This window comes from Streptomyces sp. NPDC004542, from assembly GCF_040610035.1.
Classification (GTDB): domain Bacteria; phylum Actinomycetota; class Actinomycetes; order Streptomycetales; family Streptomycetaceae; genus Streptomyces.
Genome location: NZ_JBEXLP010000005.1, coordinates 1 through 56389, shown reverse-complemented (window position 1 = coordinate 56389; position 56389 = coordinate 1). Strand labels below are relative to the sequence as shown.

Below are 56389 nucleotides of genomic sequence, written 5' to 3'. Positions count from 1 at the left end.
CATGATCGGCAACGTCATCCAGACGCAGTTCCTGCGGATCCTGGACTACCCGACGGCCGCCGCGCTCTCCTTCATCCTCATGGCCGCGATCCTGCTCATGGTCACGATCTACATCCGCCGCTCCGGGACGGAGGATCTGGTCTAAATGCCACTCGTCACCTGGCTCAAGCGCCATCTGGTCGTCATCGCGGGACTCCTGACCCTCGCCTATCTCCTGCTGCCGAACGTCGTCGTCACGGTGTTCTCCTTCAACAAGCCGAAGGGCCGCTTCAACTACGCATGGCAGCAGTTCTCCACCGACGCCTGGAAGGACCCGTGCGGGGTCGCCGACCTGTGCGGCTCGCTCTCCATCAGCCTGCAGATCGCCGTGTGGGCGACGGTCGGTGCCACGCTGCTCGGCACGATGATCGCCTTCGCGCTGGTCCGCTACCGCTTCCGCGCGCGGTCGGCGGTGAACTCGCTGATCTTCCTGCCGATGGCCATGCCCGAGGTCGTCATGGCGGCCTCGCTGCTCACCCTGTTCCTCAACATGGGCGCGCAGCTGGGGTTCTGGACGATCCTGATCGCGCACATCATGTTCTGCCTCAGCTTCGTCGTCGTCGCGGTCAAGGCGCGCGTGATGTCCATGGACCCGCGTCTGGAGGAGGCCGCCCGGGACCTCTACGCCGGACCGGCGCAGACGTTCCTGCGGGTCACCCTGCCCATCGCGGCCCCCGGGATCGCCGCGGGCGCGCTGCTGTCCTTCGCGCTCTCCTTCGACGACTTCATCATCACCAACTTCAACGCGGGCTCCACCGTCACCTTCCCCATGTTCGTGTGGGGGTCGGCGCAGCGCGGAACGCCCGTCCAGATCAACGTCATCGGCACGGCCATGTTCCTGATCGCGGTGCTGTTCGTCCTGGCCTCGATGGTCATCACCAACCGCCGCACCAAGCAGAAGGCATAGCCGGGAACGACCGGAACGACCCTGTGGGGAGTTGAGATCATGGCCCCGAGCGCCATGACCCGTTGGACCACGTCTCTTTCCGAAGCACAGCCGGTCCCGTACTGGCTCGAAGACCCCGGCAAGCCCCACCCCGAGCCCGCTCTCACCGGCACCGAGACCTGCGACCTGCTGGTCGTCGGCGGCGGCTACAGCGGACTGTGGACCGCGCTCCTCGCCAAGGAGCGCGATCCGCAGCGGGACGTGGTGCTGCTGGAGGGCCGTGAGGCGGGCTGGGCCGCCTCGGGCCGCAACGGCGGCTTCTGCGCCGCCTCCCTCACCCATGGACTGTCCAACGGCCTCACCCGCTGGCCGGACGAGATCCACACGCTCCAGAAGCTGGGCGAGCGCAACCTCGACGAGATCGAGGCGGCGATCGCCCGGCACGGGATCGACTGCGACTTCGAACGCACCGGCGAGATCGACGTCGCCACGGAGACCTACCAGGCCTGGGAACTGCGCGACCGGTACCAGGAACTCCAGGACAAGGGCCTCGCCGACGGCATCGAGTTCCTCGACGCCGACGCCGTGCGCGAGCAGGTGAACTCGCCCACCTTCGAGGCCGGCCTCTTCGACCGCCGGGGCGTGGCCATGCTGCACCCGGCCAAGCTCGCCTGGGGCCTCAAGCGGGCCTGCCTGCGGCTGGGCGTGCGGATCTACGAGCACACGCCCGCCCTGTCGCTCGAGCCGTACGGCCCCGGCATGACCGTGGGCACCCCCTACGGCACGGTCCGCGCCCGCCGGGTGGCGCTCGGCACGAACATCTTCCCCAGCCTGCTGCGGCGCGTGCGCTCCTACACGGTCCCCGTCTACGACTACGCGCTGATGACGGAGCCCCTGTCAGCCGACCGGCTGGCGTCGATCGGCTGGAAGAACCGACAGGGCCTCGGCGACTCGGCCAACCAGTTCCACTACTTCCGGCTGTCCGCCGACAACCGGATCCTGTGGGGCGGCTACGACGCCGTCTACCCCTACGGCGGGCGGGTCCGCGCCGAGTACGACGACCGCCCGGAGACCTACGCCAAGCTCGCCGGGCACTTCTTCACCTGCTTCCCGCAGCTGGAGGGCGTCCGCTTCACGCACGCGTGGGGCGGCGCGATCGACACCTGCTCGCGCTTCTCGGCGTTCTTCGGCACCGCCCACCAGGGGAAGGTGGCGTACGCGGCGGGCTACACGGGCCTCGGCGTCGGCGCCACCCGCTTCGGCGCCGACGTGATGCTGGACCTGCTGGCCGGGGAACGCACCGAGCGGACGGAGCTGCGGATGGTCCGCAAGAAGCCCCTGCCGTTCCCGCCCGAGCCCTTCGCCTGGACCGGTATCGCCCTCACCAAGTGGTCCCTCGCCCGCGCGGACGCCCACGGCGGCCGGCGCAACCTGTGGCTGAAGACGATGGACCGGCTGGGACTGGGCTTCGACAGCTGACCGCCGGGCGCCCGACGGGCGGGTGCGCTCGGTTCCCTCCGACGGAGTACGCCGCACGCGGTACCGCGGCCTGCCGCCGGCAGTGAGACCGCCACCCGCCGGAGGCGACGGGGCCAGTGCTGTGGCCGGAAAGGTTCACCGGCTCGCGACGCCCGGCACGGCTCCCCCACGCTCGGCTTCGCTCGCGCGGGAGGGGCCCCCACCGCCGCGTTGTCGCATCACCCGAGTACGTCCAGTACGCGGGCGATGCTCCGCCTTGCGAGGCACCGCACCGGACGCCGCGAGCTTCCCGGCAAACCTTTCCGGCCACAGCACTAGGCAGGCACGTTCAGTGACTCCACCACGCGTACCAGCGGTGCCAGTTCGGGACTCCTGGCCGCCTCGTCGAGTGCTTCGCGCAGGGCGGCGTCATTGGTGGGCCGTGCCGCGTGGAGCAGTTCGAGCCCGGCCTCGGTGACGTTCGTGTAGATGCCCCGGCGGTCGGTGGGGCACAGGTAGCGCTCGAGCAGTCCGCGGTCCTCGAGCCGGGTGACCAGCCGGGTGGTGGCGCTCTGGCTGAGGACGACCGCGTCCGCGACCTGCTTCATCTGCAGGTGCCCTCCTTCGCCGTCGTGCTGGCGGCTGAGCACGTCCAGCAGGGAGTACTCGCGCACGCTCAGGCCGTGTCCGCTCTGCAGGGCGCGCTCGATGTGCGCCTCGATCCTCCCGTGCAGCAGGGAGAGGGCGCACCAGCCCTGTGCGAGCGCGGTGAGCGCGGGGTCCGTCGCTGTCATGTGGCGTTCTCCTCCGTCCCGGAGCGGCTGCACTCCAAGGATAGGGCAGCACCGCAATAGCCTGCGGTTGCATTTAACCCGCGTCTGCAACTATTGTGGACGCACGCAAAGCGCACATGCAATCGTCTGGGAAGGGTGTACCCCCACATGCCTCTCGCGCTTCTGGCCCTCGCGATCGGGGCCTTCGGCATCGGAACGACCGAGTTCGTGATCATGGGCCTGCTGCCCGAAGTCGCGGGCGACTTCGGGGTGTCCATCCCCACCGCGGGCCTGCTGGTCACCGGCTACGCGCTCGGTGTGGTGCTCGGGGCTCCCCTGATGACCGTGCTCGGCACCAAGGTTTCCCGCAAACGGATGCTGATGCTGCTGATGGGTCTGTTCATCGCCGGGAACCTGCTGTCCGCCGTCGCCCCCGTCTTCGCGGTCATGCTGATCGGGCGTGTGGTCGCCTCCCTCGCGCACGGCGCCTTCTTCGGCATCGGCTCGGTCGTCGCGGCCGACCTGGTGGCACCGGACAGGAAGGCGGGCGCCATCGCGATGATGTTCACCGGCCTGACCGTCGCCAACGTCATCGGTGTCCCCCTGGGCACACTCGTCGGACAGCACGTCGGCTGGCGCGTCACCTTCGGCATCGTCGCGGCCCTCGGCGTGGTCGGGCTGGCCGGCATCGCCAAGCTGGTTCCCGAGATGCCCAGGCCCCAGGGCGTGCACCTGCGCCACGAACTGGCTGCCTTCAGGAACGCCCAGGTTCTGCTGGCCATGGCGATGACCGTCCTCGGCTTCGGCGGTGTCTTCGCGGCCATCACCTACATCGCGCCGATGATGACCCACGTCGCCGGATTCGCCGACGGATCCGTCACCTGGCTCCTGGTGCTGTTCGGCCTCGGCATGGTCGGCGGCAATCTGATCGGCGGCAAGTTCGCCGACCGCGCGCTGATGCCCATGCTGTACGCCTCGCTGGGCGCCCTGGCCGTCGTACTCGCGCTGTTCACGCTCACCGCGCACAACAAGATCGCTGCGGCGGTGACGATCTCCCTGATCGGCGCGCTGGGCTTCGCGACCGTGCCGCCCCTGCAGAAGCGTGTCCTCGACCAGGCGCACGGCGCCCCGACCCTGGCGTCGGCCGTGAACATCGGCGCCTTCAACCTCGGCAACGCGCTCTCCGCCTGGCTCGGCGGCCTGGTGATCGGCGCAGGTCTCGGTTACACCGCTCCCAACTGGGTCGGTGCCGTCCTCGCGGCGGCGGCCCTGGTGCTGGCCCTGCTCTCCGCGGCCCTCGAACGCCGCGACACAGCCCGCAGCACCCTGGTGGCCTCCGGTACGCCCGCCGAGCAGCGCGCAGCCGTCCGTCACTGAACCACCGCACCCCCGAGCACGATGTCCGCAACAGCACCAGGAGAAGCACCCCGCATGAGCACCATCACCGTCGCCCCGCTCACCACGCGGGACGCCGAGGCCCTCGTGCACACGGCCCGGGAGGCGGCCGAGGCCGCAGGAGCCACCGTGAGCGTCACCGTCCTGGACGCAGGCGGCCACCTGCTGGCCTTCCGCCGGGACGACCGGGCCGTACTGATCTCGGGCGAGACCAGCACCCGCAAGGCCTACACGGCGCTCCAGCTGAACGCCCCCACCGCCGACCTCGTGGACGCCGTCCAGCCGGGCGTCCCCTTCCACACCCTGCCCACCGCCCTGGACCGCCCGTTGCTGTTCGTCGCGGGCGGCATCCCGGTCCACCGCGACGGCCGGCTGATCGGCGCGATCGGCGTCGGCGGCGGCACGCCGGAGCAGGACCACGGCTTCGCCCGCACCGCAGCGGAGACGCTCGGCTGATCACTCACGACCGCCGTGAACGCCGGCCCCGCGATTCCGTGGTGGCCGGCGTTCCGTGTGCGGGGCGTCTCAGCCCGCTGCCACCGTCAGGGGAGCGAACCGCCGGGTCCAGTCCCCGGGCAGGTCGGTGACGCCGTAGGTCATGACGGAGTTGAAGGCGACGGACTCCATCCCGCGCTCTTTCACCCACGCCAGCAGTCCTTCGTGCCGTACGTCGATGTCGGTGCGCAGCGGGCGGTCCGTGTGGGCGGCGAGCGAGGCGACAAGGGCCTGCGCCGTCTCGGTGTCCCGGGCGATCAGCGGTCCGACCACCTGGGTCTCCATATTGGGCCAGGCACCCGCGTACCCGATGATCCGGCCGTTCTCCTCGGCGACGCGCAACTGGTCGGCGAAGGCGGGAAGCCGTGTGACGATGTGGGTGCGGTCGGCCCCGAACACCTCCTCGTCGAGCCGGAGGATCGAGGTGAGGTCCTCGGCGGCGGCCGCGCGCGTCGGGACGCCGTGCTCCGGCCCGCCCGGGGTGAAGTTCCCCATGACCATTTCCGCCCGGCCGGTGACCTTGAAGCCCAGTTCCTCGTAGAGCGGGCGGCCGTACGGCGTCGCGTGCAGGGTCAGGGGCGTGGTCCCCATCGCGGAGACGACGTGGCGCATCAGGCGGCGCCCGACGCCCCGGCGGGCATGCCGCCCGGCGACCAGGACCATGCCGAGGGCACCGAGAGCCGGGCGGTCCGGTGGGCCGTACTGCGTGACGACGCACGCGGCGACCAGTCCACCGTCGGGATCGTCGATGCCGTACCCCCGTCCGGCGACGAGGAGGAAACCCCACTTGTGTTCCTCTCGTGGCCACCCCCGGTCTTCGGACAAGTCCGCGCAGGCGGTGAGATCGCGCAGCGTCAGACGGCGAATGGGCAGAGCGTCGAGGGATGGAATCGGCACGCAGGCCAGGCTGTCCGACCAGTGCCCTGCGCGTCCACCTGTTTCGAGGTATACGCAGGTGCTTTTGGCCATGTCGCAGCCGTCCGCACAGCGCATGGACCGGCAAGGGGCGTTTCACGTGAAACGTCGGCGAACGATGAGTGTCCGGCAGGCCGGGATCTGTGCGATACCTACCAATTCATGGGCGCCGCCCGGTAATTGTGCAATCAGCTGGTTCGAGTCCGGTCCGACTCTCAAGGGGAGCGAGGAGGTGCTTGTGCGGCGGGCGGCGGCCGGTAGGGTCGACTCCGGTTCACGTCCGGAACGGAGCACATCCGTCCCGTGCGTGCCGAGAGCAGGGCGTTGCGGCCCAATGAGCCGGAAAGATCGAAGGCCCGCATTTACGGGTATGCGGGCAGAGGAATCCACTCAAGGGGGACGCCGCACACGACCGCGGGGGGAAAGCAGGCACGTTCGGATTCCGGAAGTGCGCAGACCGACCGAAAGATGTTCGAGGCGAGGCACACCATGGACGCTCCGGCCACCACGTCGGCGGACAACGACACGTCCGGCGGGAGCGGCTGGTTCACGCCGCACACGGCGCCGACCGAGCCACCGGGCGGTGGTCGGGAGACGCCCCAGAGGCGCCACGAAGGCCTCCCTCCGGCCATCGGCGGAGCTTCGGAGGCCCAGGGCGCCTCCCCGGACGCCCTCCGCATCCGCCGCACCCTGGCCGAGGTCACCCCGACGGCCGATGAGGTCACCTCGTACTTCTACGCCCTGCTCTTCGTGCGCCACCCGGAACTGCGGTCGCTGTTCCCGCCCGCGATGGACGTCCAGCGGGACCGGCTGCTGAAGGCGCTGCTGAAGGCGGCCGAGTACATCGACAACACCCCGGTTCTCGTCGACTTCCTGCAGAACCTCGGCCGCGGTCACCGCAAGTACGGCACCCGGCCCGAGCACTATCCGGCCCTCGGTGAGTGCCTGATCGGCGCGCTGAGCAGGTACACCTCGGCCGTCTGGGACGCGGAGACGGAGGCGGCCTGGGTGCGGACGTACACGAGGATGTCGCAGATCATGATCGACGCGGCGGCCGCGGACGAGCTGCGCCTGCCGGCCTGGTGGTACGCCGAGGTCGTCGCGCACGATCTCAGGACGCCGGACGTCGCGGTCCTCACGCTCCGCCCGGACCAGCCCTATCCCTTCCTCGCCGGGCAGTACACGAGCGTGGAGACACCCTGGTGGCCGCGCGTCTGGCGGCACTATTCCTTCGCCTCCGCCCCACGCAGCGACGGACTGCTGACCTTCCATGTGAAGGCCGTTCCCGCGGGCTGGGTCTCCAACGCGCTGGTGCACCGGGCCCGCCCCGGGGACGTCGTCCGGCTCGGTCCGCCCACCGGGTCGATGACCGTCGACCACACCACCGGCAGTGGTCTGCTCTGTCTCGGCGGAGGCACCGGCATAGCCCCCATCAAGGCGCTGGTCGAGGAAGTCGCCGAGCACGGCGAGCGCCGCCCCGTCGAGGTGTTCTACGGCGCCCGCACCGACCACGACCTGTACGACATCGACACCATGATGCGGATGCAGCGCAGCCATCCCTGGCTCTCCGTCCGCGCGATCGTCGACCAGCGGGCCCACCTCCAGCTCCCCGACGCCGTACGCGAGTACGGCCCGTGGACCGCGTACGACGCTTATCTCTCCGGGCCGCCCGGGATGATCCGCAGTGGCGTCGCCGCTCTCAGGGACGCCGGTATCCCGTCGGAGCGGATACGCCATGACTCGGTCGAGGAACTTCTGGTCGTCTGGAACTGATCCTCAGCCCAGATCCGGGGCGTGCATGGCCCTCACACCCTCGATGTTGCCGTCCAGGTAGTGCCGCAAGGACAGCGGGACGAGGTGGACGGAGGCGATGCCGACCCGTGTGAAGGGCACACGGACGATCTCGTACTCACCGGCGGGCTCTTCCATTTCCGGGCCGTGGCGCAGCGCGGGGTCCATGGACTCCAGCCGGCAGACGAAGAAGTGCTGCACCTTCACGCCGGTCGCGCTGCTGTTCTCGCCGATGTGCTCCACGGTGTCAACGAAGCAGGGCACCACATCGGTGATCTTGGCACCGAGTTCCTCATGCACCTCACGGTGCAGGGCGTCGACGACGGTCGTGTCGCTGGGTTCGACCCCGCCACCGGGAGTCACCCAGTAGGGATCGACACCAGGCTTGGTGCGCTTGATCAGGATCAGGTCGTCACCGTCGAGGAGGACGGCACGGGCGGTGCGCTTGACCACGGGTCGGACGGTCATGGGAGAAATGTCGCCCGGTTGGTTCCACGTGAAACATCGCATATTGCCACCGGTCGAGCGCATGGCGTGACCCCCGTGCGTCCCCAGCTCAGGTCCAGTCGGCGGCCGCGCGCTGAAGCCACTCGTGCGCCCGCGCGACATGGGGCATCGCGAGCGTGCCGGTGCGCACCACCAGGAAGTACGTCCTCAGCGGGGGCACGGCCGGCTCGTGCAGCGCGACCACGTCACCGTGCTGAAGGGCGGCGGTGCACAGATAGCGGGGCAGTACCGCCAGGCCGGCCCCGGCGGTCGCACAGGCAAGGACGGCCCGCAGATCGGGAACGATGACGGTGCCCGACGTGGAGGGGCGGGAATCGAAGACGGAGGCCCAGTATCGGGAGACGAAGGGCAGCGACTCGTGGACCTCGACCACCGGCAGGTTCTCCAGGGCGGGCGCGCCCTTGCGGCGCGGCTTCCCGGGGCCGATCCGCTCGGCCCAGCAAGGCGCGGCGACCAGGACGTGCTCCTCGTCGCACAGCGGAGTCGCCGTGAGCAGGGCGCCGCGCGGGCGGGCCGTGCTGACGACCAGATCATGATGTCCGGCGGCGAGCCCTTCCAGGATCTCCTCCGCGTTCCCGAAGGAGGCGCGCAGTGCCAGGCCCTGCCCGTCGTTCCCGGCGAGTTCGGTGAGGGCGGGGAGCGCGCGTTCCGCGGTGAACTCGGGCGGCCCGGCGAGGTGCAGTGTGCGCGACGAGAACTCCTCCTCGAGTCCGGTCTCGGCTATCTCCACGAGCGCGTCCAGATGCGGTGCCGCCTTGTGTGCGAGTTCGTCGCCGATGGTCGTGGGGGTCACCCCGCGCGCCTGCCGCAGGAACAGCGGGCGGCCCAGCTGTCTTTCCAGGGTACGGATCTGGGAGGTGACGGCCGGCTGGGAGAGACCGAGAAGCGCGGCGGCGCGGGTGAAGGAGCCGGCCCGGTGCACGGTCACGAAGGTCCGCAGCAAGGCCAGATCCATGGAACAGCCCCTCCCCTTTTCCCGGCCCTTCTCCCGTCCCCCGGACGGGGTCCAACTATAAGTAAGTCGATAGGTCTCTGTCGCTAGCGTGATTGGACACTGACGGAGAGTCAACTAGCCTGGTTCGCACGGTTCTTCGCGCGCGGAACCGGGACGGTCCGAGCCACGAGGGGGGAGGTTCGGACCGTCCGTCCCGCACGGCCGGACTCCATCGGGTACACGTCCCGCTGTCAGTCCGCCGACTCCTCCAGCGCCCGGAGCACATCCGCCACCAGGTCCTCCGGGTCCTCGGCGCCGACCGACAGCCGGATGAATCCCTCCGGCACCGCGTCTCCGCCCCAGCGGCCGCGCCGTTCGGCGGTGGAGCGGATCCCGCCGAAGCTGGTCGCCTCGTCCACGAGCCGGAGGGCGGCGAGGAAACGGTCGGCACGCGCGCGCGTGGGCAGCGTGAAGGAGACGACACACCCGTAGCGGCGCATCTGCCGCGCGGCGACCTGGTGCGCGGGGTCGTCCGGCAGCCCCGGATACCGCAGCCCGGTCACCTCGGGCCGTTCCCGCAGGGCCTCGGCGAGGGTCAGGGCGGTGGCGGTCTGCCGGTCCACCCGCAGCTGGAGCGTGGCCAGGGAGCGGTGGGCGAGCCAGGCCTCCATCGGCCCGGCGATCGCTCCGCCGATCTTGCGCCAGCGGCGCACCGCGGCCATGGCCTCGCCGCTGCGGCCGGTGACGTATCCGAGCAGGATGTCCCCGTGCCCGGTCAGCTGCTTGGTACCACTGGCCACGGAGAAGTCGGCGCCCAGTTCCAGCGGCCGCTGCCCGAGCGGCGTCGCGAGCGTGTTGTCGACGGCGACCAGGGCACCCTGCGCGTGAGCCGCGTCCACGAGCCGCCGGATGTCGCAGACGTCCAGCCCGGGATTGGCCGGCGACTCGATCCACAGCAGCCTCGCCCCGTCGAGGACCTCCAGCTGGGCGTCGCCGCCGGTGGGCGCGGTGCGCACCTCGATGCCGTACGCCTCCAGCCGGTCGCGCACCAGCGGCAGCGCCTGGTAGCCGTCGCTGGGCAGCACGACGGCGTCCCCCGTGCGCAGCTGGGAGAACAGTACGGAGGAGGTGGCGGCCATGCCGGACGGGAAGACCAGCGTCTCCACTCCGTCCCGTCCGGGGGCCTCCAGCTCGCCGATGGCGCGCTCCAGCAGGGTCCAGGTGGGGTTCTCGTCGCGGCCGTAGGTGTACGCACCCGTGGGATCGCCCGGCAGGTGGAAGTGGGCGGCGAACACGGGCCCGGGCAGGGCCGGCTCGTGCTTGACCGGCTCCGGCAGCCCGGCCCGCACCGCGCGCGTGCCCTCACCGGAGCCGGAGCGGCCGTACGCGGCGCCGCCGGGGCCCCCTGCCGCGCCCGGGCCGGTGCCGCCCGCAGTCGATTCGCTCATGCCGCCCGTCCTTCCACCTCGTGCCGTACCGCGGAGAGCAGACCGGTGCTCGCCTCCTCCACCATCTCAAGACACTCCTCGAAGCCGTCCAGGCCCCCGTAGTACGGGTCCGGTACGTCGAGGTCGTCGTCCGCGTCCGCGGCTGGTGCGTGCGAAGCACCCGTCGCGGGGCGGTGACCGGATGACGGACGGGCGTAGGAGCGCAGCAGCCGCACCTTCCGTGCGTCGTCCTCGGTGGGCGCCAGGCGGCGCAGTGCCTTGAGGTGGCCGGTGTCGAGGGCGATCACCAGGTCGAGGCGGGCGAACCAGGACGCCTGGAACCGGCGGGCGGTGTGGTCGCTGTCGTAACCGTGGCCCTCCAGGACGGAGACGGCGCGCGGGTCGGCGCCCTCGCCCTCGTGCCAGCCACCGGTTCCGGCGCTGTCGACCTCGATGAGGTCCTCCAGTCCGGCCTCCGCCACGCGCGCGCGGAAGACGGACTCGGCCATCGGGGACCGGCAGATGTTGCCGGTGCAGACGAAGCAGACGCGGTAGGTCATGGCGGGTTCAGTCCTCATCGGGCAGGACGACGTGCAGTGCCCAGGAGACGATCGAGATGATCAGGCCGCCGAGCACGGCGGTCCAGAAGCCCTCCACGTGGAAACTCAGGTCGAGCTTGTCACACACCCATGAGGTCAGCAGCAGCATGAGCGCGTTGAGGACCAGGGTGAACAGACCGAGCGTGAGGATGAACAGCGGGAAGGTCAGCACCTTGAGGATCGGCTTGACCAGCCAGTTCACCAGGCCGAAGACCAGGGCGACGGCGATCAGCGTGCCGGCCTTCTTGGCGGTGTTGTCACCGGTCAGAGTGATCTTGTCGAGCAGCCATACGGCGACCGCCAGGGCACCCGCGTTGGCGATCGTCTTGACTATGAAATTCTTCATGTGTCTGATCGTGGCAGACCTGACGGGCTGCGAGCAGTAGGGCGAGGGCGACAAGAGAATGAAGGCATTCCGGCTGGACGAACTGGAGGCGGAGCGCGCCGCAAACGAGGGTGCGTACCTCCAGTTCCTGCGCGAACGGAACATGTCGGTCGGTCTGTACGCCCTCGACGCGGGCGAGCACGACCCGCAGAAGCCGCACAACCAGGACGAGGTGTACGTCGTCGTCAGCGGCCGTGCCTCCCTCACGGTCGGCCTGGAGACCACCCAGGTGGCGCGGGGCAGCGTGGTGTACGTCCCGGCCGGGGTCGCCCACAAGTTCCACCACATCAGCGAGGACCTCAGGGTCCTGGTGGTGTTCTCTCCGCCCGAGGCGTGAAGCCGAACCCGGTGATTCCCTAGGGGAACGGTCAGGGGAGGACAAGGGATGCGCGCCCCCCGCCGGACCCGCTCGTGGACCTAGCATCGAGAGCAGGACATCCGGAGCACGACTTCGAGAGCATTCGAGAGCAAGGGACAAGGGCAATGCGAGAGATCTTCGCTGGTCTGCCGTGGTGGGTGAAGTGGGTCGCGGTGCCGGTCATCGCCCTGGTCGTGTTCGGCAGCCTGATAGCCACCCTCGTGGGGTTCGTGATCGGCCTGCTCTTCAAGGCGCTGGTCTTCGTGGCCCTGGTCGGCGGACTCATCTACGTCGTGCGGAAGTTCATGGCGGGCTCCTCGTCGCGCAGCGGGTGGTGAGCCGTCGCGGGAGCCGGTGACGGTAACAGCGGTCACCGGTTCCCTCGGGCGGGGGAAGTTTCCGGGCGAGCGGTCCGCGGGCGGTGGCGGGCGGTTAGAGTCCGGAGTTCGCCACGGGGCCCAGCCCCGGGGACGGCACGCACCCCACCCGTGTTCCTCCTGCACGGGCTGCCCCCTCGCGCTTCGGGAGTGACCTTTTGGCCACGGTCGACACCGCACCCGCGGAACCGCCCGCACCCCCCACCCAGCCCCAGCCAGATCCCGCCGCGCCTCCGGCCGGACGGCCGCACGCCGTGGCGATCCCCGAACAGCGGCAGTCCGCGACCCTGATCGGATCCGTGCAGCGCGCGATGCGCCTGCTGGAGACCGTCGCCGGTCACGAGCACGGAGCCCCCGCCAAGCAACTGGCCCGCGAGACCGGCCTCGCCCTCCCCACCGCGTACCACCTGCTGCGCACGCTGGTACACGAGGGCTATCTGCGCAGGGAGAAGGGCCTGTTCTTCCTCGGTGAGGCGGCCGAACGGCTGGGCAGCAGCGGAGCGAAGCAGAAACGTCGCAGCACGCTGGCCGGCGCGCTCGCGCACTGCCGGGACTCCCTCGGCGTACCGGTCTACTACGCCATGTACCGCGAGGGCGAGATCGAGGTCATGTGCGTCTCCGACAGTCCGGGCAACCCGGCGGTCGAGGAGTGGGCCGACTTCCGTGAGACCGGGCACGCACACGCCATCGGCCAGTGCCTGCTGTCCCAGTTGGACGAGGAGGAGCGCCGCGACCACCTCGACCGTTATCCCGTGCGGTCCCTCACGCCGTACACCGTGCGCGACGACGGCGCCCTGCTGCGGCGCCTCGAGCGGATCCGGCGGATGGAGCCGGTGACGGAGCGGCAGGAGTACGCGCTCGGCACCGTCTGCGCCGCGATCCCGATCACCGTCGGCACCACGGCTGCCACGATCGCCATCTCACTGCCGTCCCACCAGGCCGACCGGCTGCTGCCCGCGGTCCGGCAGCTTCAGGCAGAGGCCGGACGGCATCTGGGCTCGATCGCGATCTCTATCAGTATCTGAAAACTCACTCCTTGTGATCTCTCGTGTACGTTGAGCAAGATTTCCCCAGGATCAAAGGGATCATTACCGGCCAGTCGATGTCCTATGACGGGATGGGCGATGCGCGAGTCCGTACAGGCAGAAGTCATGATGAGCTTTCTCGTGTCGGAGGAGCTCTCCTTCCGCATCCCCGTGGAACTGCGGTACGAGACATGTGATCCCTATGCCGTGCGGCTGACTTTCCACCTGCCCGGAGACGCCCCGGTGACCTGGGCCTTCGGACGCGAGCTGCTCATCGACGGGGTGGGCCGACCGTGCGGCGACGGCGATGTGCGCATCGCGCCCGCCGGGCCCGAGGCGCTGGGCGAGGTGCTGATCCGGCTTCAGGTGGGAACCGACCAGGCCCTGTTCCGCTCGTCGACGCCGCCGCTGGTGGCCTTCCTCGACCGTACGGACAAGCTGGTGCCGTTGGGGCAGGAGGGGGCACTGGCCGACTTCGACGCCCACCTCGACGAGGCCCTGGACCGCATCCTGGCCGAGGAACAGAGCGCCGGCTGACGCGTCACGGCACAGGCGCCGCAAGCTCCGCCTCACCACGGGGTGTTGCAGTAACGCTTCTCCGGGGGCCGTCGGCCCCTGACGGAGCCTCACCGCTTCCGGCGCCTGCCCCGGCCGCCACGTGACGGAGCCGACGGGGCCACGGTGGCCGCGGCCGGCTCCTCTGCCGGACGATCGGCCGCCACCACCAGAGCCGCGAGGGCGGTGGTGACCGGTACGGAGGCCACCAGACCGATCGAGCCCACCAGTGTGCGTACGATCTCCTCCGCCACCAGCTCGCTGTTGGCGACCGTGCCCACGCCGCTCCGGGCGATGGAGAACAGCAGCAGCAGCGGCAGCGCGGCGCCCGCGTAGGCCAGCACGAGTGTGTTGACCACGGAGGCGATGTGGTCGCGGCCGATGCGGATGCCCGCACGGTACAGCCCTCGCCGGCTCATCGACGGATTGGCCTCGTGCAGCTCCCACACGGCCGAGGTCTGCGTCACCGTCACGTCGTCCAGGACACCGAGCGAACCGATGATGACACCGGCGAGCAGCAGACCGCTCATGTCGATCGACGGGTACAGGCCGTGGATCAGTCCGGTGCTGTCGTCCGTGTTGCCGGTGAGCGCGGCCCAGTCGATGAACAGGTTGCCGAGGACGCCGATCAGCGACAGCGAGACCAGGGTGCCGAGGACAGCCACCGAGGTACGGGCCGACAGTCCGTGGCACAGGTAGAGCGCGATCAGCATGATGGCGCTGGAGCCGATCACTGCCACGGTCAGCGGGTCCGACCCTTGCAGGATCGCGGGCAGGATGAAGAAGGTGAGGACCAGGAAGCTGACAGCCAGCGCCACCAGCGCCATGACGCCACGCATCCGCCCGACGACCACGACGGCGAGTGCGAAGATCCCGGCCAGCAGCGCCATGGGGAAGCGCCGGTTGACGTCGGTCACCGAGTACTGCAGGTCCTTGGGTGCCGAGGGTTCGTAGGCGGCCACCACCTGCTGGCCCTGGTGCAACTGCCGCGACTGGTCCGGCTGCACGATCTCCGTGAACGTACGGCCCCTGTCCTTGCCGGAATCGACCCGGATCGTCGCCTTCTTGCAGGTATCGCCCGACTTCTGCTGCGCGGCGCCGCCCTCGGCCGTGGAGGTGTCACCGGTCGAGGTGCCCCCGGAGCCGTTGACCGACCCGCAGCTGATCTCGACGACCTTGGTGACCGTGGCCTGCCGCGTCTGCCGGTCGAAGCCGACTCCCGTCCGCTCGTGCGCAGGGGCGCCGCCCGGCCAGAGCACCACGAGCCCCACCACGACCGCCGCGGTGAACGGGATCAGAACGGCCGCGATGACCTTGCGTAGATGCTGGGAGACCGGGGCCGCGGGCCCGTGGCTGTGACTGTGGGAGTGCCCGTGCCCCCCGCCGTGCCCGTGCCCCCCGCCGTGGCCGTGGCCGTGGTTGCGGTCGTGCGGCGGTTCGCCGGGCGGATATGTGGGCTGGTGCGTCGTGGTCACCGCCCGATCATTGCAAGAACGGGCGGAGGCGCACTGTTCACCGCGCCACGAATGACGCTAGCGTGGAGGCACCTTTGCACACGCGGGAGCTCGGAGCACCGGGCTGAGAGGGCGCTGACCTCCGTCTTCGCGATGTTTCACGTGGAACACCGATGGACGGAAACCGCTGCGTCGACCGCCGAACCTGTTACCGGGTAATGCCGGCGTAGGGAGTAGGTCTCATGACCAACAAGGACGCACGCACGCCTGCCTCCACGCAGCTCTCCAGCGGCGAGGAGGCCGGGAAGTCCATCGGCTGGCACAAGGGGTATGTCGAGGGTTCGCGCCCCGACCTGCGCGTGCCGGTCCGTCAGGTGCACCTGACCAACGGACAGTCGGTCACGCTGTACGACACCTCCGGCCCGTACACCGATCCACTCGTCGAAACCGACGTCCGCAGGGGTCTGCCGCCGCTGCGGGAGAACTGGATCATTGCCCGCGGCGACACCGAGGAGTACGCGGGCCGTCCCGTCCGTCCTGAGGACGACGGGATCAAGCACACCTCGCCCCGGGGCGGACTGCGCAACCTCGACGCGGTCTTCCCCGGACGCTCCCGCCAGCCGCGCAGGGGCCGGGACGGCCAGGCGGTCACCCAGCTCGCCTATGCCCGTCAAGGTGTGATCACGCCCGAGATGGAGTTCGTGGCGCTGAGGGAGAACGTCTCACCGGAGGTCGTCCGCGAGGAGATCGCGGCGGGCCGGGCCGTGTTGCCCGCCAACGTCAACCACCCGGAGATCGAGCCGATGATCATCGGCAAGCGGTTCCTGGTGAAGGTCAACGCCAACATCGGCAACTCGGCGGTGACGTCCTCCATCGAGGAGGAGGTCGAGAAGATGACCTGGGCGACCCGCTGGGGCGCCGACACGGTGATGGACCTGTCCACCGGCCGTAACATCCACACCACCCGTGAGTGGGTGCTGCGCAACTCCCCCGTCCCTATCGGCACGGTGCCGCTCTACCAGGCGCTGGAGAAGGTGGACGGCAGGGCCGAGGAACTGACCTGGGACATCTACAAGGACACGGTCATCGAACAGGCCGAGCAGGGTGTGGACTACATGACCGTCCACGCCGGAGTGCGGCTGGCGTACGTGCCGCTCACGGCCAACCGCAAGACCGGCATCGTCTCGCGCGGCGGCTCGATCATGGCGGCCTGGTGCCTGGCGCACCACAAGGAGTCGTTCCTGTACGAGAACTTCGAGGAGCTCTGCGAGATCCTCGCCGCCTACGACGTCACGTACTCGCTGGGCGACGGACTCAGGCCCGGCTCGGTCGCGGACGCCAACGACGAGGCGCAGTTCGCGGAACTCCGCACGCTCGGGGAACTCAACCGGATCGCCAGGCGTTTCGACGTACAGACCATGATCGAGGGCCCGGGTCACGTCCCGATGCACAAGATCAAGGAGAACATCGACCTTCAGCAGGAGATCTGCGATGAAGCTCCGTTCTATACGCTCGGCCCGCTGACCACGGACGTCGCACCGGCGTACGACCACATCACCTCCGGCATCGGTGCCGCGATGATCGCCTGGTGGGGCACGGCGATGCTCTGCTACGTCACGCCCAAGGAGCACTTGGGCCTGCCCAACCGTGACGACGTCAAGACCGGCGTCATCACCTACAAGATCGCCGCCCATGCGGCCGACCTCGCCAAGGGCCACCCGGGTGCCCAGGAATGGGACGACGCGCTGTCCGACGCCCGCTTCGAGTTCCGGTGGGAGGACCAGTTCAACCTCGCCCTCGACCCGGACACGGCACGGGAGTTCCACGATGAGACGCTTCCGGCCGAGCCCGCCAAGACGGCCCACTTCTGCTCCATGTGCGGGCCGAAGTTCTGCAGCATGAAGATCTCACAGGACATCAGGCGTGAACACGGCGGCAGCAAGGCCGAGATCGAGGAGGGCATGGCACAGAAGTCGAAGGAGTTCGCGGCGAGCGGGAACCGGGTGTACCTGCCGATCGCGGACTGACACGCGCGCGCGCCGCCTGTCCGGCTTGCGCCCCCGCCGGGGGCGCAAGCCGGGGATCATTCCGGCTGGTGCTCCGGGCCGCCGAAGTCCGGGCTCGTGTAGTCCGGGCTGGTGAACCTCGGGCGCGGGCCCGGGGTGGTGCCGTCGTCGGGGCTGCTGAATCCCGGCCGGTCGTAGCCGAGCCGGGGCATGCGTCCGGTCGGCGCCGGCGGGGTCATGCGGTGCGGTGTGCCGGTGCCGGGGGCGGCGAGCGCCTCCCGCAGGAAGGGCAGGATGCCGCGGTCCAGGAGCGCCTCGCGCCAGGCCTCACTGGCCCGGGCCAGTTCCTCGGTCACCTCCCCGTGGGGTCCGTCCCCGAGCGACGGGCTGTTGCGCAGGGCGGTGAGGAGCAGGCCGACGCCGGCGACCAGGATCGCGACCGCCGTCATGGCGCCGAACACCCAGCCGGTGGTGATCATCGTCTGGGCGAAGGCCGGTGCCGGGTCCAGCATCCGCAGGACGTAGCCGACGAGGAGGAAGATCGCCGCGGCGGTGCCGGCGAGGACCGGGGCGAGAACCGCGACGACGGCGACGGCGCCCGCGCCGGTGTTCTCGGCGGCCTCGCCGAGCGAGGCGGCGAGGCCCATGGGATCCGTGCCCGGCTCGGTGGATCCGGACAGGGGAACGGAGGACGGAACGGGTGGCGCCGGGCGGCGCAGTTCCTCGCGGACCTTCACATAGTGCTGGTACTCGGTCGCCGCGGCCGCCGTGATGAGTGCGGTGGCGTTCAGCGCCATGGTGCGCAGTTGCTCGTGGTTCAGCCGCTCTCCCACGGCGGCCAGTTCCGGGCGGTGTGGTGCGGAGCGCAGCGCCTCATCGAGGATCCGCTCGAATTCCTGGCGGTCCTCGTTCAGCAGGTGCTGCGGAACGCTGTTCATGTGCATCCCCCGATGCTCCGTAGGGCTTGGGGCTCGCACGTCGACGAGCCGTCGGGCAGAAACGGAGGGGAGCCTGCTACGGATAAGCCGATGGTAGAGCCGTCACGGCACGCGGTGACAGGGGGTTGCCGGAAATTGGCTGTCTGCCTGCGCGAACGCCGCCGGGGAAATCCCTGCCCGGCGAATGCTCAGTCACTCAGGGGCAGTTGCTGGACCAGCAGTTTTCCGGCCATGGTCACTCCGCCGTCCATCGCGATGGCCAGTCCGTCGGCGTAGACGTGGGGTCCCTCGACCACGGGGCCGGTGTCCTCGTCCTCGTCCTCGGAGCCGACCTCGCCCAGGAGGTAGGGGATGGGGCTGTGGCCGTGAACGATGCGGGTGCCGCCGTACGTATCGAGGAGGGAGCGCACGGCCTCGGCGCCGCCCTCGCGGAAGGAGAAGCGCTTGGTGAACTTGCGGAACAGGTCCCAGACCTCGTCCGCGTCGTTGCGGGTGATGGTCTCGTGGACGGTGTCGTTGACCGCTTCGATCGAGTCGCCGTAGTCGAGATAGGCGGTGGTGTCGGAGTGAACGAGCAGGTAGCCGTCGACCAGCTCGACGGCGTCCAGGCGGGCCATCCACTGCAGGTGGTGGTCCTGGAGACGGTCCATGTCGGTCTTCTGGCCGCCGTTGAGCAGCCAGGCCGCCTGGAAGGTGGCGGTGCCCGCGCCGGAGTTGACGGGGGTGTCGCCGAACCGCTTGGCGCCGAGCAGCAGCAGCTCGTGGTTGCCCATCAGCGCCTTGCAGTAGCCGCCGGCCGCGGCGGCCTCGGCGGACAGCCGCATGACCAGGTCGATGACGCCGATGCCGTCCGGGCCGCGGTCGGTGAAGTCACCGAGGAACCACAGCCGGGCGGCGCCCGCGCACCACTGGCCGGCGGCGTCGATCAGGCCCTTCTCCTGGAGGGCGGCGATCAGCTCGTCGAGATAGCCGTGCACGTCGCCGACGACGTACAGCGGTCCCGGGCCGACGGCGGGCTGCGCGGCCGGTGCGGGGTCGGGCTCGACGGTCACCTGGAGGGTGTCGCCACGGTTGATGACGGGAAGGTCGCGCTCCGTGGGTGTGTACCCCTCCGGGTAGGCCGCCTCATCGAGCGTGGGGACGGCGTCGCCGGGGTGGACGCTGTGCGGGTACGGACCGGTCTCGTGGACGTACGCGGGCACCCGGAAGTCGCGCAACGTCGCCGTCCGCTCCACCTCGGGTCCCTGACCGGCCCCCTGAGTCATCAGACCCCTCCACCATCGCGCCGCATCTGCACCGCATCGGACTGCCTGGTCGCAGCGGCCCGCGGTGTCGTGGGCCCATCATAGGAATGCGGATCGCGCCATGTGATGACCCAGGGGTGGTGAATCGGAGCAAGAGACCAGTTCACCGTGGCTTTCGCCCCGTTTGGGCAGGGGTTCGGCCGACTACTGATCCCGCTGCCGACCGTTTGCCGTCCCCGTTCGGGCCTCGTCCGCACAGTCCCCGGACGCTCCCCCTCCGCCGCGGCACGCGACCCGGCCGTCAGCTTCTCTCCGGTGCGCGCGGCGGGCTGACGGTCGTGCGGGGCGGCCGGGGCTGGGAGGAGGTGCGCACGATCAGCTCCGTCGGTATCACCTGCTCCACCGGGTGGTCCGACTCCACGCCCTCGATGGCGTCGATCAGCAACTGGACCACGGCCGTGCCGATGCGGCGGGGCTTGAGGGAGAGCGTGGTGATGGGCGGCTCGGTGCTGGCGTACACGGTGGACTCGCTGCAGCAGACCAGGAGCAGGTCGTCCGGGACGCGCAGGCCGTAGCGGCGGGCGGCGGCGAGCAGGTCGGTGCCGTTCGGGTCGAACAGGCCGTAGACGGCGTCCGGGCGGTCGGGCCGGGCGAGCAGCCGGTCGGCGGCGACGGCGCCGGCGCAGGGGTCGTGTGCCGGGTAGGCCTCGTACACCGGGTCCTGGCCGACCCGCTGGCACCAGTTCAGGTAGGCGGTGGTCGACAGGTGGGTGTAGGTGTCCGTGGTCGTTCCGGTGAGCAGGCCGATCCGGCGGGCCCCGGCGGCGGCGAGGTGGTCGAGGATGCCGAGGACGGCGGCCTCGTGGTCGTTGTCCACCCAGGCGGTGACCGGGAGGGCTCCGGCGGGACGGCCGTCCGAGACGACCGGCAGGCCCTGCCGGACCAGCTCGCTGACCACGGGATCCTGGTCGGAGGGGTCGATGACGACCGTGCCGTCCAGGGCGACGTTCGACCACACGTCGTGGCGGGAGGTCGCGGGCAGGATCACGAGGGCGTAGCCGCGGGCGAGCGCGGCCGAGGTGGCCGCGCGGGCCATCTCGGCGAAGTACGCGAACTCGGTGAAGGTGAAAGGTTCATCCCCGTACGTCGTCACGGTCAGGCCGATCAGTCCGGACTTGCCGGTACGGAGGGTCCGGGCGGCGGCCGAGGGGCGGTACCCCAGCCGGTCGGCGACCTCGCGGACGTGGCGGCGGGTGGCCTCCGGGAGCCTGCCCTTGCCGTTGAGGGCGTCGGAGACGGTCGTGATGGAGACCCCGGCGGCGGCGGCGACGTCTCTGATGCCCGCCCGGCCCGGCCGGCTGCCTCGACGTGAGGTTTCCGCGCGGCTCACCTGGTGCTTCCCTGCTGCTGTCATGGCGAGCCGATAGTAGGGCTCATGCGGTGGGGTGGTGCGGACGCATATGCACGCGTTGACAGGCACGTTTCTGCATGGTTATACGAGGTTAACTACCTTAGAAACAAAGGTAGTTCAACGTTCTAGGGGCAAGACGTGGCGTGTCGGCGCACATGGGCCTGCCAAGTGTCCGATGTTTCGAAGAGGTCTCAACTCACCTTCACGGGTGATGCGCGCCAGGGCGCGAGCCACCCGCGCATAGATATATGTGCGGCACGCCCCCCGATACGTACGCCTTGGGGCGGTGATGCCCGTGATGCCGGTGGGGCCAAGAGGGATGTCCGGCCAGACGTACGAGGTCGTCGCCCGGCTGTACGCAGAAACCCTCGATCCTCATAAGGTGAGGAGCATGGGAAGCCGGCGGCGCTGATGGTCCGCCGGTGGTCGCGAGGAGGACTGCGGTGAGCGAGACGAGCCCCAAGCTGCGCGCCGAGCTGGAGGGGATCCCCACCTACAAGCCGGGCAGGCCCGCGGCGGCCGGTGGGCCGGTCGCGTACAAGCTGTCCTCCAACGAGAACCCCTACCCGCCGCTGCCCGGGGTGATGGAGACCGTGACCGCGGCGGCCTCCTCCTTCAACCGCTATCCGGACATGGCGTGCTCCGGCCTGATGGACGAGCTGTCGGAGCGCTTCGGCGTGCCGGTCTCCCACCTGGCCACCGGCACCGGTTCCGTGGGCGTCGCTCAGCAGCTGGTCCAGGCCACCAGCGGGCCGGGCGACGAGGTGGTCTACGCCTGGCGCTCCTTCGAGGCGTACCCGATCATCGCGCAGATCAGCGGGGCGCGGTCGGTGCAGGTGCCGCTCACGCCGGGCGACGTGCACGACCTGGACGCGATGGCGGACGCGATCACCGACCGCACCCGCCTGGTCTTCGTCTGCAACCCCAACAACCCGACGGGCACCGTCGTGCGGCGGGCCGAGCTGGAGCGCTTCCTCGACCGGGTGCCCGGTGATGTGCTGGTGGTGCTGGACGAGGCCTACCGGGAGTTCATCCGGGACCCTGAGGTGCCCGACGGTGTCGAGTTCTACCGGAGCCGGCCGAACGTCTGCGTGCTGCGGACCTTCTCCAAGGCGTACGGCCTGGCCGGATTGCGGGTCGGCTTCGCGATCGCCCACGAGCCGGTGGCGGCGGCGCTGCGGAAGACGGCGGTCCCCTTCGGCGTGAGCCAGCTGGCGCAGGAGGCGGCGATCGCCTCGCTGCGCGCGGAGGACGAGCTGCTCGGCCGGGTCGGCTCCCTGGTCTGCGAGCGCAACCGCGTGGTCGGCGCGCTGCGCGCCCAGGGCTGGACCGTGCCCGAGACCCAGGCCAACTTCGTGTGGCTGCGGCTGGGGGAGCGCACGGTCGCGTTCGCGGAGGCCTGTGAGCAGCACGGGGTCGTGGTCCGGCCGTTCCCGGGCGAGGGAGTGCGGGTGACCGTCGGCGAGACCGAGGCGAACGACATCTTCGTCAAGGTGGCGGAGGCCTTCCGCAAGGAGTCCTAGACGGTCCTAGACGTCCATGGGCCGACCGGGTCCTGCTGGGTGGGACCGGTCGGCCCCGGACGAGGGACCCCCCGCCTCTCCGGCGTCGAACGGCTATGCGGCATAATACTTGTGAATGTGAACGCATTCACAAGCTTGTCTAGTAAGGAGGCCGGCGACGTGGAGTTGGCTTTGGCGCCGGAGACGCTGGCGCGATGGCAGTTCGGCATCACCACCGTCTACCACTTCCTGTTCGTCCCCCTGACGATCTCACTGGCCGCCCTCACGGCCGGGCTGCAGACGGCGTGGGTGCGCACGGAGAAGGAGAAGTACCTCAAGGCCACGAAGTTCTGGGGCAAACTCTTCCTGATCAACATCGCGATGGGAGTCGTCACCGGCATCGTGCAGGAGTTCCAGTTCGGCATGAACTGGTCCGACTACTCGCGCTTCGTCGGCGACATCTTCGGCGCCCCGCTGGCCTTCGAGGCCCTGATCGCGTTCTTCTTCGAGTCCACCTTCATCGGCCTGTGGATCTTCGGCTGGGACAAGCTGCCCAAGAAGATCCATCTGGCCTGCATCTGGATGGTCTCCGTCGGCACGATCCTGTCGGCGTACTTCATCCTCGCGGCCAACTCGTGGATGCAGCACCCCGTCGGCTACCGCATCAACAAGGCCAAGGGCCGCGCGGAGCTCACCGACTTCTGGGCGGTGCTGACCCAGAACACCGCGCTCAGCCAGGCCTTCCACACCCTCTCCGCGGCCTTCCTGACCGGCGGTGCCTTCATGGTCGGCATCGCCGCCTACCACCTCAGCCGCAAGAAGCACGTCCGGGAGATGAAGACCTCGCTGCGGCTCGGTCTGGTCACGGTCGTCATCGCGGGTCTGCTCACCGCGGTCAGCGGTGACGTCCTCGGCAAGGTGATGTTCAAGCAGCAGCCGATGAAGATGGCGGCCGCCGAGGCGCTGTGGGACGGCCAGGAGCCGGCGCCGTTCTCGATCTTCGCCTACGGCGACGTCGAGAAGGGCCACAACACCGTGGCCGTCGAGATCCCCGGCCTGCTGTCCTTCCTCGCCAACGACGACTTCACCTCGTACGTGCCCGGCATCAACGACGTGAACAAGGCCGAGCAGCAGAAGTTCGGCCCCGGCGACTACCGGCCCAACATCCCCGTCACCTTCTGGGGCTTCCGCTGGATGATCGGCTTCGGCATGGCGTCCTTCGCCATCGGCCTGGCCGGACTGTGGCTGACCCGCAGGAAGTTCCTGCTGCCGCAGCACCTGCGGGTGGGCGACGACGAGGTGCCGCATCTGGCCCTGCTCCCCAACAAGGCGCTCGCCCCCAAGCTCACCACCTGGTACTGGCGCATCGCGGTCTGGACGCTGGCCTTCCCGCTGATCGCCAACTCCTGGGGCTGGATCTTCACCGAGATGGGCCGTCAGCCGTGGGCCGTCTACGGCGTCCTGCAGACCCGCCAGGCCGTCTCCCCCGGTGTCTCCCAGGGCGAGGTCCTCACCTCGATGCTCGTCTTCACCGCGCTGTACGCCGTCCTCGCCGTCGTCGAGGTCAAACTGCTCGCGAAGTACGTCAAGGCCGGGCCGCCCGAGCTCACCGAGGACGACCTCAACCCGCCCACGAAGATCGGCGGCGACACCCGTGACGCCGACAAGCCGATGGCCTTCTCGTACTAGGCCTCGGGCCAAGGGAGCTGCACTGTCATGGAACTGCACGACGTCTGGTTCGTCCTGATCGCCGTCCTGTGGACCGGCTACTTCTTCCTCGAAGGCTTCGACTTCGGGGTCGGCATCCTCACCAAGCTGCTTGCCCGTGACCGTCCCGAGCGGCGGGTGCTGATCAACACCATCGGCCCCGTCTGGGACGGCAACGAGGTGTGGCTGCTGACGGCGGGCGGCGCGACCTTCGCCGCCTTTCCCGAGTGGTACGCCACGCTGTTCTCCGGCTTCTACCTGCCGCTGCTGATCATCCTGGTCTGCCTGATCGTCCGGGGCGTCGCCTTCGAGTACCGGGCCAAGCGGCCCGAGGAGGACTGGCAGCGCAACTGGGAGACGGCGATCTTCTGGACCTCGCTGATCCCCGCCTTCCTGTGGGGCGTGGCCTTCGGCAACATCGTGCGAGGCGTGAAGATCGACCAGAACTTCGAGTACACCGGGAACCTGCTGGACCTGCTCAACCCGTACGCGCTGCTCGGCGGGCTGGTGACGCTGACCCTGTTCACCTTCCACGGAGCGGTGTTCACGGCGCTGAAGACCGTCGGCGACATCCGGGAGCGGGCGCGGAGCCTGGCCCTGCGGGTCGGCTCGGCAACGGCCGTCCTCGCGCTGGTCTTCCTCCTGTGGACGCAGATCGACAGCGGCGACGGCAAGAGCCTGGTCGCCCTGGCCGTCGCCGTCGCGGCGCTGGTCGCGGCGCTCGTGGCCAACCAGAGAGGGCGTGAGGGCTGGTCGTTCGCCCTGTCCGGGATCACGATCGTCGCCGCGGTGGCGATGCTCTTCCTGTCGCTCTTCCCGAACGTCATGCCGTCCACGCTCAACGGGGACTGGAGCCTGACCGTCACCAACGCCTCGTCCAGCCCGTACACCCTGAAGATCATGACCTGGTGTGCGGCGATCGCCACGCCGATCGTGCTGCTGTACCAGGGGTGGACCTACTGGGTCTTCCGGAAGCGGATCGGGACCCAGCACCTTGCTGAATCAGTGCACTGAGGTGTGTTTCACGTGAAACCGATCGATCCGCGTCTCCTCCGGTACGCCCGGGCCACCCGGCTCTTCCTGGTGGCCGTCGTCGGCCTGGGCGCTGCCGGGGCGGGGCTGGTCATCGCCCAGGCCATGCTCATCGCCGAGGTGGTGGTCGGCGCCTTCCAGCAGGGCCGGTCCGCCGCTGAACTGAGCACTCCCCTGCTGCTGCTGGCGGGCGTGGCGGCCGGCCGTGCCCTGGTCTCCTGGCTCACCGAACTGGCCGCGCACCGGGCCAGTGCGGCGGTGAAGTCGGAACTGCGCGGGCGGCTCCTCGAGCGGGCGGCGGCACTCGGTCCCGGGTGGCTCAGCGGGCAGCGGACCGGCTCGCTGGTCACGCTGGCCACCCGGGGCGTCGATGCCCTGGACGACTACTTCTCGCGCTATCTGCCGCAGTTGGGGCTCGCCGTGGTGGTACCGGTCGCGGTGCTGGCGCGGATCGTCACCGAGGACTGGGTGTCGGCGGCCATCATCGTCGGCACGCTGCCGCTCATTCCGCTCTTCATGATGCTGATCGGCTGGGCCACCCAGTCCCGCATGGACCGTCAGTGGCGGCTGCTCTCCCGGCTCTCGGGGCACTTCCTGGACGTCGTGGCCGGGCTGCCCACGCTGAAGGTCTTCGGGCGCGCCAAGGCACAGGCCGAGTCCATCCGGCGTATCACCGGCGCCTACCGGCAGGCGACGATGCGGACCCTGCGCATCGCCTTCATCTCCTCCTTCGCGCTGGAACTGCTCGCCACGCTCTCCGTCGCGCTGGTCGCCGTCACGATCGGCATGCGGCTGGTCCACGGCGACATGGACCTGTACATCGGTCTGGTCATCCTGGTGCTGGCGCCGGAGGCGTACCTGCCGCTGCGCCAGGTCGGCGCGCAGTACCACGCGGCGGCGGAGGGGCTCGCTGCGGCCGAGGACATCTTCGCCGTGCTGGAGACGCCCGTCCCGGCGGCCGGGAACGGTGCGGTGCCGTCGGGTGCGGCGGCCCTCGAGCTGGCCTTCGAGGGCGTGACCGTCCGTTATCCGGGACGTTCCGCGGACGCCGTGACGGATGTGTCCTTCACGGTCGCACCCGGGGAGACGGTGGCACTGGTCGGACCGAGCGGCGCGGGCAAGTCGACGCTGCTGGACGTGCTGCTGGGGTTCGTGCGGCCGGACGCGGGCCAGGTGCGGATCGGGGGAGCCGATCTCGCCGGCCTCGACCCCGGGCAGTGGCGGTCACGGATCGCGTGGGTGCCGCAGCGGCCGCACCTGTACGCCGGAACGATCGCGGAGAACGTACGGCTGGCCCGCCCGGGCGCCGACGAGGACGCGGTCCGCCGGGCGCTGCGGGACGCGGGGGCGCTGGAGTTCGTGGACGCGCTGCCCGAGGGTGTCGCGACGGTGCTCGGGGAGGACGGGGCCGGGCTGTCGGCCGGCCAGCGCCAGCGCCTCGCGCTGGCCCGGGCCTTCCTCGCCGACCGGCCCGTGCTGCTGCTGGACGAGCCGACCGCCGCGCTGGACGGCGCGACGGAGGCCGACGTGGTGGCGGCGGTCCGGCGGCTGGCCGTGGGGCGGACCGTGCTGCTGGTGGTGCACCGGCCGGCGCTGCTGGACGTGGCGGACCGGGTGGTGCGCCTGGCGGAGGCCGAGCCTCCCGTGTCCGCCGTGCCTGCTGTGTCCGCCATGCCTGCCGTGTCTGCTGTGTCCCCCGCTTCGCCCGTGCCCCTGGCCCCCCGCTCGCGGACCTCCACGGCGACGGGGACCGGACCGGCACCGGACGCCGCCCCCACGGAGGACGGGCCGGAGGCGCACCCCGCGGTATCCTCGGGGAACGTCCTCGGCCGTGTCCGTGCCCTCGCCGGCCCGCGCCGCGCCCGGCTCGCGCTGGCGCTCCTGCTCGGGGCCCTGGCGCTCGGCAGTGCCGTGGGGCTGATGGCGACCTCGGGGTGGCTCATCTCCCGGGCCTCGCAACAGCCGCCCGTGCTGTACCTGATGGTGGCCGTGACGGCCACGCGGGCCTTCGGGATCGGGCGGGCGGTGTTCCGTTACGCGGAGCGGCTGGTGTCGCACGACGCCGTGCTGCGAATGCTGGCCGACACCCGGGTCGCCGTGTACCGGCGGCTGGAGCGGCTCGCCCCGGCCGGGCTGCGGCGGACCCGGCGCGGCGACCTGCTCACCCGGCTGGTCACCGACGTGGACGCGCTGCAGGACTACTGGCTGCGCTGGCTGCTGCCGGCCGGCATCGCGGCGGCCGTCTCCGCCGCCTCCGTCGGCTTCACCGCCTGGCTGCTGCCCGAGGCCGGCGCCGCGCTCGCCGTGGGACTGCTCGCGGCCGGGGCCGGGGTGCCGCTGCTGACCGCTGCCGTGGCCCGGCGGGCCGAGCGGCGGCTGGCGCCCGCCCGAGGAGTGCTCGCGACCCGGGTGACCGACCTGCTGACCGGCACCGCCGAGCTGACCGTCGCCGGTGCTCTGCCCGCCCGTACGGACGAGGCGCGGCGGGCCGACGGCACCCTCACCTGGATCGCGCGGCGCGCCGCCGCCGCCACCGCGCTCGGTGACGGGCTCACCGCGCTGTGCTCCGGCCTGACCGTCACCGCCGCCGCCCTGCTGGGCGCCCAGGCGGTGGCCGCGGGCCGGCTGAGCGGCGTGGCGATGGCCGTGGTCGTCCTGACGCCGCTGGCTGCCTTCGAGGCCGTACTGGGCATGCCGCTCGCCGTGCGGTACCGGCAGCGGGTGCGCCGCAGCGCGGAGCGCGTGTACGAGGTGCTGGACGCGCCCGAGCCCGTACGGGAGCCGGAACGGCCCCGGCAGGCGCCCGCGTCACCGTTCCCGGTCGTCCTCGAGGGGCTGGCCGCCCGCTACCCGGGAGCGGGCCGGGACGCGCTCGCCGGGCTGGACCTGACGCTCGCCGAGGGGCGGCGCGTGGCCGTCGTCGGACCGTCCGGGTCCGGCAAGACGACGCTCGCCCAGGTGCTGCTGCGGTTCCTCGATCCGCGGGCGGGCTCCTGGACGCTGGCGGGTGTCGACGCCCGCGCGCTCGACGGCGACGACGTGCGGCGGCTGGTCGGGCTGTGCGCGCAGGACGCGCACCTCTTCGACAGCTCCGTGCGCGAGAACCTGCTGCTGGCGAAGAGGGACGCCACCGAGGCGGAGCTGCGGGACGTCCTCGCGCGGGCCCGGCTGCTCGACTGGGTGGACGGACTGCCCCACGGGCTCGACACGCTGATCGGCGAGTACGGGGCGCGGCTGTCGGGCGGACAGCGGCAGCGGCTGGCGCTGGCCCGCGCGCTGCTGGCCGACTTCCCGGTGCTGGTGCTCGACGAGCCCGCCGAGCACCTGGACCTGCCGACGGCCGACGCGCTCACCGCCGATCTGCTGGCCGCCACCGAGGGCCGCACGACCCTGCTCATCACGCACCGGCTGGCCGGACTGGAGGCCGTGGACGAGGTGGTCGTGCTGGACGAGGGGCGGGTGGTGCAGCGGGGGCCGTACGCCGAGCTGGCCGCCGTGGCCGGTCCGCTGCGCCGGATGGCTCGGCGGGAGGCGGGGGCGGAGGCGTCGGCGGGGGAGGCGTCGGCGGAGGAGGTGGAGGCGGCGGCCGGTGTCCGCTGACATCCGGCGCCCCGCCCCGGCCCGTCAGAGCCGCTCCGCCAGCATCCGCTCGATGATGACGGCGACCCCGTCCTCGTTGTTGGCCACCGTCTGTCCCGAGGCGGCGGCCACGGCGGCTGGGTGGGCGTTGCCCATGGCGTAGGACCGGCCCGCCCAGGTCAGCATCTCCACGTCGTTGGGCATGTCGCCGAAGGCGACGACCTCCTGGTGCGAGATCCCCCGCTCGGCGCAGCACAGGGCGAGCGTGCTGGCCTTGGAGACGCCGGGGCCGCTGATCTCCAGCAGGGCGCTGGGGCTGGAGCGGGTGACGGTGGCCCGTTCGCCGATGGCGAGGCGGGCGAGGGTGAGGAAGGCGTCGGGGTGCAGCGTGTGGTGGTAGGCCAGGATCTTCAGGACGGGCTCGTCGGGGGCCGCGCCGTCGGGGGCCAGCAGGTCCTCGGCGGGCGCGAGGTCGTCCGGTATCTCCATGTGCAGCTTCGGGTAGTCCGGCTCCTGGTGGAAGCCGTACGTCTGTTCGATCGCGTACACCGTGCCGGGGGCCGCGTCGCGCAGCAGGCGTACGGCGTCCAGCGCGTTGGGCCTGGCCAGCTCGCGCACCTTCACGAACCGGTGGGAGCCGGGGCCGCCGTGCAGGTCGACCACGGCGGCGCCGTTGCCGCAGATCGCCAGGCCGTGCCCGTGGACGTGGTCGCTGACGACGTCCATCCAGCGGGCGGGGCGGCCGGTGACGAAGAAGACCTCGATCCCCGCTTCCTCGGCGGCGGCCAGCGCGGCGACGGTCCGGGGGGAGACCGACTTGTCGTCGCGCAGCAGGGTGCCGTCCAGATCCGTGGCGATCAGCCGCGGCGGGAGGGTGCGGGCCGGGGTCTCTGGCTGTCGAGTCGCTGAGGTCACCGCGCCATTCTCGCGCATATGCCCGCACGGCCGTGCGGGACTACGCACATATGAGTCACAGCTCATGTACGGACCGCACTCGGGCGAGGTCAGCGCAGCTGTGCCGGGGCCTCCACGGCGATCTGCTCGAAGACCTTCTGGTCGGCCGCGAAGTCCGAGTCGGGGATGGGCCAGTGGATCACGATCTCGGTGAAGCCCAGCTCCTGGTGCCGGCCCGCGAAGTCCACGAAGGCGTCCAGGGACCGCAGGGGGCGGCCGCGGTCCGGGGTGAAGCCGGTGAGCAGGATCTTCTCGAGCCCGGCCGGGTTCCGGCCGATCGCGGCGCAGGCGTCGGCCAGCTTCCCGGCCTGCCCGCGCAGGGCCTCGACCGACTGCTCGGGCGTGCCGTCCTCGTACAGCCCGGGGTCGCCGGTGGTCACCCATGCCTGGCCGTACCGCGCGGCGAGCCTCAGGCCGCGCGGGCCGGTGGCGGCCACCGCGAAGGGCAGCCGGGGGCGCTGGACGCAGCCGGGGATGTTGCGGGCCTCGCGCGCCGAGTAGAAGTCGCCCTCGTACGACACCCCGGCCGGGCCGTCCTCGGTCAGCAGCCGGTCGAGCAGCGGCACGAACTCGGCGAGCCGGTCGGCCCGCTCGCGCGGGGTCCAGGGGGCCTGTCCGAGCGCGGTGGCGTCGAACCCGGTGCCGCCCGCGCCGATGCCGAGGGTGATCCGGCCGCCGGAGATGTCGTCGAGGGAGATCAGTTCCTTGGCCAGCGTCACCGGGTGCCGGAAGTTCGGTGAGGTCACCAGCGTACCCAGCCGGAGGCGGTCGGTGACGGACGCGGCGGCGGTCAGCATCGGTATCGCGCCGAACCAGGGGCCGTCGCGGAAGCTGCGCCAGGACAGGTGGTCGTAGGTGTACCCCGTGTGGAAGCCCAGCTGCTCGGCCCGCACCCAGGCCGAACGGCCGCCCTCGCTCCAGCGGCGGTGGGGAAGGATCACGGTGCTCAGGCGCAGACTCATGCCCCAGAGACTAAGCGGCGGCACCGACAACGGACGAAACGGTCACCGTGCGCGGCCGGTCAGCCACCTTGCGCCGCGGGGCGGCCACCCGGCGCCTCGGAGAACCGCAGGTACCGGGACGGCACCGCCTTGGTGAGCCACACCCCGTTGGCGCTGACGTGGAAGACGTGGCCGTCGCGGTGCATGGCGGCGGCGTCGACGGGGAGGACGACGGGCCGGCCGCGGCGGGCACCGACCCGCTCGGCCGTCTCGCGGTCGGCCGACAGGTGCACGTCGTGCCGGTGCATGGGCCGCAGGCCCTCGGCGCGGATGGCGTCCAGGTTGCGGCCGACGGTGCCGTGGTAGAGGTACGCCGGCGGTGTCACCGGGGGCAGCCCGAGGTCGACGTCGACGCTGTGGCCCTGGCTGGCACGGATCCGGGTGCCCTCGACCGCGAACCGCTTCTTGTCGTTGACGGCCACCACGTGGTCGAGCTCCTCGCGCGTGAACCGGAACCCGTGCGCGGCCGCCGCGGCGATCAGCGTGCCGATCTCGGCCCAGCCCCCCTCGTCGAGCGTGAGGCCGATCCGCTCGGGCTGGTGGCGCAGGTGCTTGGAGAGGTACTTCGACACCTTGACGGTGCGTCTTTCGTCCATCCCCTCAGCATGGCGGGAGAGACGGGAATCACGCATTTTGTTTTGCCGCCGAGGTTTGATCCACAAGCAAGTCCGTTTATCCACAGGCAAGTTGGGGATTCTGTGGACAACTGGTCTTCATACCGGTCGAGTTCACCCTGATCACAAGCGCGGCTCGACCCGGGCGAGCGCCCGCAGCGCCCCCGGCAGGAAACGGGACACCAGGTGCATGCCACGTGCCTCCAGGGTCACCGGGACCAGGGGCTTGTTGTGCGCCACCGCGTCCAGGACGGCGTCGGCGACCTTCTCCGGCGGGAAGTTCCGCAGGCCGTACAGGCGGGCGGTCCGCTTCCGGCGCCGCTTCTGCTCCTCGGCGTCCACGCCCACGAAGACGGCCGTCGACGTGATGCCCGTGTTGACGAAGCCGGGGCAGATCGCCGTCACACCGATGTCCTGGCCGGCCAGCTCCGCCCGCAGGCACTCGCTCAGCATGAGCACCGCCGCCTTCGAGGTGCTGTAGGCCGGCAGCGCCCGGGAGGGCTGGTAGGCCGCCGCCGAGGCGATGTTGACGATGTGGCCGCCCTGCCCCCGCTCGGCCATCCGCGCGCCGAAGAGGCGGCAGCCGTGGATGACGCCCCACAGGTTGACGTCCAGGACCTTGCGCCAGTCGTCCGGTGTGGTGGCGAAGAAGGAACCGGACAGGCCGATGCCCGCGTTGTTGACCAGCACGTCGACCACGCCGTGCTCGGCGGCGACCCGCTCGGCCAGCTTCTCCATGGCCTGCTCGTCACGGACGTCGACCGGTTCCGCCCAGGCTCCGGCGGCGCCGCGCAGCAGGGACAGCTCCGCGGTACGGGCGGCGGCCTCCGCGTCCCGGTCGACGGCCACCACGCGCGCGCCGGCCTCCGCGAACGCGAGCGCCGTGGCCCGCCCGATGCCGCTGCCCGCGCCGGTCACCAGCACCAGCTGACCGGCGAAGCGGTCGGCGTGGCGGCCGGCCGGCCCAGACGCGGGGCGGCCGGCCTCGACGCCCGTGACGAACTCCTCGATCCAGGCCGCCAACTGGTCGGGCCGGGTGCGCGGAATCCAGTGCCCGGCCGGGAGCGTGCGGCGGGTCAGCCGCGGAACCCACTGCTCCAGACCGTCGTACAGCCGCTGCGACAGGAACGCGTCCCCCAGGGGCGTGATGAGCTGCACGGGCGCGTGCGCGTACGCGTCCGGGCGGGGCCTGCGCAGCCGGAACCGCACGTTGTCCCGGTACAGCCAGGCGCCGTGCGCCGCGTCCACGGGCAGGGACGCCGTGGGGTAGTCCCCGCCGGGGACCTTCTCCACCCGTCGCAGGATCCTGGGCCAGTGCTTGCCCAGCGGGCCGCGCCAGGCCAGCTCGGGCAGGGCGGGGGTGTGCAGCAGGTAGACGTACCAGGACCTGGCGCCCTGGCCGAGGAGCTGGCCCACGCGGCGGGGCGTCGGGCGTTTCACGCGCGCGTCGAGCCAGTGCCCGAAGTGGTCCAGGGACGGCCCGGACATCGAGGTGAAGGACGCGATCCGGCCCTCGGCGCGCGCCACGGTGACGAACTCCCAGGACTGCACCGAGCCCCAGTCGTGCCCCACCAGGTGCACCGGCCGGTCCGGGCTGACCGCGTCGATCACCGCCAGGAAGTCGTCCGTGAGCTTGGCCAGGGTGAAGCCGCCGCGCAGCGGCCGGGGGGCCGTGGAGCGGCCGTGGCCCCGGACGTCGTACAACACGACGTGGAAGCGGTCGGCGAGGCGGGCCGCGACCTCGGACCAGACCTCCTTGCTGTCCGGATAGCCGTGCACCAGCACCACCGTCGGCCGGTCCGGGTCCCCGAGCTCCACCACGCACAGCTCGACCCCGCCCGTGCGTAGCCGGCGCTCCCGCGCGCCCTCCAGCGTCGTCACTTCGCCTCCGCCCACCGTCGGCTCCGGCCGGTCCGCCTGCCCGCGGCCCGGTTCACGCGACTGTCCCAGCTGTTAGACCGATCGTCAACAGGCTCGCCGGCCGTGCGACTTCCGGGGTACCCCTAGGGCCCCGTACGACTGGAGTCTGACGCCAGGACCGCTCTCCGGTCTGACGCCCGGCGTGGCCTCGGTCACTACCGTCGAGGACGTGACTGTGATCGCGACCGAAAGCCTGAGCAAGCGGTTCCCCCGGGTGACCGCGCTTGACCGGCTCTCCGTGGACGTCGGACCCGGTGTGACGGGACTCGTCGGTGCCAACGGGGCCGGCAAGTCCACACTGATCAAGATCCTGCTGGGTCTGTCCCCCGCCACGGAGGGCCGCGCCGAGGTGCTCGGCCTCGACGTCGCCACCGAGGGAGCCGCCATCCGCGAGCTGGTCGGCTACATGCCGGAGCACGACTGCCTGCCGCCCGACGTCTCGGCCACCGAGTTCGTCGTGCACATGGCCCGCATGTCCGGCCTGCCCCCGACCGCCGCGCGCGAGCGCACCGCCGACACGCTGCGCCACGTCGGCCTGTACGAGGAGCGCTACCGCCCCATCGGCGGCTACTCCACCGGCATGAAGCAGCGCGTGAAGCTCGCCCAGGCCCTGGTGCACGACCCGCGGCTGGTCTTCCTCGACGAGCCGACCAACGGCCTCGACCCGGTCGGCCGCGACGAGATGCTCGGCCTGATCCGCCGCATCCACACCGACTTCGGCATCTCGGTCCTGGTCACCTCCCACCTCCTGGGCGAACTGGAGCGCACCTGCGACCACGTCGTCGTCATCGACGGCGGCAAGCTGCTGCGCTCCAGCTCCACCACCGACTTCACCCAGACCACGACCACCCTCGCGATCGAGGTCACCGACAGCGACACCCACCCCGACGGCACCCGCGCGGTCCGCGAGGCGCTCCACGCGCGCGGGGTGGACACGCACGCCGAGGGCGCCGGCCTGCCCGGTTCCGGCCACATCCTGCTGCTGACCGCCTCCGGCGAGGAGACGTACGACCTCGTCCGCGACGTCGTCGCCGACCTCGGCCTCGGCCTGGTGCGCATGGAGCAGCGCCGGCACCACATCTCAGAGGTGTTCACCAGCAGCGACGAACAGCGGAAGGAGGCCGTCGGTCATGGCGGTTGAGCAGCCCCTGCGGACGGCGGTGACGCCCTCCGGCGACCAGACCCGCATCCACGACATCGGCTACCGCGGCTACGACGGTCCCCGCCTGGGCCGCGCCTACGCCCGCCGCTCCCTGTACTCGCAGTCCCTGCGCGGCGCCTACGGCCTCGGACGCTCGGCGAAGTCCAAGGTGCTGCCGATGCTGCTGTTCGCGGTGATGTGCGTGCCCGCGGCCATCATGGTGGCCGTGGCCGTCGCCACCAAGGCGCACGAGCTGCCGCTGTCCTACACCCGCTACGCGATCGTCATGCAAGCCGTGATCAGCCTGTACGTCGCCTCCCAGGCACCCCAGTCCGTCTCGCGCGACCTGCGCTTCAAGACCGTACCGCTGTACTTCTCACGGCCCATCGAGACCGCCGACTACGTACAGGCGAAGTTCGCGGCGCTCGCCTCGGCGCTGTTCGTCCTCACCGGCGCCCCGCTGCTCGTGATGTACATCGGCTCACTGCTCGCCAAGATGGGCTTCGCCCACCAGACCGAGGAATTCGCCCAGGGACTGGTGTCCGTGGCCCTGCTCTCGCTGCTCTTCGCCGGCATCGGCCTGGTCATCGCCGCCGTCACCCCGCGCCGCGGTTTCGGCATCGCCGCCGTGATCGCCGTGATGATCATCTCCTACGGCGCGGTCTCCACCCTCCAGGCCATCGCCGAGGTCCAGAACAGCGCCGGTGCCATCCCGTGGATCGGCCTGTTCTCGCCCATCACCCTGATCGACGGCGTCCAGTCCGCCTTCCTGGGCGGCACCTCCGCCGCCCCCGGAGGGATCGGCCCGACCGACGGACAGGGCGCCGTGTACGTCCTCGCCGTCCTGGGCCTGACCGCCGCCTGCTACGGCCTGCTGACGCGCTGCTACAAGAAGGTGGGACTGTGACCACGCTCTCCATCGACCACGTCTCCCGCTGGTTCGGCAACGTGGTCGCCGTCAACGACATCACCATGACCATCGGCCCCGGCGTCACCGGCCTGCTCGGCCCCAACGGCGCCGGAAAGTCCACCCTGATCAACATGATGGGCGGCTTCCTCGCCCCCTCCACCGGCACCGTCACCCTCGACGGGCAGCCGGTGTGGCGCAACGAGGAGATCTACCGGCACATCGGCATCGTCCCCGAGCGGGAGGCAATGTACGACTTCCTCACCGGCCGCGAGTTCGTCGTCGCCAACGCCGAACTGCACGGCCTGGGGGACAAGGCCACCCGGCGCGCCCTGGCCACGGTCGAGATGGAGTACGCCCAGGACCGGAAGATCTCCACCTACTCCAAGGGCATGCGGCAGCGCGTGAAGATGGCCTCCGCGCTCGTCCACGACCCGTCCCTGCTCCTGCTGGACGAGCCCTTCAACGGCATGGACCCGCGCCAGCGCATGCAGCTGATGGACCTGCTGCGCCGGATGGGCGACGAGGGCCGCACGGTGCTGTTCTCCTCCCACATCCTCGAGGAGGTCGAGCAGCTCGCCCGGCACATCGAGGTCGTCGTCGCCGGACGGCACGCGGCCAGCGGCGACTTCCGCAGGATCCGCCGTCTGATGACCGACCGCCCGCACCGCTACCTGGTGCGCTCCAGCGACGACCGGGCCCTCGCGGCGGCGCTGATCGCCGACCCCTCGACCTCCGGCATCGAGGTCGACCTCACCGAGGGCGCGCTGCGCGTCCAGGCCGTCGACTTCGGCCGCTTCACCACCCTGCTGCCGAGGGTCGCCCGCGACCGCGGCATCCGGCTGCTCACGGTCTCGCCGTCCGACGAGTCCCTCGAGTCCGTCTTCTCGTACCTGGTCGCGGCGTAGGAGGCCCTGATGTACGACCCCACAGTCGCCCGGCTCACCTACCGGGCTCTGCTCGGCCGGCGCCGCGCCCTCATCCTGGGCGCGCTGCCCCTGCTGCTGATCGTGCTCTCCGCGGCCGTACGCGGCCTGACCGGCGCCGACGACCAGACGGCCGCCGACGTCCTGGGCGGCTTCGCGCTCGCCACGATGGTGCCGATCATCGGTGTCATCGCGGGCACCGGCGCGATCGGCCCGGAGATCGACGACGGCTCCGTCGTCTACCTGCTGTCCAAGCCGCTGAAGCGGCCGACCATCATCCTCACCAAGCTGATCGTGGCGATCGCCGTGACCATGGTGTTCTCCGCCGTGCCCACGATGATCGCGGGACTGATCCTGAACGGCAACGGCCAGCAGATCGCCGTCGCCTACACCGTGGCCGCGCTGGTCGCCTCGATCGCGTACGCGGCGCTCTTCCTGCTGCTCGGCACGGTGTCCCGGCACGCCGTGGTCTTCGGGCTCGTCTACGCCCTCGTCTGGGAGGCCCTGTTCGGCTCCCTGGTGCCCGGCGCGCGCACGCTGAGCGTCCAGCAGTGGTCGCTGGCCGTCGCCCACCAGGTCGCCGGCGGGGACCTGGTCACCTCGGAGGTCTCACTGGCCACGGCGACCGTGCTGCTGGTGGCGGTCACCGTGCTGGCCACCTGGTACGCCGGCCAGAAACTGCGGTCGCTGACGCCGGCCGGCGAGGAGTAGGCGGCGTCCGACGTCCTGACGGGGGCTTCACCTCGGTCCGGGCAGACTCGACCCCGGGGACACGCGTGCAGGAGGAACCGACGATGGCTGACGAGGCGGCACCGTACGACGACTGGGACGGTGTCGTCCTGGACGAGGCGTTCATCCGCTCGGCCGGGACCACCGAGCCGTCCGCCCGCGCCCGGATGCTCGCCACCCGCTGGCGCGGAAAGTCACCGGAGCCGCAGCCCTGGCGCTCGGACGAGCCGCCCGCGGGATGGTTCTTCAGCAAGGCGCGTCGGCGCGGGTGGCGCCGCCGGTAGCGGTCCGGTCGCGGGGCGCGGTTAATTCAGTGGTGCCCGACTCCGCGGCGGGGCAGAGTGGTTGTGCCCCAGCCGCCGGGAGCGTCCCGGCGCCACGTTCCGGGAGAGGAGCCGGGCGATGTCGGTGCGCGACAGTACGTCCGGCTCCCGGCAGGGCAGCCGGCGGCGGGCTCGGGTGTAGTTGCCCCACCGTGGAGCCCGCCCCGCACGGGGGCTGCCCGGGGCGGCCGCTTCGAGCACGCGATGTCGCTCTCGCGTGGGCCGCCCACCCGGAGGATTGGCCGAGTGGTAAGGCACTGGGCTGCTGAGCCAAGGTCGGGTCCGAAAGGCCCGCGCACGTTCGATCCGTGCATCCTCCGCACAGGCGAGGCCGAGAGGTCAGCCGAGCAACCGCTCCAGCACCACCGCGATGCCGTCCTCCTCGTTGGAGGCGGTCACCTCGTCCGCGATCGCCTTGAGTTCCTCGTGGGCGTTGGCCATCGCCACGCTCCGGGACGCCCAGGCGAACATCGGGACGTCGTTGGGCATGTCGCCGAAGGCCAGCGTGTCGGCCGCCTTCAGGCCCAGGCGGCGGGCCGCCAGCGACAGACCCGTGGCTTTGGACAGGCCCAGCGGCAGCAGCTCCACGATGCCCTCGCCCGCCATGGCGACGGTGACGAAGCCGCCCGCGGCCTGCTGGGCCGCCTCGGCCAGTGCGTCGTCGGACAGGCCCGGATGCTGGATGTAGATCTTGTTCAGCGGGGCGCTCCAGAGGTCCGACACGTCCGTGAGCGGGACCGAGGGCAGCGCGCCGGTGACCGCGTACCCCGGGCCCACCAGCACGTCGCCGTCCAGCCCGTCGCGGCTCGCCGCCAGGAACAGCGGGCCCACCTCGGCCTCGATCTTGGCCAGCGCCAGGCCCGCCAGCTGCCGGTCCAGGGTCACGGAGGTCAGCAGGCGGTGCTCGCCGGCGTGGTAGACCTGCGCGCCCTGGCCGCAGACGGCGAGGCCGTCGTAGCCGAGGTCGTCGAGGATGTGGCGGGTCCAGGGGACCGCGCGGCCGGTGACGACGATGTGCGCGGCGCCCGCCGCGGTGGCCGCGGCGAGCGCCTCACGCGTGCGCTCGGAGACCGACTCGTCGGAGCGCAGGAGCGTTCCGTCGAGGTCGGTCGCGATGAGCCGGTAGGGGAAGCCGTCGCTCACCTGGCGATCGGCTCCAGGACCTCCCGGCCGCCCAGGTACGGGCGCAGCACCTCGGGCACCCGCACCGAGCCGTCGGCCTGCTGGTGGTTCTCCAGGATCGCCACGATCGTGCGCGGTACGGCGCACAGCGTGCCGTTGAGCGTCGCCAGCGGCCGCACCTGCTTGCCCTCGCGGACGCGGATCGACAGACGCCGGGACTGGAACTCGGTGCAGTCCGAGGTCGAGGTCAGCTCGCGGTACTTGCCCTGGGTCGGGATCCACGCCTCGCAGTCGAACTTGCGCGAGGCCGAGGCGCCGAGGTCACCGGTGGCGACGTCGATCACGCGGAACGGCAGCTCGAGCGAGGTCAGCCACTGCTTCTCCCACTCCAGCAGGCGCTGGTGCTCCGCCTGCGAGTCCTCGGGAGTGACGTAGGAGAACATCTCGACCTTGTCGAACTGGTGGACGCGGAAGATGCCCTTGGTGTCCTTGCCGTGCGAGCCGGCCTCGCGGCGGAAGCACGGCGAGAAGCCCGCGTAGCGCAGCGGCAGCCGGTCCGCGTCGATGATCTCGTCCATGTGGTACGCGGCCAGCGGCACCTCGGACGTGCCGACCAGGTACAGGTCGTCCTTGTCGAGGTGGTAGACGTCCTGGGCCGCCTGGCCGAGGAAGCCGGTGCCCGCCATGGACTGCGGGCGGACCAGCGCCGGGGTCAGCATCGGGGTGAAGCCCGCGGCCGTCGCCTGGGCGATCGCCGCGTTCACCAGCGCCAGCTCCAGCAGGGCGCCGACGCCGGTCAGGAAGTAGAAGCGCGAGCCGGAGACCTTCGCGCCGCGCTCCACGTCGATCGCGCCGAGGAGATGGCCCAGCTCCAGGTGGTCCTTGGGCTCGAAGCCCTCGGCCGTGAAGTCGCGGATCGTGCCGTGCGTCTCCAGCGTGGCGAAGTCCTCCTCACCGCCGACGGGGACGTCGGGGTGGACGAGGTTGCCGAGCCGGAGCAGGAGCTGCTGGGTCTCGGCGTCGGCCGCGTCGCGCTCGGCGTCGGCGGTCCTGACGTCGGCCTTGAGCTGCTCGGCGCGCTTGAGCAGCTCGGCCTTCTCGTCGCCGGTGGCCTTGGGGACGAGCTTGCCGAGCTGCTTCTGCTCGGCGCGCAGCTCGTCGAAGCGGACGCCGGACGACCTGCGCCGTTCGTCGGCGGACAGGAGGGAGTCGACGAGCGCGACGTCCTCTCCACGGGCGCGCTGGGACGCGCGCACACGGTCGGGGTCCTCACGGAGCAGGCGAAGGTCAATCACGCGGTCAAGGCTACCGGTGCCGCGTTCCGGCCCACGACTCGGTTTTCCGAACTGTGGTGAACCAGGGCTTACATGCCGTTATGGGGGAATTGCGCCTCATGTCAATAAGTTCCGTCTCACTCCCTGGGACGAGGGAGGTGGGGAGCGGCGCATTGACTCTATTCGCTTGGGGGGAGCGGGACTTGAAGGCAGGCTTGTCCACAGCGAACCGCGTCGCCCGGTGAGTTATCCACAGGCTGTGTGGAAGATCTGTGGACTTCGGAATTGATCACTCCGGAAGCGTCGAACGGAGTGCAGAATTCCCGGTTCAAACTGGTCCGACACCTACTTTTGGGTGGAAAGGGGTCGCTCCAAAAGATGAACCGAGGGAGACAGGTGGACGAAGGGTGAGGTGCCTGACGGCGTCCCCGGTGGTCGCCGGTAGGGCGATTTGTCGACGAAGCGGCCCTGCTCTGTCGACTTGTCCCCAGGTCCACAGGAAGGCCTGTGGATAACTCCTGTGGATAACGCTAGAAGCGCCCGTCCTGGCAGCGCGCGACCCAGTCCGCCGCCGCCATGAACTCCTCGTCGGACGTCCCGCGCAGCATGGGCCGCACGCCCTCCGGTGCGATGTCCGCACGCGGGTACGAACCCAGAAATCGTACCTGCAGACAGATCCGCTTCAGCCCCGTCAGCGCCTCGGCCACCCGGCGGTCGGAGATATGACCCTCGGCGTCGATGCAGAAGCAGTAGTTGCCGATGCCGGCTCCCGTGGGGCGGGACTGGAGCAGCATGAGGTTGATGCCCCGGGTCGCGAACTCCCCGAGCAGGTCGCGCAGCCCGCCGGGGTGGTCGTCGCGCTGCCAGAGCACCACCGACGTCTTGTCCGCGCCGGTCGGGGCGGCGGGCCGGGCCGGCCGGCCCACCAGCACGAACCTCGTCTGCGCGTTCTCCGCGTCGTGGATCCCGGTCTCCAGGGCGGTCAGGCCGTACCGGGCGGCCGCGAACTCGCCGGCGAAGGCTGCGTCGTACCGGCCCTCCTGGACCAGCCGGGCGCCGTCCGCGTTGGAGGCGGCGGACTCCCAGACGGCGTCCGGGAGGTTGGCCCTGAGCCAGTTGCGGACCTGGGGCTGGGCGGCCGGGTGGGCGGTGACGGTCTTGATGTCGGACAGCTTGGTGCCCGGCCGGGTCAGTAGCGCGAAGGTGATGGAGAGCAGCACCTCGCGGTAGATCATCAGCGGCGCGCCCGCGACCAGCTCGTCCAGGGTGGTGGTGATGCCGCCCTCGACGGAGTTCTCGATCGGTACGAAGGCGGCCTCGGCCTCCCCGGCGCGCACGGCGTCCAGCGCCGACTGCACCGACACGTACGGCATCAGTTCCCGGGTGGCGGCCTCCGGGAGCGTGCGCAGGGCGACCTCCGTGAAGGTGCCCTCAGGGCCGAGATAGGCATAGCTCGCAGGCATGTCCTCACCCTAATGGCCGCGCGCGCACCCGGCCCCCGTGTCTCACGAGGTGCCCCCGGCGGGAGTGAAACGGCGTGGGTTCACCCCTCCAGCAGCCGTTGCCCGACGTATTCTCCGCGGGCGGCGCCGCCGGGCACCGCGAACAGTCCGCTGGCCTCGTGCCGGATGTACCTGGACAGGGCGTCGCCCCGGTCGAGCTTGCGCTGCACCGGCACGAAACCGCGCAGCGGATCCGCCTGCCAGCAGACGAACAGCAGGCCCGCGTCGGGCGTCCCGTCACCGTCGATGCCGTCGTGGTAGGAGAACGGGCGCCGGAGCATGGCCGCGCCGCCGTTCTGGTCGGGCCGGGTGATCCGGGCGTGGGCGTTGAGCGGCACCACGTAGTCGCCCTTGGCGTCCGCCTTCTCGAGGTCCATCGCGGTCGTCTCGGTACCGCCCGACAGCGGCGCTCCGCTGGACTTGCGGCGCCCGATGACCGCCTCCTGGGCCGTGGTCGACAACTTCTCCCAGTCGTCGAGGAGCATGCGGATCCGGCGCACGACGGCGTAGGAGCCGTTGGCCATCCAGGCGGGGTCGCTCGATCCGGAGGCCGGGACGAAGATCCGCTCGTCGAAGTCGGTGTCGGTGGGCTTGGGGTTGCGGGTGCCGTCCAGCTGGCCCATCAGGTTGCGGGCGGTCATGGGGTGGGCGGTGGCGCCCGGGGTGCGGTTGAAACCGTTCATCTGCCACCGGACGCGGGCCGCGCCGCCGGCGTCCTTCTGGATCGCGCGCAGGGCGTGGAAGGCGACCAGGGCGTCGTCGGCGCCGATCTGTGCCCAGAGGTCGCCGTTGCTGCGGGCCTTGTCGAGGTGGTCCGAGGAGAAGTCGGGGAGGGGGTCCAGGGAGACCGGGCGCTGCTTCTCCAGCCCGGTCCGGCCGAAGAAGCTGTGCCCGAAGCCGAAGGTGAGGGTCAGCGACGACGGCCCGGCGTCCCGGGCCACGTCGGTGTCGTCGTGTGCGGCCGCCTCGCCCGCCATCAGCCGCTCGGCCGTGGCCGACCACCGGCGCAGCAGCGCCGCCGCTTCCTTGCGGCCGACGCCCGCCGCGAGGTCGAAGGCGACGAGGTGGCCGCGGGCCTGGAGGCCGTCGGTGATGCCGGGCTGATGTTTCCCGTGAAACATCACCCGGCCGGCGCCCACCGCGGTCAGTGGCGTGGCTCCGGCGGGGGCGGCGGCGTACCCCACGGCCCCGCCTGCCGCGCCGAGCACGAGGCCGGTGGCGCCGGCCGTGCCGAGGAGCTTGCGCCGGGTGAGGCCGTCCCGCGGGGAGCCGCTGTCGGGGGCCTCCTGGACAGCGGCGTCGGCAGGACGGGCCTTCGGGATGGACTGGTCAGCCATGGTGCGGTTCAGCCGATCTGCGCGTTCTTGGAGACGGTCACCTGGTCGATGTCGGAGGTGCGGACGGTCACGGCGATCTTCCATTCGCCGGCCATGGGGATCTGTACCCCGGTCGCGGCCCAGTGGCCGGTCGTGATGTGGTCGGGGGTCACGGGCAGCGGCCCGATCTTCTTGGCGGTGAGGGTGAAGGCGACCTTCACCTCGGGGATGTCGAAGGCGCGGCCGTTGGACCGTTGGACGTAGACGTGCATTTCGTTGCCGCCCACGCGCGCGGGGTCGAAGTCGAGCCGCACGACGCCCTTGCCGTCCTGGCCGCCGGTGTCGAACGGCATGTCCAGGGTGAGCGCACCGGACGAGGACGAGGAGGACGAGGAGGACGAGGACGCGGCCGCCTTGGCCTCCTGCTCCGTGCGGCCCGGTTCGGTCTGCGTGAGCACCGTGGTCACGGCGAGCAGGACCACGGCGACGCCCGCCTCGGCGAGGACCGAGTGGCGCAGACCGAAGCGGTTGGGGTCCGCGTCCCGCATCCGCTTCTTCCGGGCGGCGTCCTCGGCGGCCCGCTGCCGGGCGAGCTGGGTGGCGCGTTCGGTGTCCCGGGCCGTGCCGGGCGCGGTCACGCGCTCCTTGACCTGGGCCTGCACCCCGGTCTCCGGCTCGGCCTGGGCTTCGGCCTTCGCCCCGGCTTTCGCTTCGGCCTTTACGGCCTCGGGCTGCTTCCCCGCCTTCGACACGGGCGCCGGGTCGGCGAGCCGTGCCGTCCACCGCCGGGAGATCGCCGCGATGCCGACGAGCAGCGCCACGAGCCCGATCTTGACCAGCAGCAGCTGTCCGTACCGGGTGCCGGTGAACGCCGACCAGGAGCCGAGCTGGCGCCAGGACTGGTAGACGCCGGTCGCGACCAGTGCGGCGACGGAGCCGAAGGCGAGGCGGGAGAAACGGCGGACGGCCGCGGCCTCGACCGGGGTCTCGGCGGGTGCCCGGTAGAGGGCGACCAGGAGGGCAGTGAGCCCGCCCAGCCAGGTGGCGACCGCCATCAGGTGCACCACGTCGACCGGCATGGCGATGCCCGGCTGGAGCCCGGTGGAGGCATGCTCGGCCATCGCCCAGCTCGCCGCGAGCCCGGCGGCCACCACGACCCCGCCGATCGCGAGGCCGAAGGTCAGGTCCCGCTTCTCCTCGTCCTCTCGTGAATCGAGGGTGCGGCGCGTAGCGCCGTCGTTCGCGGTGGTGGTGGGCGACGGGCGGGCGTAGGCCCCGAAGAGGACGGCGATGAACAGTGCCGCCGCGGCGAGCAGCAGCAGCCGGGAGACCAGCGCGGCGCCGGTCTTGGTCTGCAGCACCTGGCCGAGCAGGTCCAGGTCGAAGACGGCGCCGACCTTGCCGGAGCCGGTGTAGGAGCCGCGCAGCAGCAGCAGCCAGAGCGTGGCCGCGGTGAGCGTGAGCCAGCCGCCGACGACGAGCCGCTGCACGGCCCGTACCCCGGAGTCGCGCCGCCAGCAGGCGAGGACGAAGGCCGCGCCGCCGACCAGCACGATGTAGCCGGCGTACGACATGTACCGCCCGAACCCGTACAGCCATGCCACGACGCCGCCGCCCGCGGTCTGTCCGGAGACCGAGACGGTGGTCTGGGACGGGGCTCCGACGGAGAAGGTGTAGGCGCCGGACACGGGGTGGCTGTCCGCCGAGACGACCTGGTAGGCGACGGTGTAGGTGCCGTCGGCCAGGCCACTCTTGAGCTGCACGGCGTAGGTGGTGCCGCTGATGTTCGACGGCTTGCCGACGTCGACCTTCTTGCCCTTGGGGTCGAGGACGCGCAGCGAGTCGTCGTTCATCGACACTTGCTCGGAGAAGGTGAGCGACACCTGGGTGGGCGCCTTCTTGACCACCACCCCTGGGGCGGGGTCGCTGCCGGTGAGCGCGGCGTGCGCGGAGGCAGGCCCGGCCCCGGCCACCAGCGCGCCGGTGACGGCCAGGAACAGCAGCACCAGCGTGCGCAGGCGGGGGGTGATGGTCCGCGTCAAGGTGGTCCCTCCCTCAGTGTCCGGTCGACGGGTTGTACGTGGCGGACTTCACCGGCATCTCGACGGTGAGGGGTCCGGACTTGGCGAAGGAGAGTCGCAGGGTGATCTTCTGGCCCTGTCTCGGCCTGCGCTTCAGCTTCTCGAACATCAGGTGGTTGCCGCCGCTTTTGAAGACCAGCCGGCCGTGGGCGGGGACGGGGAAGGAGCTGACCTCCTGCATCGCTCCGCCGACGGTGTCGTGCATGGTGACGTCACCGGCGGCGTCGCTGGTGACCGAGGTGAGCTCGTCCTTCGTGCCGCCGTTGTTGACGATCGTCAGGAAGCCGGCCGCCAGGTCGGCCGAGACCGGCTGGGGCATGTAGGAGGAGCGGACCGACAGCTCCGCCCCGGCGTCGGCGGACCCGCCGCAGCCGGCGAGCGCCAGGGCGCCGGCCGCCGCGGCGAACAGGGCGGCACGCCTCACGGCCTGGCTCCCTTGATGATCTTGGGCAGGTCCTTGGTGTAGTCGTCGACCTTGGCGTCCTCGCCGTAGAGGACGTATCCGCCGTCGGTCTTCGGGGAGAAGGCGATGACCTGGGTGCCGTGGACGGAGACGACCTTGCCGTTCTTGTCCTTCTTCGACGGCTCGACGGAGATGCCGAGGGAGCGGGCGCCGGCCTGGATGGTGGAGAAGTCGCCGGTCAGGCCGATGAACTGGGGGTCTATGCCCTTCAGCCACTTGCCGAGCTCACCGGGGGTGTCGCGGTCGGGGTCGGTGGTGACGAACACCACCCGCAGCTGGTCCTGTTCGGCCCTGGCCAGCGACTTCTTGGCGACCGCGATGTTGTTCATGGTCAGCGGGCAGACGTCGGGGCAGTGGGTGTAGCCGAAGTAGACGAGCGTCGGCCTGCCCTTGGTCTCCTTGCGGAGGTCGTACTTCTTGCCGTGGGTGTCGGTGAGGACGAGGTCCGGCTTCTCGAACGGCTGGTCGAGAACGGTGGCGGCCTGGTCCGAACCGGACTCCTCGGAGACCACCGCGATGGGCGACTTGCCGTCGTCGCCGCTGCCGCAGGCGGACAGGGTCAGGGTGGCCGCGGCGAGCAGGGCGGCCGCGGCGAACGTCTTGTTGCGCATGGAAATGTCCCAGAGGTGAGGGCTCCGGCGCGCACCGGGGCCGTACGCAAGCGTGGCACGGTCCCCGGTGCGCGGTGTGGAGGGGAGAGGGTCAGGCGGTGGTCCGGCGGCGTCCGGCGAGCACGCCGTAGGCCACGCCCGCGGCGCCGACGACGATGCCGACGATGCCGAGCACGCGTGCGGTGGTGTCGCTGCCGCCGCCGGAGGAGTCCGCGGCGGCGGCCGTGGCCCCGGCCTTCTCGTCCGTCTTCTCGGAGGCGTCCGTGGCGGCGGTCGAGCCGTGGGAGTCGGCGGAGGCGGCGGCCAGCGCGAGCACCGGGGCGGGGTTCTCGGGCTCCTCCTGGCCGTCCTGCTGGACCTCGATCCAGCGGACGGTCTCCTTGTCGGAGTAGGTCTGGATCGCCTTGAAGACCAGTTCGTCGGTGTCGTCGGGCAGGGCGCCGATGGACAGCGGGAACTTCTGGAAGTAGCCGGGCTCGATGCCCTTGCCGTCGGCGGTCCAGGTGACCTTGGTGACCGCCTCGGTGATCTTCTTGCCGTGCATCTCCATCGGCTTGGCCAGCTTGGACCTGGTGACCTTCACCGTCCAGCCGTCGATCGGCTGCGGCATCACCGAGGCCAGCGGGTGGTCGGCGGGGAGGTTGACCTCGAGCTTGGTGGTCGAGGCGTCGTCGCGCTCGTTGGGCACCTTGAAGTCGACGACCGCGTAGCCGCCCTTGGCGGGTGTGGTCTCCGGCTGCACGCTGACGTGCGCGAACGCGGGGGCGGACAGGGCGAGTACGGAGACGCCGGCGACGGCAGCGGCGGCGGCGAGGCGGGAAGCCTTGATGGCCTTCATGACAGACAGCACTCCACTCTGAGTGAGTTCCGGGTGAGTCCGGACGAGTCCGGATGAGTTCCGGGGCGAAGAGGGGCACGCGCGCGTGGCACGACGGCGGGCCCCCTCTCCGCACGGGTCCCATGTGGAGTGGCTCGCGTGTCGCGTCAGGCGGCGAGGTCGAGTGCGGCGGCGGGTGGCGGGCCGCGCCGGATCACCGTGTGCTGGAGTGCGCTGGTGTGCGGGGCGGGTGCGTCGTCCGAGCCGGTACGACGGTCACGCGCGCGGGGATCGGGAGCGTCCGGGAGCCCGGCACACAGGGCGCACACCAGTGCGAGCGCCGCGCGCAGGGAACGTACGAGCGCCCCTTCCGCGACTCCGTGCACCGAGAGGTTCAGCAGCCGCAGCACCGCCAGGTCGCCGTGGCGCAGCAGCCAGCCGACGGCGACGGCCGCGACGAGGTGGCCGAGGAGCATCGGCAGGGAGGGCAGCAGCGACATCAGCAGGGAGGCGGCGGAGCCGGTGCCGGCGTCCGCCGCGTGCCGCATGGTGCTCATGTCCGTGCCCGCCGAGGAGCTGAGGTCCGCCCCGATGGCCAGGTGCGCGTCGGCGAGGAGCCGGTACGCGTGGGCGGGCGTCAGGGAACCCGCGCTGCTCCCGCACAGCAGCCGCGCGGCGCGGGCCACGAGGGCCGCCTGGTCGCTCGTTCCGGCCGACGCGCCCGTGGACATCGCCCCGGCGGCCCTCGCCGCCGTGGCGTGCTCGGCCAGCCCGAACAGCGTGTGCAGCGCGGCCTGGCCCAGGGCGAGCAGCGCGGCGATCCCCGGCAGTGAGCGGTCCCGCCCGGCGAGCGGTGCCACCAGCGCGAGGGTGCCCAGGAATCCCGCGCCCAGCGTCCACAGCGGGACGGCGGCGCAGGCGGCCAGGCTGTGCCCCGCCGCGGCCAGCACGACGCAGACCGCGGCGAACACCGCGGCCCGCAGAATCCGGAGTTCCGCTCCGGCGCGCGTCGCGCGCGGGTGGGGGGCAGTCATGGCGGGCTCATCATCGCACTGCCCGTGCCCGAGTCCTACGGCAGGTCCGCGAGAAGGACGCCGCCGGACCGCCCCTCATACACCGATTCGTCCTCGGCCGCATCCCCCGTATGGGCGGCGTCACGTCAACGGGGTGCTTACACACGGCCACGGGCGGCAATACGTATCGGTATGTCGAGCCGCAGCCAGGAGGCTGGAGCATGAGCATCTGGTGGTCACTCCATCTGCGGCGCGAGGCCGCCAGCGTGCCGCTCGCCCGACGTCTGCTCCTCGGCGCGATGGAGACGGCGGGCGTGGACCCCGACATCTCGTACGACCTTTCCGTCGCCCTGAGCGAGGCCTGCGCGAACGCCGTCGAGCACGGCGGGGGCGGGGCGCTCGGCGGCTCCTGTGAGGCGTACCGGGTGACCGCTTATCTCGACGGCGAGAAGTGCCGCATCGAGGTGACCGACTCCGGCCCGGGGCCGGCCCGCGGCGTGGACACCCGGCTGCCGTGCGTGGACGCCGAGCACGGGCGCGGCCTGTGCCTCATCCGGGAACTCGCCGACCACGTCCACATCGGGGCCGAGCCGGGCCGGGCCGGGACGGTGGTCAGCTTCGACAAGATGCTCAAGTGGCGGGACGACGCACCCCTCCTGGCCGTCTAGGAGTTCGGTTTCCCCGGCCCTCACAGCCTCTTCCCAGCCGTGACTCATGTCCCTGACAAGCTCGGTTCCTAGGTTGTTCGACCATGACGGGAAAACACAGGAACACCATCACCCGGCGTCGGGCGATCGCGGTGACCGGCGGCACGGTCGCGGCCGGCGGACTCGCCGTCGCCGGTTACCAGTCGGCGTTCGCCGACACCACCACCGAGACCGCGGCGAGCACGTCCGCCTCGGCCGATGGCACCTGCATGCAGCTGATGTCGAGCGTCACGGAAGGGCCCTACTACCTCGACGGTGCCTTGGTGCGCAAGGACATCACCGAGGGCAAGGGCGGCGTCCCGCTGACGCTCCGGCTCACCGTGGTGGACGCCACCGACGGCTGCACCCCGGTCTCCGGCGCGGCCGTGGAGATCTGGCACTGCGACGCCTGGGGCTACTACTCCGGCTACACCACCGCCAACCCGGGCGGCTCGGCCCCGGCCGAGAGCGAGGAGGGGGACAGCGCCGACGACACCACCTATCTGCGCGGCTACCAGATCGCCAATGCCAACGGGGTCGTCAAGTTCCAGACGATCTTCCCCGGCTGGTACACCCCGCGCACCTGCCACATCCACATCAAGGTGCACACCGGCGGCCAGAAGGAGGACGGCACCTACGAGGGCGGCAAGGTCAACTTCACCGGCCAGCTGTTCTTCGACGACGACATCGCCGAGGCGGTCTTCGCGCTGGAGCCGTACTCCAAGCACACCGGGACCTACACCGAGCTCGCCGACGACATGGTCTACGACGGCGGCGGCGCCTCCAGCGGCCTGCTGACCCTGGAGCCCGTGCACAAGAAGGACCCCTCCAAGGGCTACAAGGGTTACCTCACCCTGGGCGTCGATCCCGACGCCGAGAACACCGGCGCGGGCAGCGGTGGCGGAGGCACCCCGCCGAGCGGCGCCCCCAGCGACGCCCCGACGGGCACCCCGCCGAGCGGCGCCCCGAGTGACAGCGCCTCCCCTTCGGCGTCCGCGTCCTCATAAGGTACGGCCATGAGCAGTCGCGAGGACGACGCGCTGGCGCGGGCCGCGGTGGAGGCGCTCACCGGGCAAGTGCTCCTGGCCCCCAAGCCGGGGCTGCCCGACCCGCGCGACCTGGCCGCCCGGACCACCCGCAGGGACCACCGCGCCCTGCGCTGGTCGGCGAAGGCACTGGCACCCGGCCTCGCGGCGATGGCCGCCTCCGCCCGCCGCACCGGTGACGTCACACCGGCGTTGCGGGCGGAACTGGGCGCGATAGGCCGGTGCGCCGAGCACGCGGTCGGCCTGGCGGGCGGCGGTCACCGGGGCGCCCTGTGGACGCTGGGCCTGCTGGTCTCGGCGGCCGCGCTCGGCCCGCGGCCGGGGGCGCGGGACGTGCTGACGGTCGCCAAGCGGATCGCCGCGCACCCCGACCGAAGCGCCCCGCTGCGGCCCTCGCGCGGTTCCTCGGTGTCGGCCAAGTACGGCGCGGCCGGGGCCCGCGGCGAGGCGAAGGCCGGATTCCCGCACGTGCGGCGGGCGTGGGACGCGCTCGCCGCCGCGCGCTCGGCCGGCGCCACCGAGGCCGAGGCCCGCCTGGACGCCCTGCTCACCGTGATGTCCACCCTCCAGGACACCGAACTGCTCTACACGGCGGGCCCGCTGGGCCTGCGCCACGTGCAGGCGGGCGCCCGCGGGATCCTGGAGGCGGGCGGTACGGCGACACCCGCGGGCGCCGAGGCGCTGGCCGCCTTCGACGCCGACCTGCACGCGCGCGCGTGGAGCCCACGGGGCAGCGCGGGACTGCTGGCGGGGGCGTTGTTCCTGGACTCGCTGCCGGTGACCTGAACCCCGGAATCCGCCCTGCAGAGTGCCCGTGCGGCGAGTCCCCGCGAGACCCCGCGAGTCCGCTGTCACGGCGCGGCGGACGCCCGGACCGTAGCCCCATAGGGTGAACGCATGCACATCCCGGCCGAGGAACTGACGGACGACCTGATATTGCGGCTCGCCACGGAAGCCGATGCCGCCGCACTCGCCGCGGCCTACGTGGAGAACCGCGAGTATCTCGCCCCCTGGGAACCCCGGCGCCCGGAGCGGTTCTTCACCGCCGCCGGTCAGGCGGCCGTGCTCGGCGAACGGCTGCGGCAGTACGCCGAGCGGCGGACCGTCCCATGGGTCCTGGAAGCCGCCGACGGACGGATCGCCGGGACGATCACGCTGTCCAGCATCGTCCTCGGCCCGTTCCGCAGCTCCTACCTCGGTTACTGGATCGCCGCCGACCGCCAGGGGCGCGGGCTGGCGACCGCCGCCGTGCGGGCGGTGTGCCGCGTGGCCCGCGAGACCGTGGGGCTGCACCGCATCGAGGCCACCACCCTCCTGGACAACACCGGCTCCCAGCGTGTGCTCGCCAAGTGCGGTTTCGAGCAGATCGGCACGGCCCCGCGCTATCTGGCCATCGACGGAGCCTGGCGGGACCACCGGCTGTTCCAGCGCATCCTGCACGACGACGAGCCCTCCCTCTGACCCGCGGCCCCGGCCGGCTCACCCCGCGTCCAGCGCCTTCGCCAGCACATCGAGCGCCGGAGATCGAGACGCGGGGCACGCGTGCGTGCCACCGCCTCCGGCGCGTCGGTGTCCACGGAGGGCAGCGAGGCCACTCGGGTGCCCGACCCCTGCCGCGCCGTCAGACACCCCTCGGCCACCAGCTGGTCGTACGCCCCTTTCGCGGTCCCCCGCGAGACGCCGAGTTTTGCCGCGAGCCGCCGCGTCGCCGGCAAACGCGTCCCGGGCGACAGCCGCCCGTCCCGCACGGCATCGCGGAGCGCCCGCTCCAGCCCGGCCCGCCGCCCGTTCGCCGCGTCCGGTTCCCGGTGCAGGTCCACTCCGACACCGGACCAGAAGTCGTCCACGAACACCCTCCCCCCAGGCACGTGAAGGGCCGGGCACCGCTCAGGTACCCGGCCGTCGCTCTCCTGTCAGCCCTCGCTGCCCGTGAGTGACGCCATCCACGCCTCGACCTCGTCGGACCGGCGCGGCAGGCCGGCCGAGAGGTTGCGGTTGCCGTCCTCGGTGACCAGGATGTCGTCCTCGATGCGGACGCCGATGCCCCGGTACTCCTCCGGCACGGTCAGGTCGTCGGCCTGGAAGTACAGGCCCGGCTCGACGGTGAGCACCATGCCGGGCTCCAGCGTGCCGTCCACGTACGTCTCCACGCGCGCGGCGGCGCAGTCGTGGACGTCCATGCCGAGCATGTGGCCGGTGCCGTGCAGCGTCCAGCGGCGCTGCAGGCCCAGCTCCAGGACGCGCTCCACCGGGCCCTCGACCAGACCCCACTCGACGAGCCGCTCGGCGAGCACCCGCTGTGCGGCGTCGTGGAAGTCCCGGTGCTTCGCGCCCGGCCGCACGGCCGCGATGCCGGCCTCCTGGGCGTCGTACACGGCGTCGTAGATCTTCTTCTGGATGTCGCTGTAGCGGCCGTCGATGGGCAGCGTGCGCGTGACGTCCGCCGTGTACAGCGTGTGCGTCTCCACGCCCGCGTCCAGCAGGAGCAGGTCGCCGGGGCGGACCGGGCCGTCGTTGCGCACCCAGTGCAGGGTGCAGGCGTGCGGGCCGGCCGCGCAGATGGAGCCGTAGCCGACGTCGTTGCCCTCCACACGCGCGCGGAGGAAGAACGTGCCCTCGATGTAGCGCTCGCTGGTCGCCTGGGCCTTGTCGAGGACCTTCACCACGTCCTCGAAGCCGCGCACGGTGGAGTCGACGGCCTTCTGCAGCTCGCCGATCTCGAAGTCGTCCTTGACCAGCCGGGCCTCGGAGAGGAAGACCCGCAGTTCCTCGTCGCGCTCGGCGGTGACCTTGTCGGTGAGCGCGGCCTCGATGCCGGCGTCGTGGCCGCGCACCACACGGACGGGGCCGGTGGCCGCGCGCAGCTTGTCGGCGAGGTCGCGCACATCGGCCGCGGGGATGCCGTACAGCGCCTCGGACTCGGCGAGGGAGTGGCGGCGCCCGACCCACAGTTCGCCCTGGCCGGAGAGCCAGAACTCGCCGTTCTCCCGGTCGGAGCGCGGCAGGAGGTAGATCGTCTCCTTGTGGCCGCTCTTGCCGTCCGGGGTGGTCGTGGGCTCCAGGACCAGGACGCCGTCCTCCGTCTGGTTGCCGGTGAGGTACGTGTACTCGACCGACGACCGGAAGGGGTAGTCCGTGTCGTTCGAGCGGGTCTTCAGGTTGCCCGCCGGGATCACCAGGCGCTCGCCCGGGAAGCGCGCGGACAGCGCGGCACGGCGGCGCGCGGTGTGCTCGGCCTGCTCGACGGGCCGCAGGTCGCGCAGCTCCGTGTCGGCCCAGCCGGACTTCATGTTCTCGGCGAGCTCGTCGGACACGCCCGGGTACAGGCTGTTCTTGCGCTGCTTGATGGGCTCTTCGGACTCGGTTTCCGGGCCCGCTGCGTCAGCAGCGGAATCAGGAACCGCCGGATGGGGCTCGTCCGCCACGGTCACTCCTCCTCGACACTGGGCTGGATCCCGTCCATCGTACGGTCGTACCGGACAGGGCCACAGAGCCGGACACTCATGACCGGGGTGAGTCGCCCTCTTGACCGACCGGTCAGTCGAACCGCGCCGCCAGCAGCACCACGTCCTCCTCGCTGTCCGCCGGGTCCATTCCGTCCGGCAGCACCGCGCGCAGCACGTGGTCGGCGAGGGCACCGGGGTCGTGGCGCATGGCCCGGGGCGCGGTCGCGGCGGCCGCGTGCAGCCGGGCGAAGGCACGGTCCATGGGGTCACCGGTGCGGTGCAGCAGCCCGTCGGTGTACAGCAGCACCGTGTCCCCGGCCTCCGCCTGGATCTCGGCGCTCGGCGCCTCCCAGCAGGCGAGCATCCCGAGGGGCGCGGACACCGAGGTCTCCGCGAACTCCGTACGCCGCTCGCCGATCAGCAGCGGCGGGCTGTGCCCGGCGCCGGCCAGGGTGACCTTGCGCAGGGCCGGCTCGCAGTAGGCGAACAGGGCGGTGGCCGAGCGGGCGGGCTCGGTCAGGCGCAGCAGCAGCTCCAGGTCGGACAGGACGGCGACGGGGTCCTCGCCCTCCATGACCGCGTACGCCCGCAGGCTGGCCCGCAGCCGTCCCATGGCGGCGACCGCGCTGGGCCCGGAGCCGGTCACGGAGCCGACCGCGAGGCCGAGGGCGGCGTCGGGCAGCGGCAGCGCGTCGTACCAGTCGCCGCCGCCGCGCGGGCCGGTGCGGTGCCGGGCGGCGAGCTGCACGCCGGCGACCCGCGGCAGCCGGGAGGGGAGCAGTTCCTCGGCGATGGTCGCCATGCACGCACGCGTGCGCTCCACTTCCAGCAGCCGGGCCAGGTGCTCGGTGGCGTGGCGGACGTACAGGCCGGCCAGGTGGCGGCGGCGCTCGTCCGGTTCGGCGGGCTCGTCGTAGAGCCAGCCGACGGCGCCCAGACGGCCGGCGGTGTCGGTGGCCAGGGGCAGGGCGTAGCTGGCGGCGCAGCCGAGGCGGGCGGCCACCTCGCGGTGGAGCGGGTCGAGGCCGTCCTCGGCGAACAGGTCGGGGCGGACGCTCTCGCCCCGTCCGCCCGGCGGTCCGGCGGCGGGGTCGAGGAGTTCGCCGTACGGCAGGGCGCCGCGCGGCACGGTCTCGAGGTGGCCGAGGTCGGCCCGGCCCAGCCCCAGGCCGACGGTCGTGCGCGGGCCGAGTCCGTCCCCGGGTTCCAGATCGACGAGACCGCGCCGGGCGCCCACGAGAGCGGCTCCGGCGCGCAGCAGTTCCGTCAGCGCCGAGTCGAGGGTGCCGGTACGGGCCAGGCGTTCGGTGAGTTCGTGGAGGGTGGTGAGGTCCGAGACCCACCCGGCGAGCCGGTCCTGGAGCAGGGTGCCGGGGGCGGGGGCGGGGGCGGGGGCGGGGGCGTGCGGGGCGTGCGGGCAGTTCACCGGGTGGGCGGTGGCGGCCGGTGGGGTGCCGGGGGCGGCGGGTGCGGGTGCGGCAGTGTGAGCGGGCGTGGGAAGCGTTGAATCGATTCCGGCCACTTTCGAGGGGTGCGGGGCGCTCATGGTGTTCGGCCTTCGGACCTGTGCGTATTGCTCAAAAGCATCGCAAACCCCCATGTCTTTCTGCGCCGCTAGCAGTGTCTCCACATGTACACGCACTCGTGAGGGGATGTCCAGCATTGTCCTGCTGGGATTCCTGGTGTCCGTGGGCCACTTGTGGGTACGTGCAGGGGGTCTTGCATTACGGCGAACTTGGCTTAAAACTGCCTCAGGTAAAGGTTCATTGCGGTCGACTGGGCTTGCTCCACGGAGCGTCACAACGGTCGTGATGGGTACGTACTCGGAGAAGGCCAGGGGTGGCTGGGGGCCACCCGGAACCTGGCGACGGACCCGGGCGTCTTAGCCACTGACGACCGTGCCCCATCCTCCCGTGGCGGAGGCGAAGAGAAATACGCGCGGCGGCAAAACGCCAGACTTCGCCACCCCCACGCCGCGGCCGTGCTTTTGATGGACGCAGTATGGACGCGGACGCGGCCAACGCTCGACCCCCTGGGGTTCCCCCTGCTCTGTGCGGGGGTGTGATGCGCCAACAGGTACGCACAGTGAAGTGATCGACACATGGTGTGATGTGGTCCACGGTGTTGCCAGCGGTGCAACGGAAAGGAACGAGCGCTCATGCGCGAGATCCTCGGAAGGCGACGCAGGCTCCTGTTCGGAAGGAACGACGGGAGGCCCGAGCTCGAGGCGGCCCTGACCTTCGCGGCGGGATGGCGGTGGCCCGTACTCCCGGGCGTGGCCCCCGACCCGCGGGGGCGGTCCCGCTGCACCTGCCCCGACCCGGAGTGCACGGTTCCCGGCGCGCACCCCTTCGACCCGGGCCTGCTCGCGGCCACCACCGACGAGCGCATGGTGCGCTGGTGGTGGACCAACCGGCCGGGTGCGCCCATCGTCCTCGCGACCGGAGGCACCGCGCCCTGTGCGGTCAGCCTGCCGGCCGCCGCGGCGGCCCGCGCCCTCGACGCCCTCGACCGGGCCGGCATGCGCCTGGGCCCGGTGATCGCCTCGCCCACCCGCTGGTCGCTGCTGGTCAAGCCGTACTCGATGGAGCAGTTGGGCGAGCTGTTGTACGCCAAGGACTTCGTCCCCGGCTCCCTGCGCTTCCACGGCGAGGGCGGGTACCTCGCCCTGCCGCCCTCCGAGACCGGCCAGGGCGCCGTCCGCTGGGAGCGCGCCCCGCTGCCCGGCTCGGCCGCGCCGTGGGTGCCCGACGTGGAGGCCGTGGTGGACGCCGTGGTCGACGCCCTCACTCGTACGGGTGTGAGCGCGCCCGAGTTGTAAGGGTGTCGGGCGCGCGCGGGGCCCTCGGTGCGCGCTGGGACTTATCTTCCCTGTTCATGAACGTCCGTCTGCTCGCCCTCGCGGGCGTCGTGGTGTGCGCGGTCGCGCTGCCGCTGACCGTGGCGTCCGCCGGGCAGGTGGGCGATGCGCGGCCCGCGGCCGTGCGCACGTCGCAGCACGCCGGCGACGCGACTCCGGGCGCCGACGCCAAGGATCCCTCCAGCGCGCCCACGCCCTCCCCGCTGCTGCTCGGCCTGGGTCTGGCCACCGCAGCCCGCTGCGGTCCCGAACTCACCGCACCGGACGGTGCCGAGGCCCAGACCTGTGTCATGACGCAGGGCGCGCAGACCTGGGCACGCGCCTACTACCGCAACGCCACCGGCGAGGCGCTCGACGCCGTCCTGAGCTTCATGGGGCCCGGCGGGCACACGGTGCAGGTGCGGTGCGCCGTCGGCGCCGACGAGGAGCCCGGCACGTGCGAGACGCCCCGGGAGCCGGTCAAGGGCGGGCCGGACGCCTACACGGCCGTCGCGGAGTTCGCGGCACGAGGCGCCGACGGGCCCCTGCTGCTGCGCTCCGGAAGCAACTCGGGAGTCCCCACCGGAAGTTGACGGACGGTAGCGTTCCGTACACCGGAGGCGGACATGGAAAGACCCGGTTGCTGGCGACGGGGGATGCACCAGCAACCGGGCTACTGGAACGGTAACAAGAGATCGGCGGTTCGCAAATTCGATCTCGGCTATTCAGACACGGATTTGCCTGTCACATTGGGGAGTTGTGACAGGAGTCACCCGGCTGGACGCCCTGGCCGCGGGGGGGCGGCCGGGGAGGCGCCGGGAGGTTGTAGGGTGTGGGGTATGGGATGGTGTACTGTGGGGTTGTGT

Annotated in this window: 52 protein-coding genes, 1 tRNA gene, 1 pseudogene and 1 riboswitch (1 of these 55 cut by a window edge); of the genes and pseudogenes, 27 read left to right on the top strand and 27 right to left on the bottom strand. The window is 71.3% G+C overall.

From position 1 onward, the window contains the following. The 3 genes in view from ABZX30_RS04785 to ABZX30_RS04775 are tightly spaced (at most 39 nt apart) and all read left to right on the top strand, a layout consistent with a single transcriptional unit that may run on beyond the window. On the top strand, nt 1–145 hold the final stretch of the coding sequence (locus tag ABZX30_RS04785; RefSeq protein WP_355928842.1) for an ABC transporter permease. The gene continues 785 nt to the left of window position 1, outside the view; the window shows 145 of its 930 coding nt (coding positions 786–930); its start codon lies off the left edge, out of view; the stop codon is at nt 143–145. Then, nucleotides 146–946 carry an ABC transporter permease gene (locus tag ABZX30_RS04780; protein ID WP_355928840.1) on the top strand — a complete coding sequence of 267 codons (801 nt, stop codon included), beginning with the start codon at nt 146–148 and terminating at the stop codon, nt 944–946. It begins immediately after the preceding gene. 39 nt (nt 947–985) lie between these two features. Next, complete coding sequence (locus tag ABZX30_RS04775; RefSeq protein ID WP_355928837.1) at nt 986–2404, top strand: FAD-dependent oxidoreductase; 1419 nt, start codon at nt 986–988, stop codon at nt 2402–2404. Between the two features lie 314 nt (nt 2405–2718). Here the strand turns inward: ABZX30_RS04775 and ABZX30_RS04770 are convergent, their stop codons facing one another. Beyond that, on the bottom strand, nt 2719–3177 hold the full coding sequence (locus tag ABZX30_RS04770; RefSeq protein ID WP_355928834.1) for a MarR family transcriptional regulator: 459 nt from the start codon (nt 3175–3177) through the stop codon (nt 2719–2721). A 147-nt stretch (nt 3178–3324) separates the two neighbouring features. Here ABZX30_RS04770 and ABZX30_RS04765 point away from each other — a divergent pair, with 147 nt between their 5' ends. Then, complete coding sequence (locus ABZX30_RS04765) at nt 3325–4533, top strand: MFS transporter (protein WP_355928831.1); 1209 nt, start codon at nt 3325–3327, stop codon at nt 4531–4533. A gap of 54 nt (nt 4534–4587) precedes the next feature. Further along, the gene (locus ABZX30_RS04760) at nt 4588–5007 is read left to right on the top strand and encodes a heme-binding protein (RefSeq protein WP_355928828.1); all 420 of its coding nucleotides are present in this window, start codon (nt 4588–4590) and stop codon (nt 5005–5007) included. Nucleotides 5008–5076: 69 nt separating this feature from the next. Here the strand turns inward: ABZX30_RS04760 and ABZX30_RS04755 are convergent, their stop codons facing one another. Further along, nucleotides 5077–5943 carry a GNAT family N-acetyltransferase gene (locus tag ABZX30_RS04755; protein WP_355928825.1) on the bottom strand — a complete coding sequence of 289 codons (867 nt, stop codon included), beginning with the start codon at nt 5941–5943 and terminating at the stop codon, nt 5077–5079. A gap of 486 nt (nt 5944–6429) precedes the next feature. On the opposite strand from ABZX30_RS04755, the gene ABZX30_RS04750 reads away from it, so the two are divergent. Next, nucleotides 6430–7734: a globin domain-containing protein gene (locus ABZX30_RS04750; RefSeq protein WP_355928822.1), complete on the top strand. Its 1305-nt coding sequence runs from the start codon at nt 6430–6432 to the stop codon at nt 7732–7734. Nucleotides 7735–7737: 3 nt separating this feature from the next. Here ABZX30_RS04750 and ABZX30_RS04745 read toward each other — a convergent pair whose 3' ends face one another. The 5 genes from ABZX30_RS04745 to ABZX30_RS04725 all read right to left on the bottom strand — a co-directional run bounded on the left by ABZX30_RS04745 (nt 7738) and on the right by ABZX30_RS04725 (nt 11565). Beyond that, nucleotides 7738–8220: an NUDIX hydrolase gene (locus ABZX30_RS04745; protein WP_355928819.1), complete on the bottom strand. Its 483-nt coding sequence runs from the start codon at nt 8218–8220 to the stop codon at nt 7738–7740. A gap of 88 nt (nt 8221–8308) precedes the next feature. After that, nucleotides 8309–9214: a LysR family transcriptional regulator gene (locus ABZX30_RS04740; RefSeq protein WP_355928816.1), complete on the bottom strand. Its 906-nt coding sequence runs from the start codon at nt 9212–9214 to the stop codon at nt 8309–8311. A 230-nt stretch (nt 9215–9444) separates the two neighbouring features. Then, on the bottom strand, nt 9445–10641 hold the full coding sequence (locus tag ABZX30_RS04735) for a cystathionine gamma-lyase (protein WP_355928813.1): 1197 nt from the start codon (nt 10639–10641) through the stop codon (nt 9445–9447). Continuing rightward, nucleotides 10638–11180, bottom strand: coding sequence for a low molecular weight protein-tyrosine-phosphatase (locus ABZX30_RS04730; RefSeq protein ID WP_355928810.1), 543 nt, complete (start codon nt 11178–11180; stop codon nt 10638–10640). Before ABZX30_RS04730 ends, ABZX30_RS04735 begins: the two co-directional genes overlap by 4 nt. A gap of 7 nt (nt 11181–11187) precedes the next feature. Continuing rightward, nucleotides 11188–11565: a phage holin family protein gene (locus ABZX30_RS04725; protein ID WP_355928807.1), complete on the bottom strand. Its 378-nt coding sequence runs from the start codon at nt 11563–11565 to the stop codon at nt 11188–11190. A gap of 58 nt (nt 11566–11623) precedes the next feature. Between ABZX30_RS04725 and ABZX30_RS04720 the strand changes: the two genes are divergently transcribed. The 4 genes from ABZX30_RS04720 to ABZX30_RS04705 all read left to right on the top strand — a co-directional run bounded on the left by ABZX30_RS04720 (nt 11624) and on the right by ABZX30_RS04705 (nt 13901). After that, nucleotides 11624–11941, top strand: a complete 318-nt coding sequence (locus tag ABZX30_RS04720; protein WP_355928804.1) for a cupin domain-containing protein — start codon at nt 11624–11626, stop codon at nt 11939–11941. A gap of 146 nt (nt 11942–12087) precedes the next feature. Beyond that, nucleotides 12088–12300: a DUF5326 family protein gene (locus tag ABZX30_RS04715; RefSeq protein ID WP_355928801.1), complete on the top strand. Its 213-nt coding sequence runs from the start codon at nt 12088–12090 to the stop codon at nt 12298–12300. A gap of 197 nt (nt 12301–12497) precedes the next feature. Next, entirely contained in the window at nt 12498–13364 is an 867-nt protein-coding gene (locus ABZX30_RS04710) for an IclR family transcriptional regulator C-terminal domain-containing protein (RefSeq protein WP_355928799.1), read from the top strand. Nucleotides 13365–13463: 99 nt separating this feature from the next. Then, nucleotides 13464–13901: an SsgA family sporulation/cell division regulator gene (locus ABZX30_RS04705; protein WP_132855168.1), complete on the top strand. Its 438-nt coding sequence runs from the start codon at nt 13464–13466 to the stop codon at nt 13899–13901. Nucleotides 13902–13990: 89 nt separating this feature from the next. On the opposite strand, the gene ABZX30_RS04700 is transcribed toward ABZX30_RS04705, so the two are convergent. Next, a complete protein-coding gene (locus ABZX30_RS04700; RefSeq protein WP_355928796.1) occupies nt 13991–15394 on the bottom strand; it encodes a YibE/F family protein in 1404 nt (467 codons plus the stop codon). 72 nt (nt 15395–15466) lie between these two features. Beyond that, nucleotides 15467–15623, top strand: a riboswitch (TPP riboswitch). Here ABZX30_RS04700 and thiC point away from each other — a divergent pair. After that, a complete protein-coding gene (thiC, locus tag ABZX30_RS04695; protein ID WP_355928793.1) occupies nt 15616–17400 on the top strand; it encodes a phosphomethylpyrimidine synthase ThiC in 1785 nt (594 codons plus the stop codon). Its footprint overlaps the riboswitch before it by 8 nt. A gap of 56 nt (nt 17401–17456) precedes the next feature. Here the strand turns inward: thiC and ABZX30_RS04690 are convergent, their stop codons facing one another. The 3 genes from ABZX30_RS04690 to ABZX30_RS04680 form a co-directional block, all read right to left on the bottom strand. Beyond that, nucleotides 17457–18323 (bottom strand): hypothetical protein, encoded by an 867-nt coding sequence (locus ABZX30_RS04690; RefSeq protein ID WP_355928791.1) that lies wholly within the window; start codon nt 18321–18323, stop codon nt 17457–17459. Nucleotides 18324–18505: 182 nt separating this feature from the next. Next, on the bottom strand, nt 18506–19582 hold the full coding sequence (locus ABZX30_RS04685) for a metallophosphoesterase (protein WP_355928788.1): 1077 nt from the start codon (nt 19580–19582) through the stop codon (nt 18506–18508). 280 nt (nt 19583–19862) lie between these two features. Further along, complete coding sequence (locus ABZX30_RS04680; RefSeq protein ID WP_355928786.1) at nt 19863–20975, bottom strand: LacI family DNA-binding transcriptional regulator; 1113 nt, start codon at nt 20973–20975, stop codon at nt 19863–19865. Between the two features lie 440 nt (nt 20976–21415). On the opposite strand from ABZX30_RS04680, the gene hisC reads away from it, so the two are divergent. The 4 genes from hisC (at nt 21416) to cydD (ending at nt 28813) form a co-directional block, all read left to right on the top strand. After that, nucleotides 21416–22495, top strand: coding sequence for a histidinol-phosphate transaminase (gene hisC, locus ABZX30_RS04675; protein ID WP_355928784.1), 1080 nt, complete (start codon nt 21416–21418; stop codon nt 22493–22495). Nucleotides 22496–22654: 159 nt separating this feature from the next. Beyond that, nucleotides 22655–24163 (top strand): cytochrome ubiquinol oxidase subunit I, encoded by a 1509-nt coding sequence (locus tag ABZX30_RS04670; protein WP_355928781.1) that lies wholly within the window; start codon nt 22655–22657, stop codon nt 24161–24163. 27 nt (nt 24164–24190) lie between these two features. Next, nucleotides 24191–25195: a cytochrome d ubiquinol oxidase subunit II gene (gene cydB, locus ABZX30_RS04665; protein WP_355928779.1), complete on the top strand. Its 1005-nt coding sequence runs from the start codon at nt 24191–24193 to the stop codon at nt 25193–25195. Between the two features lie 12 nt (nt 25196–25207). Further along, complete coding sequence (cydD, locus tag ABZX30_RS04660) at nt 25208–28813, top strand: thiol reductant ABC exporter subunit CydD (RefSeq protein WP_355928777.1); 3606 nt, start codon at nt 25208–25210, stop codon at nt 28811–28813. A gap of 24 nt (nt 28814–28837) precedes the next feature. Here the strand turns inward: cydD and ABZX30_RS04655 are convergent, their stop codons facing one another. The 4 genes from ABZX30_RS04655 to ABZX30_RS04640 all read right to left on the bottom strand — a co-directional run bounded on the left by ABZX30_RS04655 (nt 28838) and on the right by ABZX30_RS04640 (nt 33242). Further along, entirely contained in the window at nt 28838–29725 is an 888-nt protein-coding gene (locus ABZX30_RS04655; protein WP_355928775.1) for an HAD hydrolase family protein, read from the bottom strand. A 71-nt stretch (nt 29726–29796) separates the two neighbouring features. Next, entirely contained in the window at nt 29797–30708 is a 912-nt protein-coding gene (locus ABZX30_RS04650) for an LLM class flavin-dependent oxidoreductase (RefSeq protein ID WP_355928772.1), read from the bottom strand. Between the two features lie 59 nt (nt 30709–30767). Then, nucleotides 30768–31343 carry an RNA 2'-phosphotransferase gene (locus tag ABZX30_RS04645; protein WP_355928769.1) on the bottom strand — a complete coding sequence of 192 codons (576 nt, stop codon included), beginning with the start codon at nt 31341–31343 and terminating at the stop codon, nt 30768–30770. A 141-nt stretch (nt 31344–31484) separates the two neighbouring features. Continuing rightward, nucleotides 31485–33242, bottom strand: coding sequence for an SDR family oxidoreductase (locus tag ABZX30_RS04640; RefSeq protein WP_355928767.1), 1758 nt, complete (start codon nt 33240–33242; stop codon nt 31485–31487). Between the two features lie 214 nt (nt 33243–33456). Between ABZX30_RS04640 and ABZX30_RS04635 the strand changes: the two genes are divergently transcribed. From ABZX30_RS04635 to ABZX30_RS04610, 6 genes are all read left to right on the top strand, one after another. After that, nucleotides 33457–34422 carry an ABC transporter ATP-binding protein gene (locus ABZX30_RS04635; RefSeq protein WP_355929112.1) on the top strand — a complete coding sequence of 322 codons (966 nt, stop codon included), beginning with the start codon at nt 33457–33459 and terminating at the stop codon, nt 34420–34422. Then, a complete protein-coding gene (locus ABZX30_RS04630) occupies nt 34412–35329 on the top strand; it encodes an ABC transporter permease (protein ID WP_355928764.1) in 918 nt (305 codons plus the stop codon). Before ABZX30_RS04635 ends, ABZX30_RS04630 begins: the two co-directional genes overlap by 11 nt. Further along, nucleotides 35326–36237 carry an ABC transporter ATP-binding protein gene (locus ABZX30_RS04625; protein WP_355928761.1) on the top strand — a complete coding sequence of 304 codons (912 nt, stop codon included), beginning with the start codon at nt 35326–35328 and terminating at the stop codon, nt 36235–36237. Before ABZX30_RS04630 ends, ABZX30_RS04625 begins: the two co-directional genes overlap by 4 nt. A gap of 9 nt (nt 36238–36246) precedes the next feature. Next, nucleotides 36247–36966 (top strand): ABC transporter permease, encoded by a 720-nt coding sequence (locus tag ABZX30_RS04620; protein ID WP_355928758.1) that lies wholly within the window; start codon nt 36247–36249, stop codon nt 36964–36966. 83 nt (nt 36967–37049) lie between these two features. Next, the gene (locus ABZX30_RS04615) at nt 37050–37268 is read left to right on the top strand and encodes a hypothetical protein (RefSeq protein ID WP_355928756.1); all 219 of its coding nucleotides are present in this window, start codon (nt 37050–37052) and stop codon (nt 37266–37268) included. Nucleotides 37269–37539: 271 nt separating this feature from the next. After that, nucleotides 37540–37627: transfer RNA gene (locus tag ABZX30_RS04610), tRNA-Ser, on the top strand. A 19-nt stretch (nt 37628–37646) separates the two neighbouring features. Here the strand turns inward: ABZX30_RS04610 and ABZX30_RS04605 are convergent. The 9 genes from ABZX30_RS04605 to ABZX30_RS04565 form a co-directional block, all read right to left on the bottom strand. After that, nucleotides 37647–38450 carry an HAD family hydrolase gene (locus tag ABZX30_RS04605; protein WP_355928753.1) on the bottom strand — a complete coding sequence of 268 codons (804 nt, stop codon included), beginning with the start codon at nt 38448–38450 and terminating at the stop codon, nt 37647–37649. Next, entirely contained in the window at nt 38447–39724 is a 1278-nt protein-coding gene (gene serS / locus ABZX30_RS04600; RefSeq protein ID WP_355928750.1) for a serine--tRNA ligase, read from the bottom strand. Before serS ends, ABZX30_RS04605 begins: the two co-directional genes overlap by 4 nt. Before the next feature lie 509 nt (nt 39725–40233). Next, nucleotides 40234–41166 (bottom strand): prephenate dehydratase, encoded by a 933-nt coding sequence (gene pheA, locus ABZX30_RS04595; RefSeq protein ID WP_355928747.1) that lies wholly within the window; start codon nt 41164–41166, stop codon nt 40234–40236. Nucleotides 41167–41246: 80 nt separating this feature from the next. After that, on the bottom strand, nt 41247–42542 hold the full coding sequence (gene efeB / locus ABZX30_RS04590) for an iron uptake transporter deferrochelatase/peroxidase subunit (RefSeq protein ID WP_355928744.1): 1296 nt from the start codon (nt 42540–42542) through the stop codon (nt 41247–41249). A gap of 8 nt (nt 42543–42550) precedes the next feature. Further along, nucleotides 42551–44563, bottom strand: a complete 2013-nt coding sequence (locus ABZX30_RS04585) for a copper resistance protein CopC (protein WP_355928741.1) — start codon at nt 44561–44563, stop codon at nt 42551–42553. 13 nt (nt 44564–44576) lie between these two features. Beyond that, a complete protein-coding gene (locus ABZX30_RS04580; protein WP_355928738.1) occupies nt 44577–45026 on the bottom strand; it encodes a copper chaperone PCu(A)C in 450 nt (149 codons plus the stop codon). Next, nucleotides 45023–45676: an SCO family protein gene (locus ABZX30_RS04575; RefSeq protein ID WP_355928735.1), complete on the bottom strand. Its 654-nt coding sequence runs from the start codon at nt 45674–45676 to the stop codon at nt 45023–45025. Before ABZX30_RS04575 ends, ABZX30_RS04580 begins: the two co-directional genes overlap by 4 nt. Nucleotides 45677–45767: 91 nt before the next feature. Beyond that, on the bottom strand, nt 45768–46505 hold the full coding sequence (locus tag ABZX30_RS04570) for a YcnI family protein (RefSeq protein WP_355929110.1): 738 nt from the start codon (nt 46503–46505) through the stop codon (nt 45768–45770). A gap of 155 nt (nt 46506–46660) precedes the next feature. After that, complete coding sequence (locus ABZX30_RS04565) at nt 46661–47527, bottom strand: hypothetical protein (protein ID WP_355928733.1); 867 nt, start codon at nt 47525–47527, stop codon at nt 46661–46663. A 200-nt stretch (nt 47528–47727) separates the two neighbouring features. Between ABZX30_RS04565 and ABZX30_RS04560 the strand changes: the two genes are divergently transcribed. From ABZX30_RS04560 to ABZX30_RS04545, 4 genes are all read left to right on the top strand, one after another. Next, nucleotides 47728–48174 (top strand): ATP-binding protein, encoded by a 447-nt coding sequence (locus tag ABZX30_RS04560; protein ID WP_355928730.1) that lies wholly within the window; start codon nt 47728–47730, stop codon nt 48172–48174. Between the two features lie 83 nt (nt 48175–48257). Beyond that, nucleotides 48258–49199 carry an intradiol ring-cleavage dioxygenase gene (locus tag ABZX30_RS04555; protein ID WP_355928728.1) on the top strand — a complete coding sequence of 314 codons (942 nt, stop codon included), beginning with the start codon at nt 48258–48260 and terminating at the stop codon, nt 49197–49199. Between the two features lie 9 nt (nt 49200–49208). Continuing rightward, nucleotides 49209–50024 carry a triphosphoribosyl-dephospho-CoA synthase gene (locus ABZX30_RS04550; RefSeq protein ID WP_355928725.1) on the top strand — a complete coding sequence of 272 codons (816 nt, stop codon included), beginning with the start codon at nt 49209–49211 and terminating at the stop codon, nt 50022–50024. A gap of 111 nt (nt 50025–50135) precedes the next feature. Next, nucleotides 50136–50699 (top strand): GNAT family N-acetyltransferase, encoded by a 564-nt coding sequence (locus ABZX30_RS04545; protein WP_355928722.1) that lies wholly within the window; start codon nt 50136–50138, stop codon nt 50697–50699. A gap of 56 nt (nt 50700–50755) precedes the next feature. Here ABZX30_RS04545 and ABZX30_RS04540 read toward each other — a convergent pair. The 3 genes and pseudogenes from ABZX30_RS04540 to ABZX30_RS04530 all read right to left on the bottom strand — a co-directional run. Next, nucleotides 50756–51085: pseudogene (locus ABZX30_RS04540) on the bottom strand (winged helix-turn-helix domain-containing protein); the annotation flags it as partial. Between the two features lie 66 nt (nt 51086–51151). After that, nucleotides 51152–52669, bottom strand: a complete 1518-nt coding sequence (locus tag ABZX30_RS04535; RefSeq protein WP_355928720.1) for an aminopeptidase P family protein — start codon at nt 52667–52669, stop codon at nt 51152–51154. Between the two features lie 106 nt (nt 52670–52775). Beyond that, nucleotides 52776–54347 (bottom strand): PP2C family protein-serine/threonine phosphatase, encoded by a 1572-nt coding sequence (locus ABZX30_RS04530; protein ID WP_355928717.1) that lies wholly within the window; start codon nt 54345–54347, stop codon nt 52776–52778. A gap of 495 nt (nt 54348–54842) precedes the next feature. Here ABZX30_RS04530 and ABZX30_RS04525 point away from each other — a divergent pair, with 495 nt between their 5' ends. Then, the gene (locus tag ABZX30_RS04525; protein WP_355928714.1) at nt 54843–55505 is read left to right on the top strand and encodes a bifunctional DNA primase/polymerase; all 663 of its coding nucleotides are present in this window, start codon (nt 54843–54845) and stop codon (nt 55503–55505) included. 56 nt (nt 55506–55561) lie between these two features. Next, the gene (locus tag ABZX30_RS04520) at nt 55562–56116 is read left to right on the top strand and encodes a hypothetical protein (RefSeq protein WP_355928711.1); all 555 of its coding nucleotides are present in this window, start codon (nt 55562–55564) and stop codon (nt 56114–56116) included. The last annotated feature ends 273 nt before the right edge of the window (nt 56117–56389 follow it).

Bases quoted from the DNA above. Each gene is read 5' to 3' on its own strand.
- ABZX30_RS04560 (WP_355928730.1), top strand. From the start codon at position 47,728: ATGAGCATCTGGTGGTCACTCCATCTGCGGCGCGAGGCCGCCAGCGTG.
- ABZX30_RS04690 (WP_355928791.1), bottom strand. From the start codon at position 18,323: ATGCACATGAACAGCGTTCCGCAGCACCTGCTGAACGAGGACCGCCAG.
- ABZX30_RS04775 (WP_355928837.1), top strand. From the start codon at position 986: ATGGCCCCGAGCGCCATGACCCGTTGGACCACGTCTCTTTCCGAAGCA.
- ABZX30_RS04730 (WP_355928810.1), bottom strand. From the start codon at position 11,180: ATGACCTACCGCGTCTGCTTCGTCTGCACCGGCAACATCTGCCGGTCC.
- ABZX30_RS04645 (WP_355928769.1), bottom strand. From the start codon at position 31,343: ATGGACGAAAGACGCACCGTCAAGGTGTCGAAGTACCTCTCCAAGCAC.
- ABZX30_RS04550 (WP_355928725.1), top strand. From the start codon at position 49,209: ATGAGCAGTCGCGAGGACGACGCGCTGGCGCGGGCCGCGGTGGAGGCG.
- ABZX30_RS04575 (WP_355928735.1), bottom strand. From the start codon at position 45,676: ATGCGCAACAAGACGTTCGCCGCGGCCGCCCTGCTCGCCGCGGCCACC.
- ABZX30_RS04750 (WP_355928822.1), top strand. From the start codon at position 6,430: ATGTTCGAGGCGAGGCACACCATGGACGCTCCGGCCACCACGTCGGCG.
- ABZX30_RS04680 (WP_355928786.1), bottom strand. From the start codon at position 20,975: ATGACAGCAGCAGGGAAGCACCAGGTGAGCCGCGCGGAAACCTCACGT.
- ABZX30_RS04655 (WP_355928775.1), bottom strand. From the start codon at position 29,725: ATGCGCGAGAATGGCGCGGTGACCTCAGCGACTCGACAGCCAGAGACC.
- thiC (WP_355928793.1), top strand. From the start codon at position 15,616: ATGACCAACAAGGACGCACGCACGCCTGCCTCCACGCAGCTCTCCAGC.
- pheA (WP_355928747.1), bottom strand. From the start codon at position 41,166: ATGCCTGCGAGCTATGCCTATCTCGGCCCTGAGGGCACCTTCACGGAG.
- ABZX30_RS04615 (WP_355928756.1), top strand. From the start codon at position 37,050: ATGGCTGACGAGGCGGCACCGTACGACGACTGGGACGGTGTCGTCCTG.
- ABZX30_RS04565 (WP_355928733.1), bottom strand. From the start codon at position 47,527: ATGACTGCCCCCCACCCGCGCGCGACGCGCGCCGGAGCGGAACTCCGG.
- ABZX30_RS04780 (WP_355928840.1), top strand. From the start codon at position 146: ATGCCACTCGTCACCTGGCTCAAGCGCCATCTGGTCGTCATCGCGGGA.
- ABZX30_RS04545 (WP_355928722.1), top strand. From the start codon at position 50,136: ATGCACATCCCGGCCGAGGAACTGACGGACGACCTGATATTGCGGCTC.
- ABZX30_RS04650 (WP_355928772.1), bottom strand. From the start codon at position 30,708: ATGAGTCTGCGCCTGAGCACCGTGATCCTTCCCCACCGCCGCTGGAGC.
- ABZX30_RS04770 (WP_355928834.1), bottom strand. From the start codon at position 3,177: ATGACAGCGACGGACCCCGCGCTCACCGCGCTCGCACAGGGCTGGTGC.
- ABZX30_RS04520 (WP_355928711.1), top strand. From the start codon at position 55,562: ATGAACGTCCGTCTGCTCGCCCTCGCGGGCGTCGTGGTGTGCGCGGTC.
- efeB (WP_355928744.1), bottom strand. From the start codon at position 42,542: ATGGCTGACCAGTCCATCCCGAAGGCCCGTCCTGCCGACGCCGCTGTC.
- cydB (WP_355928779.1), top strand. From the start codon at position 24,191: ATGGAACTGCACGACGTCTGGTTCGTCCTGATCGCCGTCCTGTGGACC.
- ABZX30_RS04725 (WP_355928807.1), bottom strand. From the start codon at position 11,565: ATGAAGAATTTCATAGTCAAGACGATCGCCAACGCGGGTGCCCTGGCG.
- ABZX30_RS04735 (WP_355928813.1), bottom strand. From the start codon at position 10,641: ATGAGCGAATCGACTGCGGGCGGCACCGGCCCGGGCGCGGCAGGGGGC.
- ABZX30_RS04705 (WP_132855168.1), top strand. From the start codon at position 13,464: ATGCGCGAGTCCGTACAGGCAGAAGTCATGATGAGCTTTCTCGTGTCG.
- ABZX30_RS04740 (WP_355928816.1), bottom strand. From the start codon at position 9,214: ATGGATCTGGCCTTGCTGCGGACCTTCGTGACCGTGCACCGGGCCGGC.
- ABZX30_RS04760 (WP_355928828.1), top strand. From the start codon at position 4,588: ATGAGCACCATCACCGTCGCCCCGCTCACCACGCGGGACGCCGAGGCC.
- ABZX30_RS04630 (WP_355928764.1), top strand. From the start codon at position 34,412: ATGGCGGTTGAGCAGCCCCTGCGGACGGCGGTGACGCCCTCCGGCGAC.
- ABZX30_RS04620 (WP_355928758.1), top strand. From the start codon at position 36,247: ATGTACGACCCCACAGTCGCCCGGCTCACCTACCGGGCTCTGCTCGGC.
- ABZX30_RS04525 (WP_355928714.1), top strand. From the start codon at position 54,843: ATGCGCGAGATCCTCGGAAGGCGACGCAGGCTCCTGTTCGGAAGGAAC.
- ABZX30_RS04555 (WP_355928728.1), top strand. From the start codon at position 48,258: ATGACGGGAAAACACAGGAACACCATCACCCGGCGTCGGGCGATCGCG.
- ABZX30_RS04715 (WP_355928801.1), top strand. From the start codon at position 12,088: ATGCGAGAGATCTTCGCTGGTCTGCCGTGGTGGGTGAAGTGGGTCGCG.
- ABZX30_RS04745 (WP_355928819.1), bottom strand. From the start codon at position 8,220: ATGACCGTCCGACCCGTGGTCAAGCGCACCGCCCGTGCCGTCCTCCTC.
- ABZX30_RS04720 (WP_355928804.1), top strand. From the start codon at position 11,624: ATGAAGGCATTCCGGCTGGACGAACTGGAGGCGGAGCGCGCCGCAAAC.
- ABZX30_RS04765 (WP_355928831.1), top strand. From the start codon at position 3,325: ATGCCTCTCGCGCTTCTGGCCCTCGCGATCGGGGCCTTCGGCATCGGA.
- ABZX30_RS04685 (WP_355928788.1), bottom strand. From the start codon at position 19,582: ATGACTCAGGGGGCCGGTCAGGGACCCGAGGTGGAGCGGACGGCGACG.
- ABZX30_RS04530 (WP_355928717.1), bottom strand. From the start codon at position 54,347: ATGCTGGACATCCCCTCACGAGTGCGTGTACATGTGGAGACACTGCTA.